51 protein-coding genes and 2 pseudogenes (1 of these 53 running past the window's edge) are annotated in these 55,081 nt (G+C 72.5%); 38 read left to right on the top strand and 15 right to left on the bottom strand.

What is annotated here, in order from left to right; translation table 11 throughout:
• Nucleotides 1-89: 89 nt before the first annotated feature.
• The 3 genes from ABZZ20_RS20940 (at nucleotide 90) to ABZZ20_RS20930 (ending at nucleotide 3,244) form a co-directional block, all read left to right on the top strand.
• Nucleotides 90-1,328 (top strand): AAA family ATPase, encoded by a 1,239-nt coding sequence (locus ABZZ20_RS20940; protein WP_356871588.1) that lies wholly within the window; start codon nucleotides 90-92, stop codon nucleotides 1,326-1,328.
• A 34-nt stretch (nucleotides 1,329-1,362) separates the two neighbouring features.
• Nucleotides 1,363-2,580 carry a VWA-like domain-containing protein gene (locus ABZZ20_RS20935; protein ID WP_356871586.1) on the top strand — a complete coding sequence of 406 codons (1,218 nt, stop codon included), beginning with the start codon at nucleotides 1,363-1,365 and terminating at the stop codon, nucleotides 2,578-2,580.
• A gap of 109 nt (nucleotides 2,581-2,689) precedes the next feature.
• A complete protein-coding gene (locus tag ABZZ20_RS20930) occupies nucleotides 2,690-3,244 on the top strand; it encodes a TerD family protein (RefSeq protein WP_356871584.1) in 555 nt (184 codons plus the stop codon).
• A 220-nt stretch (nucleotides 3,245-3,464) separates the two neighbouring features.
• On the opposite strand, the gene ABZZ20_RS20925 is transcribed toward ABZZ20_RS20930, so the two are convergent.
• Nucleotides 3,465-4,097 (bottom strand): TetR/AcrR family transcriptional regulator, encoded by a 633-nt coding sequence (locus ABZZ20_RS20925; RefSeq protein WP_356871582.1) that lies wholly within the window; start codon nucleotides 4,095-4,097, stop codon nucleotides 3,465-3,467.
• 226 nt (nucleotides 4,098-4,323) lie between these two features.
• Here ABZZ20_RS20925 and ABZZ20_RS20920 point away from each other — a divergent pair, with 226 nt between their 5' ends.
• From ABZZ20_RS20920 to ABZZ20_RS20865, 12 genes and pseudogenes are all read left to right on the top strand, one after another.
• Nucleotides 4,324-5,217 carry a phosphatase PAP2 family protein gene (locus ABZZ20_RS20920; protein ID WP_356871580.1) on the top strand — a complete coding sequence of 298 codons (894 nt, stop codon included), beginning with the start codon at nucleotides 4,324-4,326 and terminating at the stop codon, nucleotides 5,215-5,217.
• Nucleotides 5,214-6,101: a hypothetical protein gene (locus ABZZ20_RS20915; RefSeq protein ID WP_356871578.1), complete on the top strand. Its 888-nt coding sequence runs from the start codon at nucleotides 5,214-5,216 to the stop codon at nucleotides 6,099-6,101. Before ABZZ20_RS20920 ends, ABZZ20_RS20915 begins: the two co-directional genes overlap by 4 nt.
• Nucleotides 6,102-6,106: 5 nt before the next feature.
• Nucleotides 6,107-6,442, top strand: a complete 336-nt coding sequence (locus ABZZ20_RS20910) for a hypothetical protein (protein WP_356871576.1) — start codon at nucleotides 6,107-6,109, stop codon at nucleotides 6,440-6,442.
• A gap of 134 nt (nucleotides 6,443-6,576) precedes the next feature.
• Nucleotides 6,577-6,843, top strand: coding sequence for a GlsB/YeaQ/YmgE family stress response membrane protein (locus ABZZ20_RS20905; protein WP_356871574.1), 267 nt, complete (start codon nucleotides 6,577-6,579; stop codon nucleotides 6,841-6,843).
• A 71-nt stretch (nucleotides 6,844-6,914) separates the two neighbouring features.
• Entirely contained in the window at nucleotides 6,915-7,409 is a 495-nt protein-coding gene (gene rraA, locus ABZZ20_RS20900; RefSeq protein ID WP_356871572.1) for a ribonuclease E activity regulator RraA, read from the top strand.
• Nucleotides 7,410-7,813: 404 nt separating this feature from the next.
• A pseudogene (locus ABZZ20_RS20895) lies at nucleotides 7,814-9,337 on the top strand (peptide-N4-asparagine amidase); the annotation flags it as partial.
• A 27-nt stretch (nucleotides 9,338-9,364) separates the two neighbouring features.
• Nucleotides 9,365-11,044: a serine/threonine-protein kinase gene (locus ABZZ20_RS20890; RefSeq protein ID WP_356871570.1), complete on the top strand. Its 1,680-nt coding sequence runs from the start codon at nucleotides 9,365-9,367 to the stop codon at nucleotides 11,042-11,044.
• A gap of 65 nt (nucleotides 11,045-11,109) precedes the next feature.
• Nucleotides 11,110-12,027 (top strand): squalene/phytoene synthase family protein, encoded by a 918-nt coding sequence (locus ABZZ20_RS20885; RefSeq protein ID WP_356871568.1) that lies wholly within the window; start codon nucleotides 11,110-11,112, stop codon nucleotides 12,025-12,027.
• A gap of 281 nt (nucleotides 12,028-12,308) precedes the next feature.
• Complete coding sequence (locus ABZZ20_RS20880; RefSeq protein WP_356871614.1) at nucleotides 12,309-13,211, top strand: ABC transporter ATP-binding protein; 903 nt, start codon at nucleotides 12,309-12,311, stop codon at nucleotides 13,209-13,211.
• Nucleotides 13,211-13,927: an ABC transporter permease gene (locus tag ABZZ20_RS20875; RefSeq protein ID WP_356871612.1), complete on the top strand. Its 717-nt coding sequence runs from the start codon at nucleotides 13,211-13,213 to the stop codon at nucleotides 13,925-13,927. Before ABZZ20_RS20880 ends, ABZZ20_RS20875 begins: the two co-directional genes overlap by 1 nt.
• A gap of 153 nt (nucleotides 13,928-14,080) precedes the next feature.
• Nucleotides 14,081-15,181 (top strand): sensor histidine kinase, encoded by a 1,101-nt coding sequence (locus tag ABZZ20_RS20870; RefSeq protein ID WP_356871610.1) that lies wholly within the window; start codon nucleotides 14,081-14,083, stop codon nucleotides 15,179-15,181.
• On the top strand, nucleotides 15,178-15,783 hold the full coding sequence (locus tag ABZZ20_RS20865) for a response regulator transcription factor (RefSeq protein ID WP_356871566.1): 606 nt from the start codon (nucleotides 15,178-15,180) through the stop codon (nucleotides 15,781-15,783). Before ABZZ20_RS20870 ends, ABZZ20_RS20865 begins: the two co-directional genes overlap by 4 nt.
• 46 nt (nucleotides 15,784-15,829) lie before the next feature.
• On the opposite strand, the gene ABZZ20_RS20860 is transcribed toward ABZZ20_RS20865, so the two are convergent.
• On the bottom strand, nucleotides 15,830-16,573 hold the full coding sequence (locus ABZZ20_RS20860; protein WP_356871564.1) for a LysM peptidoglycan-binding domain-containing protein: 744 nt from the start codon (nucleotides 16,571-16,573) through the stop codon (nucleotides 15,830-15,832).
• Between the two features lie 457 nt (nucleotides 16,574-17,030).
• Nucleotides 17,031-17,924 carry a dihydrodipicolinate synthase family protein gene (locus ABZZ20_RS20855; protein WP_356871562.1) on the bottom strand — a complete coding sequence of 298 codons (894 nt, stop codon included), beginning with the start codon at nucleotides 17,922-17,924 and terminating at the stop codon, nucleotides 17,031-17,033.
• Nucleotides 17,925-17,995: 71 nt separating this feature from the next.
• On the opposite strand from ABZZ20_RS20855, the gene ABZZ20_RS20850 reads away from it, so the two are divergent.
• From ABZZ20_RS20850 to ABZZ20_RS20835, 4 genes are all read left to right on the top strand, one after another.
• Nucleotides 17,996-19,018 carry a LysR substrate-binding domain-containing protein gene (locus ABZZ20_RS20850; protein WP_356871560.1) on the top strand — a complete coding sequence of 341 codons (1,023 nt, stop codon included), beginning with the start codon at nucleotides 17,996-17,998 and terminating at the stop codon, nucleotides 19,016-19,018.
• Between the two features lie 73 nt (nucleotides 19,019-19,091).
• Nucleotides 19,092-20,177 (top strand): S-(hydroxymethyl)mycothiol dehydrogenase, encoded by a 1,086-nt coding sequence (locus ABZZ20_RS20845; protein ID WP_356871558.1) that lies wholly within the window; start codon nucleotides 19,092-19,094, stop codon nucleotides 20,175-20,177.
• 238 nt (nucleotides 20,178-20,415) lie between these two features.
• Entirely contained in the window at nucleotides 20,416-21,726 is a 1,311-nt protein-coding gene (locus ABZZ20_RS20840; protein ID WP_356871556.1) for an alpha/beta fold hydrolase, read from the top strand.
• 145 nt (nucleotides 21,727-21,871) lie between these two features.
• A complete protein-coding gene (locus ABZZ20_RS20835) occupies nucleotides 21,872-22,636 on the top strand; it encodes a PIG-L family deacetylase (protein ID WP_356871554.1) in 765 nt (254 codons plus the stop codon).
• 270 nt (nucleotides 22,637-22,906) lie between these two features.
• Here ABZZ20_RS20835 and ABZZ20_RS20830 read toward each other — a convergent pair whose 3' ends face one another.
• A complete protein-coding gene (locus tag ABZZ20_RS20830; RefSeq protein WP_356871552.1) occupies nucleotides 22,907-23,746 on the bottom strand; it encodes a hypothetical protein in 840 nt (279 codons plus the stop codon).
• Between the two features lie 50 nt (nucleotides 23,747-23,796).
• Here ABZZ20_RS20830 and ABZZ20_RS20825 point away from each other — a divergent pair, with 50 nt between their 5' ends.
• The 8 genes and pseudogenes from ABZZ20_RS20825 to ABZZ20_RS20790 all read left to right on the top strand — a co-directional run bounded on the left by ABZZ20_RS20825 (nucleotide 23,797) and on the right by ABZZ20_RS20790 (nucleotide 31,043).
• On the top strand, nucleotides 23,797-24,420 hold the full coding sequence (locus tag ABZZ20_RS20825; protein WP_356871550.1) for a TetR/AcrR family transcriptional regulator: 624 nt from the start codon (nucleotides 23,797-23,799) through the stop codon (nucleotides 24,418-24,420).
• Nucleotides 24,417-25,790: a carotenoid oxygenase family protein gene (locus ABZZ20_RS20820; protein ID WP_356871548.1), complete on the top strand. Its 1,374-nt coding sequence runs from the start codon at nucleotides 24,417-24,419 to the stop codon at nucleotides 25,788-25,790. Before ABZZ20_RS20825 ends, ABZZ20_RS20820 begins: the two co-directional genes overlap by 4 nt.
• Before the next feature lie 258 nt (nucleotides 25,791-26,048).
• Nucleotides 26,049-27,032: an NADPH:quinone oxidoreductase family protein gene (locus ABZZ20_RS20815; RefSeq protein WP_356871546.1), complete on the top strand. Its 984-nt coding sequence runs from the start codon at nucleotides 26,049-26,051 to the stop codon at nucleotides 27,030-27,032.
• Nucleotides 27,029-28,225, top strand: a complete 1,197-nt coding sequence (locus tag ABZZ20_RS20810; RefSeq protein WP_356871544.1) for an acyl-CoA dehydrogenase family protein — start codon at nucleotides 27,029-27,031, stop codon at nucleotides 28,223-28,225. The genes ABZZ20_RS20815 and ABZZ20_RS20810 overlap by 4 nt, the downstream gene beginning before the upstream one ends.
• Entirely contained in the window at nucleotides 28,222-29,328 is a 1,107-nt protein-coding gene (locus tag ABZZ20_RS20805) for an acyl-CoA dehydrogenase family protein (protein WP_356871542.1), read from the top strand. The genes ABZZ20_RS20810 and ABZZ20_RS20805 overlap by 4 nt, the downstream gene beginning before the upstream one ends.
• 70 nt (nucleotides 29,329-29,398) lie before the next feature.
• Nucleotides 29,399-29,720 (top strand): annotated as a pseudogene (locus tag ABZZ20_RS20800) (GNAT family N-acetyltransferase); the annotation flags it as partial.
• Between the two features lie 59 nt (nucleotides 29,721-29,779).
• Complete coding sequence (locus tag ABZZ20_RS20795) at nucleotides 29,780-30,145, top strand: tyrosinase family oxidase copper chaperone (RefSeq protein WP_356871540.1); 366 nt, start codon at nucleotides 29,780-29,782, stop codon at nucleotides 30,143-30,145.
• 34 nt (nucleotides 30,146-30,179) lie between these two features.
• Entirely contained in the window at nucleotides 30,180-31,043 is an 864-nt protein-coding gene (locus ABZZ20_RS20790; protein ID WP_356871538.1) for a tyrosinase family protein, read from the top strand.
• A gap of 131 nt (nucleotides 31,044-31,174) precedes the next feature.
• Here ABZZ20_RS20790 and ABZZ20_RS20785 read toward each other — a convergent pair whose 3' ends face one another.
• Complete coding sequence (locus tag ABZZ20_RS20785) at nucleotides 31,175-31,450, bottom strand: chaplin (protein ID WP_356871536.1); 276 nt, start codon at nucleotides 31,448-31,450, stop codon at nucleotides 31,175-31,177.
• An 81-nt stretch (nucleotides 31,451-31,531) separates the two neighbouring features.
• Nucleotides 31,532-31,882 (bottom strand): hypothetical protein, encoded by a 351-nt coding sequence (locus ABZZ20_RS20780; RefSeq protein WP_356871534.1) that lies wholly within the window; start codon nucleotides 31,880-31,882, stop codon nucleotides 31,532-31,534.
• Between the two features lie 141 nt (nucleotides 31,883-32,023).
• Between ABZZ20_RS20780 and ABZZ20_RS20775 the strand changes: the two genes are divergently transcribed.
• Nucleotides 32,024-33,481 (top strand): carboxylesterase family protein, encoded by a 1,458-nt coding sequence (locus tag ABZZ20_RS20775; protein ID WP_356871532.1) that lies wholly within the window; start codon nucleotides 32,024-32,026, stop codon nucleotides 33,479-33,481.
• On the opposite strand, the gene ABZZ20_RS20770 is transcribed toward ABZZ20_RS20775, so the two are convergent.
• Entirely contained in the window at nucleotides 33,459-34,697 is a 1,239-nt protein-coding gene (locus ABZZ20_RS20770) for an alpha/beta hydrolase-fold protein (protein ID WP_356871530.1), read from the bottom strand. The genes ABZZ20_RS20775 and ABZZ20_RS20770 overlap by 23 nt on opposite strands.
• Before the next feature lie 259 nt (nucleotides 34,698-34,956).
• Here ABZZ20_RS20770 and ABZZ20_RS20765 point away from each other — a divergent pair, with 259 nt between their 5' ends.
• Genes ABZZ20_RS20765 through ABZZ20_RS20755 form a run of 3 tightly spaced genes read left to right on the top strand, consistent with a single transcriptional unit; the run spans nucleotide 34,957 to nucleotide 38,235 of the window.
• A complete protein-coding gene (locus ABZZ20_RS20765; protein WP_356871528.1) occupies nucleotides 34,957-35,838 on the top strand; it encodes an alkaline phosphatase family protein in 882 nt (293 codons plus the stop codon).
• 2 nt (nucleotides 35,839-35,840) lie between these two features.
• Nucleotides 35,841-37,181: an MFS transporter gene (locus ABZZ20_RS20760; RefSeq protein WP_356871526.1), complete on the top strand. Its 1,341-nt coding sequence runs from the start codon at nucleotides 35,841-35,843 to the stop codon at nucleotides 37,179-37,181.
• Between the two features lie 28 nt (nucleotides 37,182-37,209).
• A complete protein-coding gene (locus ABZZ20_RS20755; protein ID WP_356871524.1) occupies nucleotides 37,210-38,235 on the top strand; it encodes a TolB-like translocation protein in 1,026 nt (341 codons plus the stop codon).
• A 60-nt stretch (nucleotides 38,236-38,295) separates the two neighbouring features.
• On the opposite strand, the gene ABZZ20_RS20750 is transcribed toward ABZZ20_RS20755, so the two are convergent.
• Nucleotides 38,296-38,982 carry a GNAT family protein gene (locus ABZZ20_RS20750; RefSeq protein WP_356871522.1) on the bottom strand — a complete coding sequence of 229 codons (687 nt, stop codon included), beginning with the start codon at nucleotides 38,980-38,982 and terminating at the stop codon, nucleotides 38,296-38,298.
• Between the two features lie 300 nt (nucleotides 38,983-39,282).
• On the opposite strand from ABZZ20_RS20750, the gene ABZZ20_RS20745 reads away from it, so the two are divergent.
• The 3 genes from ABZZ20_RS20745 to ABZZ20_RS20735 all read left to right on the top strand — a co-directional run bounded on the left by ABZZ20_RS20745 (nucleotide 39,283) and on the right by ABZZ20_RS20735 (nucleotide 41,617).
• On the top strand, nucleotides 39,283-39,585 hold the full coding sequence (locus ABZZ20_RS20745) for an alpha/beta fold hydrolase (RefSeq protein WP_356871608.1): 303 nt from the start codon (nucleotides 39,283-39,285) through the stop codon (nucleotides 39,583-39,585).
• Between the two features lie 31 nt (nucleotides 39,586-39,616).
• Nucleotides 39,617-40,852, top strand: coding sequence for an MFS transporter (locus tag ABZZ20_RS20740; RefSeq protein ID WP_356871520.1), 1,236 nt, complete (start codon nucleotides 39,617-39,619; stop codon nucleotides 40,850-40,852).
• A gap of 90 nt (nucleotides 40,853-40,942) precedes the next feature.
• The gene (locus ABZZ20_RS20735; protein WP_356871606.1) at nucleotides 40,943-41,617 is read left to right on the top strand and encodes a (2Fe-2S)-binding protein; all 675 of its coding nucleotides are present in this window, start codon (nucleotides 40,943-40,945) and stop codon (nucleotides 41,615-41,617) included.
• 148 nt (nucleotides 41,618-41,765) lie between these two features.
• Here the strand turns inward: ABZZ20_RS20735 and ABZZ20_RS20730 are convergent, their stop codons facing one another.
• Both ABZZ20_RS20730 and ABZZ20_RS20725 read right to left on the bottom strand, forming a co-directional pair.
• Nucleotides 41,766-43,526 carry a S8 family serine peptidase gene (locus ABZZ20_RS20730; protein WP_356871518.1) on the bottom strand — a complete coding sequence of 587 codons (1,761 nt, stop codon included), beginning with the start codon at nucleotides 43,524-43,526 and terminating at the stop codon, nucleotides 41,766-41,768.
• 356 nt (nucleotides 43,527-43,882) lie between these two features.
• Nucleotides 43,883-45,241: a cation:dicarboxylase symporter family transporter gene (locus ABZZ20_RS20725; RefSeq protein WP_356871516.1), complete on the bottom strand. Its 1,359-nt coding sequence runs from the start codon at nucleotides 45,239-45,241 to the stop codon at nucleotides 43,883-43,885.
• Nucleotides 45,242-45,346: 105 nt separating this feature from the next.
• Here ABZZ20_RS20725 and ABZZ20_RS20720 point away from each other — a divergent pair, with 105 nt between their 5' ends.
• Both ABZZ20_RS20720 and ABZZ20_RS20715 read left to right on the top strand, forming a co-directional pair.
• Nucleotides 45,347-46,951, top strand: coding sequence for a sensor histidine kinase (locus ABZZ20_RS20720; RefSeq protein ID WP_356871514.1), 1,605 nt, complete (start codon nucleotides 45,347-45,349; stop codon nucleotides 46,949-46,951).
• A complete protein-coding gene (locus tag ABZZ20_RS20715; RefSeq protein ID WP_356871512.1) occupies nucleotides 46,948-47,667 on the top strand; it encodes a response regulator in 720 nt (239 codons plus the stop codon). The genes ABZZ20_RS20720 and ABZZ20_RS20715 overlap by 4 nt, the downstream gene beginning before the upstream one ends.
• On the opposite strand, the gene ABZZ20_RS20710 is transcribed toward ABZZ20_RS20715, so the two are convergent.
• Complete coding sequence (locus ABZZ20_RS20710) at nucleotides 47,619-48,470, bottom strand: tyrosinase family protein (RefSeq protein ID WP_356871510.1); 852 nt, start codon at nucleotides 48,468-48,470, stop codon at nucleotides 47,619-47,621. The two genes, ABZZ20_RS20715 and ABZZ20_RS20710, sit on opposite strands and share 49 nt — an antisense overlap.
• On the bottom strand, nucleotides 48,467-48,856 hold the full coding sequence (locus ABZZ20_RS20705; protein WP_356871508.1) for a tyrosinase cofactor: 390 nt from the start codon (nucleotides 48,854-48,856) through the stop codon (nucleotides 48,467-48,469). The genes ABZZ20_RS20710 and ABZZ20_RS20705 overlap by 4 nt, the downstream gene beginning before the upstream one ends.
• 294 nt (nucleotides 48,857-49,150) lie before the next feature.
• Between ABZZ20_RS20705 and ABZZ20_RS20700 the strand changes: the two genes are divergently transcribed.
• Complete coding sequence (locus tag ABZZ20_RS20700) at nucleotides 49,151-50,542, top strand: glutamate decarboxylase (protein WP_356871506.1); 1,392 nt, start codon at nucleotides 49,151-49,153, stop codon at nucleotides 50,540-50,542.
• A gap of 245 nt (nucleotides 50,543-50,787) precedes the next feature.
• Here the strand turns inward: ABZZ20_RS20700 and ABZZ20_RS20695 are convergent, their stop codons facing one another.
• The 3 genes from ABZZ20_RS20695 to ABZZ20_RS20685 all read right to left on the bottom strand — a co-directional run bounded on the left by ABZZ20_RS20695 (nucleotide 50,788) and on the right by ABZZ20_RS20685 (nucleotide 54,487).
• A complete protein-coding gene (locus ABZZ20_RS20695; protein ID WP_356871504.1) occupies nucleotides 50,788-52,017 on the bottom strand; it encodes an MFS transporter in 1,230 nt (409 codons plus the stop codon).
• Between the two features lie 299 nt (nucleotides 52,018-52,316).
• Nucleotides 52,317-54,098, bottom strand: coding sequence for a sigma-70 family RNA polymerase sigma factor (locus ABZZ20_RS20690; protein WP_356871502.1), 1,782 nt, complete (start codon nucleotides 54,096-54,098; stop codon nucleotides 52,317-52,319).
• A 77-nt stretch (nucleotides 54,099-54,175) separates the two neighbouring features.
• Nucleotides 54,176-54,487, bottom strand: coding sequence for a hypothetical protein (locus ABZZ20_RS20685; protein WP_356871500.1), 312 nt, complete (start codon nucleotides 54,485-54,487; stop codon nucleotides 54,176-54,178).
• 364 nt (nucleotides 54,488-54,851) lie between these two features.
• Here ABZZ20_RS20685 and ABZZ20_RS20680 point away from each other — a divergent pair, with 364 nt between their 5' ends.
• On the top strand, nucleotides 54,852-55,081 hold the 5' portion of the coding sequence (locus ABZZ20_RS20680) for a MerR family transcriptional regulator (RefSeq protein WP_356871604.1). Its footprint extends 868 nt past the window's final position; only the first 230 of its 1,098 coding nucleotides appear in the window; its start codon is at nucleotides 54,852-54,854; its stop codon lies off the right edge, out of view.

Genomic DNA, 55,081 nt, shown 5'->3' with positions numbered 1-55,081 from the left:
TCGAACGGCTCGCACACATGGCCGTGCACCCACCAGGACCGAGAGGTCACAACCCTACCCGTGAGGGCTGCAGAAGGGATGGTCCTCTAATGAGCACGCAGCCGCAGCCGGGTCCGCAGCAGGTTCTCCAGCCGCAGCCGGGTTCACCGTCGCCGCGGGCCCTGGCAGCCGCCGACGCCCTGGGCGCACGACTGCGCGCCACCCGTACCGAACCCGCCACGAATCCCCAACTGGAGGCACTGGCCCTGGCCGTGACGGCCAACCAGCCGGTCCTACTCTGGGGTGAACCGGGCATCGGCAAATCTGCCGGCATGCAGCAGCTCGCCACCGCCCTCGGGGTCGAGCTGGAGACGGTCATCGCCAGCGTCCACGAGCCCTCCGACTTCGCCGGTCTCCCCATCGTCGGAGACGACCCCGCCACCACCGGCGTGCCCATGGCCCCGCCGGACTGGGCGGTACGCCTGGCCCGCACCGGCCACGGCCTGCTGTTCTTCGACGAGTTGTCCTCCGCCCCACCGGCCGTGCAGGCGGCGCTGCTGCGGGTGGTCCTGGAACGCCGGATCGGCAGTCTGGTGCTGCCGGAGTCGGTGCGGATCGTCGCCGCGGCCAACCCGCCGTCCAGCGCGGCGGACGGCTGGCACCTCAGCCCGCCGCTGGCCAACCGGTTCGTCCACCTCGACTGGACCCACAGTCCGCGCACCGTCGCCCGAGGCATGGCCGGCACCTGGCCTGAGGTGGCCCTCCCGGCCGTCGACCCCGCCAGGGTCCCCGGGGCCGTGGCCCGCGCCCGCGGCGTGATCTCCGGCTTCCTCACCGCCCGACCCGGCCTGGTGCACCACATGCCCAAGGAGGCCGAGGGCCGCGGCCGCGCCTGGCCCTCCCCGCGCACCTGGGAGATGGCACTGCGCCTGCTGGCGACCGGGTACGCGGCCGGCGCCGGCCGGGAGGCCCTGGCCGCCGCCCTCACCGGTGCGATCGGGGACGCGGCCGGCATCGAACTGCTCGCGTACGTGGAGCACCTCGACCTGCCCGACCCGGACCGGGTGCTCGCCGACCCGGACGCCTTCGCCCTGCCCGAACGCGGGGACCGGCAACTGGCCTTCCTCATCGCCGTGGTCGCGGCCGTCCAGGGCGAACTCACCCGCCCCCGTTGGGAGGCGGCCTGGGCGGTACTCGCCAAGGCCGTGGACGCCGGCGTACCGGACGTCGCCGCGCGGGCAGCCGCCGACCTGGCCGCGATGCGCGACCTGGACTGGCCAGTGCCCCCGGGGATCGATGCGTTCGTCGAACTGCTCCAGCTCTCCGGCGCCCTGCCCGGCAGCGGCTGACCGCGCGGTGACGGTGCCCATGGACGGTGTGCCCATGGACGGTGCGCCTGCCGACGGAGTGTTCGCGGCCGCCCGCCTGGACCGGGCGAAACTGCTGGCCGCCCGGTACAAGGCTGCCGAGGCCCGGCCGTACCTCGCGTCCGCCCTCTACGCCCTCACCGTGGTCCCCTCGGCGGGGGTCCGGACGATGGGCGTGGACCGTCACTGGCGCTGCTACGTCGCGCCGGCCTTCGTCGAGGCGACCCCGGTGGCGGAACTGGCCGGGGTCTGGATCCACGAGGTGGCCCACCTGTTGCGCGACCACCACGGACGGGCCGACCGGCTCTCGGCCGCAGACCAGCGCGACCCGGTGCGGATCAACATCGCCCAGGACTGCGAGATCAACGACGACCTCCTGGCCGACGGACTGGCGCTGCCCGAGGGGCGGATGGAGCCCCGGCTGTTCGGGCTGCCCACCGGTGGGATGTTCGAGACGTACCTGCCCGCGATCCCGGCCACCCCGCCGCACGCGCCGAACTGCGGCTCGGGCGCGCACGGCGCGCCGAGCCCGTGGGAGCTCGACGGGGGCGCGGGACCCACCCGGATCGGTCCGGTCGAGGCGGAGGCGCTGCGCCGGCAGACCGCCGAGGCCGTGCGCGCCCACCAGCGCGCCCGTGGCAAGGTCCCGGCCGGCTGGCAGCGCTGGGCGCAGGAGCTGCTGGAGCCCACCGTCGATTGGCGCCGCGCGCTGTCCGGGGCGGTGCGGGAGGCCGCGGCCTGGGCCGGCGGCGCGGTGGACTACACCTACCGCAGGCCCTCGCGCCGCACTCCGGCGCTCGGCGGCCGGGTGGTGCTGCCCAGTCTGCGCCGGCCGTTGCCGCGGGTCGCGATCGTCATCGACACCTCGGGGTCCATGGGCGAGGACGAGCTCGCCGCCGCGCTCGGCGAGGTCACGGGCGTCCTACGGGAGGTGGGGGTCCGGGGCAACCGGGTGGCCGTGCTGGCCTGCGACGCGGACGTGCACACCGTCGCCCGGGTGACCAGTACCGAGCAGGTGGCGTTGGCCGGGGGCGGCGGCACCGACATGCGCGTCGGCATCAACGCCGCGCTGGCGATGCCGGACCGGCCGAACATCGTCGTCGTCCTGACCGACGGATACACGCCGTGGCCGGACGAGACCCCGTCCTGCCGGCTGATCGCCGCCCTGATCGGGGCCGGTGCGCCGCAGCCGCCGGGCTGGGTGGAGACCGTACGCGTCGGGCCCGGAGGCTGAGACGCAGGGCCGCGGCCCAACTGGCCGGGAACATGCGCTTGTCCGGACCGGCAGGGTCGCTGCATGACAGCATGGCCGGGCAACACCCGGCAAGAGGAGGGGGACTTCGGTGAGCGCTTCGACGAGCGGAGTACGCAAGGGCCTGGCCAAGGTGGAGATCGCACTGCGGTGGGATCCGAGCCCCGCGGGCACGCCCGCGCACGACCTGGACATCATCGCCGCGGTCTACGGCGCCGCGGACCTCCACGGGGTGCCCGTCCACCTCGTGCACTTCGGCAGTCGTTCGCCCGACGGCACCATCACCTTGAACCGTGACAGCCACACCGGCCAGGGCTTCGGCTTCGACGAGGTGATGACCCTCGAACTGAATCGGATGGCGCCCGAGCTGGGGCGCGTGGTGGTGGGCGTGGTCATACAGGACACGGGGCCGCGCGACGGCCGTACGAAGACGTTCGCGGGGATAGGCGGTACCGGGCTGCGGATCCGGGAGGGCTACACCGAGCTCGCCGTGACCGATTTCGCGGGCATCCCGGCCGCCACCGCGGCCACGGTCGCGGAATTCACGCGCGACGCCTCGGGAGCCTGGTCGCTGGAGGCGGTCGTACGGGGCTTCGACGCCGATCCGGAGGAGTTCGTGCAGGTCATGGGAGTCCGAGAGCCCTGACCCGGGCTGCGGGCGCGGCCACGGCAGAGGGGTCCGGGAGGTGAGTGGACCCGGGGCGGCACGCGGGCTCGTGTCACGTGCCTGCGGCCGCACAGACCGGGCGGTGGTCACTCCCTTGAGTGAGTGACCACCGCCCCGTCCGGGTGGCGCGCTGCCGCCGTCCCCACGAGGCAGCGCGGGCGGGTCGCCGTCCGGTCATCGGTGACGGCGGCCCACCGGTTCAGGGGGCCGGGGCCCGGTCCGGGGCGTGGGAGGGCGCAGGGGCCAGGCCCAGTGCGGGCAGCAGGGCCGCGTCAACGAACCGGACCAGGTAGTCGGCGTCGGCGTACTTCCCCTCCAGTACCGGTCGGATCCGCAGTACGCCCATCAGCTGCGCCGGGAGGAACTCCACCGCCGGATGGTCCGCGGCGATCTCGCCCCGGGCCACGGCCCGCGCCACCATCGCGTCGAAAGCGGTCAACTCCGGCTCGACGAGCGCCTCGCGCAGTGCTGACTGGAGCTCCTCGTCGCTCAGTACGGCATGTCCGAGGGCCTGCGTGAGCCGCGTGTCCCGCCCCGAGGTGCCGGCCGCGATACGGGCCGCCTCGCGCAGGTCGCCGGCGAGCGTGCCGGTGTCCACGGCGACCAGCGTGCCCTGACGGTTCGCGCGCAGGGCCGCCGCGACCAGCTGCGGCTTGGTTTTCCACTGCCGGTAGAGGGTCGACTTCCCGCAGCAGGCCCGGGCGGCGACGCCCTCCATGGTCAGGGCCTCGTACCCGTGCTCGCGCAGCTGCTCCAGGACGGCGTCGTAGAACTCCTGCACCCGCTCCGGGGAGATCTTGGAGCGGCGCGCGGCGGGCGGCGTCAACGTCATGGTGGGCGGCTCTCCTCGGGGGCTCCGCGGGGTTGGTTCCGTCCGAAAAGTGTACGGGACGCAAGCGTATCGGTACTCCGGCGTATCGATACGCGAATGTATCGATACACTGGCGTGTCGATGTGTGCGCGGTCGGGACGAGCCGCCGCACACCGGCGCACCATCCGCGTGACCCTCCGCGTACGCGCACCCGGGGGGCGCGAGCACAGGAAGAGAGAGCGGGGGAATGAGCTCCCACACCACACCCGCCGGGCCTGCCGGAGGCCCGCGCCCCGGGCAGCGGCGCCTCGTGCGCGAGCTGCTGCTCGTCGCGGGCCTGTTCACCGTCTACAAGGGGGGCCGGATGCTCTCCACGGACCGCACCGACGAAGCCTTCCGCAACGCGACGCGGATCTGGCACCTGGAGCGCACTCTGCACCTGCCCGGCGAGGGCGCGGTCCAGCGGCTGCTCCTGCCCGGGGCCGGCAGCGGCAGCGGCGGTGCCGGTGCCGGGGACCTGCTCGTGCACACCGCGAACACGTACTACGCGGCCGTGCACTTCCCCGCGACCGTGCTGTTCCTGATCTGGCTGTACCTGCGCAGACCCGGCCACTACCTGTGGGCCCGGCGCGTACTGGCCGTCCTGACCGGTGCCGCCCTCGCGCTGCACCTCGCCTTCCCGCTCGCACCGCCCCGGATGCTCGACGCGGCACACCTGGTCGACACCGCGAAGGTCTACGGGCCCTCCGTCTACCGGGCCGCGCCCGCCGCCGACACCATGGCCAACCAGTTCGCCGCGATGCCCTCGCTGCACTTCGGATGGGCGCTGGTGCTGGCGCTCGGCGCGATCGCCGCCACGCGCTCCCGCTGGCGCGTGCTGTGGCTGCTGCACCCACTGCTGACGCTGCTCGTGGTCGTGGGCACCGCCAACCACTACTGGCTCGACGCCATCGTCGCCACCGTGCTGCTGGCCGGGGCCCTGCTGGTCGTCCCGGGCCCCCGGCTCCGTAGCGCCTCGCTGCCCGTCGTACGGCACCTGCCGCGCCCGCGGAACTCCGCCGGGGCGGCCGAGGTGACGGGGGCGGGGGCGGAACGCGGGGCCGTGGGGGCGGAACGCGGGGCCGCGGGGGTCGGCCGGTGAACGCCACCGCCCTCGCCGTCGCTCTCTGCCTCGCCTCCGCCGTGGCGTACGCGGCCGCCGCCGTGGCCCAGGAGCGGCTCGCCCGCGCCGCCGTCGCCCGCAGCGCCCGCGCCCTGCTCGGCAACGGCGCCTGGTGGTGGTCCGCCGGGCTCAACGCCGGCGCTGCACTCCTCCACGCAGCCGCCCTGCGGTACGGGCCGCTCACCCTGGTGCAGCCGCTCGGCGCCCTCACCCTCGTCGCGGCCGTTCCGCTGGGCGCGCGAAGGGCCGGCCGCCGGGTCGCGCCCACCGAATGGCGGGGCACCCTGGCCACCGTCGTCGGGCTGGGGCTCCTGCTGCTCCCGGCCTCCGGACCGGCCCCCGACGACACCCTGAGCCTGGCGGAGGCGCTCGCCGTGTCGGGGGCGACCGTCGCCGCGATCGTGCTGCTGACCGTACGCCGGGACGTGCGCTCGGGGCTGCGGCACGCCACGGCGTCCGGGCTGGCCTCCGCCGTGGCGTCCGCCCTGACCCAGACGGTGGCCGTGGCGGCCGGCCGCGGGGGAGCCCTGCTCAGCGTGCGGGTCATCGCCGTGGCCCTGCTCGTGGTGGTGTTCGCGGTCGGCGGGATGCTCCTGTCGCAGCGCGCCTACCGGGGCGGGCTCGGGGCGCCGCTCGCCGTGGTGAACCTGGCCAACCCGCTGGCCGCCGCCGCCATCGGGATGGTCCTGCTCGGCGAACGCCTCCAGGGCGGCGCCGGGGGAGTCCTGCTCGCCGGGGCCGGTGCGCTCGCGGCGGCGCGCGGGGTGCTGCTGCTGACGCGGACGACCCCGAGCACCGTGCCTGCACCGTCGCCCGGGCCCGAAGCGCCGTCCGCGGTGCCGATCACTCGTGTGGCAGCATGACGCGTATGGCTGACGGATCGTTTCTCTCGCTCTGGTCCAAGAACTCGGTGCTGTCGATCGGTTCGGTGGGCTCGGTGCTCTCCGTCGGGTCCGCCGGCAGCGTGCTGTCGGTCGGGTCGGTCGGCTCCGCGCTCTCCGTCGGCTCCGCGGGCTCTTGGCTGAGCACGGGCTCCCTGCTCTCCGCGCAGTCGCGCCGCTCCGTGCTCTCCTTCCGGTCGAACCGGTCCCTGCTGTCCTCGCAGTCCACGCACTCGGTGCTCGCGCGGCGCTCGCGAGGCCGCCTCATCACGGCCGCCGTGGTGGTCGCCGCGGTGGCGCTGATGGCGAACCGCCGCAGCTGAGAACCGTTTCGGCCGTGTTCGCGTCCTCCCCGGTGAGAAAGCGAACACGGCGACGTGAACGCACACGCACACGCATACGCACTTGCATACGCACACGCGTATGCACATGCACCGACGAAGCGGAGTGAACAGGCATGGGGATCGTCAGCTGGATCGTCCTGGGGCTGCTCGCCGGCGCCATAGCCAAGTTCCTGCTGCCCGGTCGCGACCCCGGCGGCCTGATCGGAACCACCCTCATCGGCATCGCCGGCGCGTTCATCGGCGGCTGGCTCTCCGCCAAGTTCCTGGACAAGCCGATCGGACACGAGTTCTACGACCCCGCCACCTGGGGCTCCGCGATCGCAGGTTCCCTGGTGCTGCTCATCGGATACCGGATCCTGTTCGGCAACTCCCGCAACTGAGCGGCGCTGCGACCACTGCCCGGGCCGCGGCCCGCGGCGCGACCCACGAAGTGCGAGGAGTCCCGAGCCACATGCGCGTCACCCCCGTTCCCACCAGCGACCTGTACGACGAGCACGGCGAGGGCCTGGCCATCTGCACCGTGCCGTTCCGCCAGTTCGGCGGGCGCCGGCTCTTCGCCGGCCCGGTGCGGACCGTCACCTGCCACGAGGACAACGCCCTGCTGCGCGAGTTGGTGCACGCACCGGGCGGCGGCGCGGTCCTCGTCGTGGACGGCGGTGGCGCGCTGCGCACCGCGCTCACCGGCGACCTCATCGCCGGAGCGGCGCAGGAGAACGGCTGGGCGGGGCTGATCATCAACGGCGCGGTCCGCGACAGCGTCGCCCTCGGCGGGCTCGACCTCGGGATCAAGGCGCTGGGTACGGTCCCCCGCAAGAGCGGGAAGACGGGCGCGGGCACGGTGGACGAGCCGGTCACGATCGGAGGGGTCACGTTCCGCCCCGGGGACACGGTCCACGCGGATGACGACGGCACCGTCGTCCTGCCGGCGGCCTCCCGCTCCGCCTGACGACCCTCGCGCGCGTCGCACCACGGACGGCCACCCACCCCACGGCTCACCACTCGCCGCTCACGGCCCACCGGCCCACCGGCCGTCCGGCTTCCGCGGGGGCGAGATTCGGCCAGGGTCGCACCGCGCGCCTGGTGCCGACCGGGCGCGCGGGGTTTCACTGCGGGGCCATGAGACGACACAGGATCACGGGCCTGCTCGGCGCGCTCGCGCTCGCCACGGGCACCCTGGCCGGCGCCGCGGGACCCGCGGGCGCGGCCCCCACGGTCGACGTCACGGGTGCGACCGTACGCGCGGGCGGCGTCCACCGTGCCGGCGCAGCCCTACCGGGCGGCCCGGCAAGCCCCGGGGCCCTCACCAGCGCCGGCAGTCCCGCCGCCCCGGCCGTGCCCCGGCCCGGCGGCGCGGGCGAGGTCCCCGCCGAGTTCGGGAGCGACTGGCACGACCCGCTCACCGCCGCGCCGCCCGTCGCGCGGCCCGCGACCCGTTCCTGCGAGGTCACCCTCGCCGAGGCACAGTTCCGCGACTACACCCCGTACGTCGGGAACTACACCCCGCCGACCGCGTGCGGCACGGGCCAGAACTGGGCCAAAGTGGTCCTGCGCCTCGACGGCAAGGTCAAGGGCCGCCAGTACGACCGGTTGGGCCACCTCTCCCTCGGCGGGGTGGAGATCCTCCGGACCTCCACCCCCGAGCCCTCGCCCGACGGCATCACCTGGTCGGTCGAGAAGGACGTCACCCGCTACCGCGACGTCCTCGGCCGCGCGCAGCCCGTCGAGATGCTGATCGGGAACGTCGTCGACGACACCTACACCGGAGTCATCGACGTCAAGGTCACCCTCACCTTCTACGCGGCCGACCGGCACGCCGCGGCCCCCGACACCCCCGACCGCGTCCTCCCGCTCACCACCCCGGACGTCACCACCCCGCGCAACACCGAGCGCCTCCTCGCCGAGGTGTACGCCACCGGCTCCGGCGGCGGTTGCGAGGAGTACTGGTACATGACCACCCCCGACGCGGCCCCGTACTCCTGCAAGGCCGCCGACGGCCCCCACCGCGAGGTCCGCATCTCGGTGGACGGGCAACTCGCCGGCATCGCGGCACCTTTCCCGACCGTGTGGACCGGCGGCTGGTCAAACCCCTTCCTCTGGTACGTCAACCCCGCGCCCCGCGCCTTCGACGTGCAGCCCGTCGTCTACGACCTCACCCCGTACGCCGCGCTCCTCAACGACGGGCGTCCGCACCGGATCGAGGTGTCCGTCGCGGGGGTCCCGGCCGGACAGAGCGGCTGGAGCACCCCCACGAACCTGCTGCTGTGGCAGGACGAACACCGCGAGGTCGTCACCGGCGCCCTCACCCGGCACGAGGAGAGCGAGCCGGTCAACTCCAGCCGCTGGACGCCCGGTACGCAGCACCGCCTCGACACCGAGGGGGGCCACCGGCTGACCGTCTCGGGCCGGCTGGACACCTCCCACGGACGGGTCACCACCACCGTCACCCGCGCCGTGCACCACACCTCCGTGCACCGGTGGACGGAGGGCGAGAACCAGGACGCCCTGACCGCCACCTGGACCGACGAGGAGAGCGTCACCCGCGGGCCCACGACGACACGCACGGTGCGCACGTACTCGATGGACGGCGAGACCACGCTCGGCGCCGGGGACCGGCTGCGCACCGTCATCGCCCTCGGCGACCGTGCGCAGACGACGACCCTGCGCGGCGGCCGGACCGTGGACCGGACCTGGCTGGACGACCGTTACACGGGAGACGCGAGCTACACGGCGAACGTCCCGCGCGAGCAGCGGCACGCGGTCGGCACCAGCTCCGAGCGCTACCAGCTGTACGGGTCGCAAGCGGTGGGCGGCTGCTACGACCGGACGGTGGCCACCGCCCAGGGCACGCTGACGGTGGACCGCCGACGCTGCTGACACCGGCGGCGCCTACGATGACCGGCCATGGACATGAGTGAGGCCGGTAGACAGCTGGTCGACGGCCGCTTCGAACTGATCGCCCCCCTGGGCGCCGGCGGTATGGGCACGGTGTGGCGCGCCCGCGACATCGCATTGCACCGTGATGTTGCGCTCAAGGAGGTGCGCCCGCCGGACCCCGCGACCGCCGCCGCCCAGCCCGGGCTCACCGTCCAGCTGCGCGAACGCGCCATCCGCGAGGCGCGGGCGCTCGCCCGGCTCGCACACCCGCACGTGGTGACCATCCACCACATCGTGGAGCCCGAGGACGGCACGGACGGGCATCCGTGGATCGTGATGGAACTGGTCAAGGGCGGCTCGCTGCACGACAAGCTGGAGTCGGGGCCGATGCCGGTCGCGGACGTGCTGCGGCTCGGCCTCGACGTGCTGTCCGCGCTGCGGGCCGCGCACGCCGAAGGAGTGCTCCACCGCGACGTGAAGCCGGCCAACGTACTGCTGCGGCCCGACGGCTCGGCCGTGCTGACGGACTTCGGCATCGCGGCCCTGCACGGATCGACCGCCCTGACCTCCACCGGCGTGCTGATCGGCTCGCCGGAGTACATCGCGCCGGAGCGCGTACGCGGGGAGGAGGGGTTGGCCGCCTCCGACCTGTGGTCGCTCGGCATGCTGCTGTACGTGGCCGCGGAAGGGGCCCATCCGCTGCGCCGGGCCACCAGCCTGGCCACCGTCGTCGCCGTCCTCGACGAGCCGATCCCGGCCCCGGTGCGCTCCGGCCCGTTGGGACCCGTACTGGAACGGCTCCTCGTACGGGATCTGGCCGTGCGACCCGACGCCGCGCAACTGGAACAGCTGCTCCGCGACGCGAGCACTGCGCTCGGCGGTGCCTCGCCGGCCACGCCCCCGCCGGCCCTCGGCCAGTACGGGCCACCGCTCCCGCAGCCCGGCGTCCAACAGCCGCAGCTGCCGCCGCAGCCCTACGCCCCGCCGCCGTTCACCCCCGGCGGCGGCTCCCCGTACGCGGTCACCGCGCCCGTCCCGCAGCGGGACACCCCGCGCCGCCGCCCGGCGCTGCTCGGCGGTCTGCTCGCGCTGGTCCTGACCGGCGGCGTCATAGGGATCGTCAACTGGCTGCCCGACGGCCACTCCGGCGACGGCGGCGACGAAGCCAAGGGCGGCGCCACCACCAACAGTGCGGCCCCCTCCACCACCCCCAGTCCCAGGGCGAGCGCTCCCAAGTCGAACGGAAGCCCGGTCGCCGCCCCCAAGGGCAGCCTGCTCACCCCCGCGAACGTGCGCACCGCGTTGGAAGCCCTCAAGCAGAAGTCCGGCACCACCGAGTTCGTGGAGATGACGGTCTACGAGGAGTACGTCCTCGCCTCCATCCCCACCGGCCCGGGAGCCAAGACCTACGACCGCTACCAGTACCGCGAGGGCGAGGCGAAGCGCACCGGCCCCGGCGGCACCGTCGAGCCGAACGAGCCGCTGATCGACATGGCGACCGTCAACTGGGACGCCCTGCCCGGTCTGCTCGACCAGGCCAAGCAGGATCTCGGCGTCGCCAACCCGACCTCCCGCTACGTCATCGTCGAGCCCTGGCTCTTCGACCAGACCCCGTCCATGCGGCCCTACCTCAGCGACGAGTACGGCCAGGGCGGCTACGTCCACGCCGACACCCAGGGCAAGGTGAAGAAGGTCTACCGCTCCTGACATCGTGTACCCGTACGCAGACCGCACCTGCGTACGGTCCTTCACGGTTCGAGGAGCACGCCCCCATGCCCACCTGGCGCACCACCCTCACGGCGGCCGGTATCTCAGGACCCGGGCTGCGGGCCGACTACACCAGCGTCGCCCGCCGGGTCCTGCGCCGCGAACCGGCCCCGTACGTGACGCTGCGCCTGCTCGCCGCGCCGGCGCTGGTGCCCTGGCTGACCGCAGGGGTGGCCTTCATGAACCTGGTCGACGACGTGGCCGAGACCGGTACCCCGCACGAGCGTTCCACCGGTCTCGCCACGCTGGCCGAACGTGCGCAGGCGGCGCTCAGGACGGGCGACAGCCCCGACCCGCTGCTGCGCGCGTACGCGCACGCCGTCGCCTCCCGCGGCCTGCCGGTGCACTGGGTCTCCCGCTTCCTGGACGGCGCGGCCAGCGCCGAAGCCCGCTTCGACGGCTTCGAGACCGAGGAGGACTTCCAGGCCTACCTCGACGCCTACGCCTGGCCGGGAGTGCTGGTCTTCGCCGGGCTCCAGTACCAGGGCGGGCCCGACGCGGAACAGGGCGCCGGCTGGCGGAGGTTCGTCGACGCCGCCCAGCGCGTCGACTTCCTCGCCGACCTCGCCGGCGACCTCGCACAGGGCCGGCTCTGCCTTCCGCGCGTCCGTCTCGCCGAGCACTCCGTGACCCGCGCCGACCTCGAACAGGCCCGCGACACCCCAGCCGTACGCGCCTTCCTCGCCGCCGAAACCCGGCGCGCCCGGACCGCTCTCGACGCCACCGACGGCATCCTCGCCCTGGTCGAGCCGGGCCTGCGCCCGGTGGTCGCGACCATGACGGAGCTCATGGGCCACCAACTGGCCGCGGTGGAGCGGGCGGGAGTTCGAGCCCTGCGCAAGGACGTCGGCTACGGCCTGGCGGCCCCGCTGCGCACCCTGGTCCGCGCCCGTGCGCGCAGGTCCCGTACGGCCGCCCGCTGAGAACTCCTCACGGCACGGGCCGCCCCTCCGATCCACGCGGTGGGCCACTGCCGCTGCTTGACGAGGTGGGGCGAGGGAGTCGGGCGGGCCGGGCCCGACGCTCGACCTTCCGTTGAAGATCATCCCGCTGGGACATTCGTACTGCCCGGGTCCGTACAAGCGGCTCTGCCGGGCGACCCGCCCCGATCCCTAGCGTGGTGGGCATGACGCAGACGACCACGACACCCCACCTCGCCCCGCAGGACACTGCGCCGGCCACCGCGCCGGACGGCGAGCCCGCGATCCGGTTCCGGCAGGCCGCCAAGTCCTACGGCCCCGTCCAAGCCGTCGCGGGCATCGACCTCGACGTCCGGCGCGGCGAGACGGTCGCCCTGCTCGGCCGCAACGGGGCCGGGAAGTCCACCACGATCAGCCTGTTGCTCGGACTGGAGGAGCCCGACGCGGGCAGCGTACGGCTCTTCGGACGGGAACCCGGGCAGGCGGTCCGGGCCGGCCGGGTGGGTGCGATGCTCCAGGAGGGGCGCGCCGTGCCGCGGATCACGGTGCGCGAGCTCGTCGCCTTCGTGGCCAGGACCTACCCGGCGCCGCTGCCCGTCGCCGAGGCGCTGGAGCTCGCCGGGCTCACCGCCCTCGCCGGCCGCCGCATCGACCGGCTCTCCGGGGGCCAGGCCCAGCGCGTGCGGTTCGCCGTCGCCCTTGCCGGCAACCCGGAGCTGATCGTGCTCGACGAGCCGACCGCCGCCCTCGACGTGGAGGCCCGCCGCGCCTTCTGGGAATCCGTGCGCGGCCACGCCGGGCGCGGCAACGCCGTCCTGTTCTCGACGCACTACCTGGAGGAGGCCGACGCGCACGCCGACCGGATCGTGGTCGTCGACCGCGGTCGGATCGTCGCCGACGGCACCGGGGAGCAGTTGCGTCGTGCCGCAGGCGGGTCGCTGGTCTCCATCGACCTGGCCGGACGTTCCACCGCGGGCCTCGGTGACCTGCCCGGCGTGGTCGCCGTGGAGGTACGGGGAGACCGAGCGCGACTGCGCACGCAGGACCCGGACGCGACCGTCGTCGCCCTCGCTCGCTGCGGCGCCGTCCGCGGCATCGAGGTCACCGCGCCCTCGCTCGACGAGGCCTTCCTCACCCTGACCCGCACCGACCCCGACACCGTCGCTTCCGTGGAGCGTGCCCGATGATCACCGCCTACGTCCGGTTGGAAGTCCGCCGCATCCTGCGCGACATGGCCTTCATCGTCTTCGGCATCGGAATGCCGGTGGTGATGTACCTCCTGTTCACCAACCTCGGTACCGACGCGGCCGAGTGGAAGACCGCCTCCATGGTGGCCATGGCCGCCTACGGGGCCCTGGGCGCCGCCCTGTCGACGGGGACCGGCGTCGCCGAGGACAAGGGCACCGGCTGGCTGCGGCAGCTGCGGGTCACCCCGATGACCCCGCGCCAGGTGGTGGCGGGCCGGGCGCTGACCGGCTCGGTGATCGTGCTGCCCGCCATCGCCGCGGTGCTCGCCGCGGGCGCGTTCGTCAACGGCGTCCGGCTCGACGCCTGGCAGTGGGCCGCCGTCGCCCTCGCCCTCTGGCTCGGCGCACTCCCCTTCACTCTCCTCGGGATGGGCAACGGCTACCGGCTCACCTCCCAGACCACCGGACTGGTCAACGTCGGGTGCAGCCTCGCGCTGTCGGTCGCCGGCGGCCTCTGGTTCCCGGTCGAGCTGTTCCCGGACTGGCTGCGCTCCCTCTCCGCTGTCGTCCCCACCCGCCGTTTCGCCGAGATCGGCCAGTCCATCGCCGCCGGTGCGGCCCCTGGCCTCGGCGCGGTGGCCGTACTCGCGGTATGGGCCCTGCTGTTCGGCTTGTACGCGGCGCACGCGTACCGTCGGTCCGCACGGACGGCCTGACGCATGGGGCGGGGAACAGGAGCGAAGATGCAGGGCAAACGGGGGATCGCGTGGGAGGGGAAGCCCGACTGGGCGGCCCGCAAGGCCGAATGGCGGGCACGGGAGAAGGAGCGCAAGGCGTGCGGCGCGGCCCACGACGACGGCCGCGGCCCGATGGGCCCTCCCAGCGCCTTCAGCCTGCTGCCCTGGCTGCTGTTGGGGATGGGCGCGATCTCCAACCTCGTCAAGGGGGAGACGCCCAACCCCTGGATCGGCGCCCTCGGCCTGCTGGTCTTCAACTCCCTCTACGTCACCATCGTGTTCCGCGCCTTCGACAAGCGGGCGCGGGAGGCGGCCGGCACCCGCTGGTGCCTGGCCGCGCTGGGCGCGGTCACCTGCGCCCTCGCCTTCGCCTACGGCGGCAATTGGCTGCTGTTTTTCCCGCTGTGGGGCCTCGCCACCGGCGCTGTGGTCCGGGGGCGCAAGCTCGGCCCGGTGATGTTCGGCGTGACCGCCCTGGCCGGGGCGATCGCAGGATTGGACGAGGGGTGGGACACCCTCGGCATCGTCTACGGGACATTGCTGTCGGGCATGGTGACCGCGGCCATCCTCGCGCTCTCCGAGACGGTGAAGGAACTGCGCGAGACACGACAGGAGCTGGCCCGGGCAGCCGTGGACCAGGAGCGGCTGCGCTTCTCCCGCGATCTGCACGACCTGCTCGGCCACACCCTGTCGGTGATCGTCGTGAAGTCGGAGGCGGCCCGCCGGATCGCCCCCCGCGACCTGGACGCGGCCCTCGTCCAGGTCGCCGACATCGAATCCGTCGGCCGTCAGGCGCTCGTCGAGATCAGGGAGGCCGTCACCGGCTACCGCGAGACCAGCCTCGCGACCGAACTCGACCGGGCCCGCAGCACGCTGATCACCGCCGGGATCGAGCCCGTCGTACGACAGTCCGGGCCCCCGCTGCCGCCGCAGGCGGCGGCCCTGCTGGGCTGGGTGGTCCGCGAGGCCGTCACCAACGCCATCCGGCACAGCGGCGCGGCCACCTGCGAGATCGAAGTGCGGAGCTCGGCGGAACGGGTACGCCTGGTGATCACCGACGACGGGAGCGGCGTAGGCTCGACCCCGCCGGGCAGCGGACTGACCGGCCTCACCGAACGCCTCGCCGCGGCGGGCGGCACCCTCGTCGGCGGCCCGGCCCCGGACCGCGGCTTCCGGGTCACCGCCGAGCTCCCGGCGGAGCCGGCCGCACCAGGGAACGGGGACAGTAGATGATCAAGGTCCTGCTCGCGGAGGACCAGGGCATGATGCGGGGCGCACTGGCCCTGCTGCTCGGGCTGGAGGAGGACATCGAGGTCGTCGCGCAGGTCGGCGCGGGGGACGAGATCGTGCCCGCCGCGCTCGACGCGCTTCCGGACGTGGCCCTGCTCGACATCGAACTCCCGGGCCGCAGCGGGCTCGACGCCGCCGCCGACCTGCGCACGCGCTGTCCCGACTGCCGGGTGCTGATCCTGACCACGTTCGGACGCCCCGGCTACCTGCGCCGGGCGATGGAGGCCGGGGCCGCCGGGTTCCTGGTCAAGGACGGTCCGGTGGAGGAACTGGCCGCGGCGATACGTCGGGTGCTGGCCGGGGAGACCGTGATCGACCCCTCACTCGCGGCCGCCGCGCTCAGCGCCGGCCCGAACCCGTTGACCGCGCGCGAGATGGACGTACTGAACGCCGCGGCCGACGGGGCGACCGTGGCCGACATCGCGGCGAGGGTGTACCTGTCCGAGTCGACGGTACGGAACTACCTGTCCTCGGCCATCGGCAAGACCGGAACCCGCAACCGCACGGAGGCCGTCCGCGCGGCCCGCCGGCAGGGCTGGCTCTGACGGCGGACACGGGCGGGCACGGGCGGACGCGGGGCGGGCCGCCCGGTCAGTACGGGCCGTTGACGTTGTCGATCGAGCCGTAGCGGGCCGCCGCGTAGTTGCAGGCGGCCGTGATGTTGGCGACCGGGTCGTACGAGTTCAGCGAGGTGCCGGGCACGTGGAAGGCCCGGAAGGTCGGGTCGATGACCTGGAGCAGGCCCTTGGAGGGGATGCCGGCCGCGGCGTTGGAGTCCCAGTTGTTGATGGCGAACGGGTTGCCGGACGACTCGCGCATCACGTTGCGGTGAATTCCGTTGTAGCTGCCGGGGATTCCGTGCTTGGCCATGATGTCCAGCGACTCCCGGATCCATCCGTCGAGATTGTTCCCGTACGCGGGGGCGGGTTTGGCGACGGCGGTGGCCTTCGCCGGGGCCGCCTTTGCCACGGTGCCGAGGCTCAGCTTGAGCCCGGGGCGAATGACCGACGGGTTGCTGCCGACGACGCTCCGGTTGGCCTCGTACAGCGCCTGCCAACCACCGCTCACGGAATGCTCAGCTGCGATCTTCGAAAGGCTGTCCCCGACGTTCACGGAATACGTCAGGGGTGCGGCTGCCTTTTCCGCCGCCACCTTGACGGCGGGCAGTGCGACGGTGCTCACCGCAGGCGCCGAGGCCGGCTGCGCGACGGTCGCTCCGGCCGTGGTCGCGCTGATCAGCGGCAGGGCGAGGGCGGCGCCGCCGGTACCGGCAAACGCCAGCATGCGGGCGATCGGGTGCTGCTTCGACCGGCGGTGCTTACCGAGTCCGGGCATGGCGGAATTCCTCACGTGCGGGTGCGGGAGAGCCCTGGCGGCGGCCGGATTCGGCAGCTGCCCGCCGGGAACGACGTGACCGTAAGCGAGCCCGCCGGGCCGGAACAAGGCTTGAATTCCACCTGGTGATCGACTTGCTGGTATCGGCACGGAAAATGACCTTGAGGATGCCTGCCGGGAATGGTGAAATTCCTTTCCGGGAAAAGGAAATCGCCACGTCTGGGGAAATGATGTTGCGCCTCTTTAAGTGACTCACATCACGGACTTCCGACACCCTTCGATGAAACGGACAAGCCGCACGTCTGTGGGGCTTATTCGGGCATCTCACCCGTTGTTTGCGAAACGCCCACGGTGGATGTTTTCCGGCGCTTCCGCCGCGGCCGGCCCCGGGTCGGCAGGAGTCCCGGAGGCCCGCCCGGCCCCCGGGAGGTCCGCCCGGCCCCCGGGGGTAATGCAGCTAGAGCTCCGCCAGCCGCTCCAGTGCGACCGTCACCGCCGGCTCGCTCGCCGGCAGCAGCGGGAGCCGTACGTCCGGCGTCGGAATCCGGCCCTGGGCATGGAGCACGCCCTTGACGACCGCCGGATTCGGCTCGGCGAACGCCGCCGCCGACAGCCGGGCCAGCGCGTGGCCCAGGGCCCGCGCCCGCGGCAGGTCGCCCGTCCGCCAGGCCGCGACGAGCTCGACGTACCGCGCGGTCGCCAGGTGGGCCGAGGCCAAGATCCCGCCCGTCGCGCCCAGGGCCAGCAGCGGCGACAGGTACGCGTCGTCGCCCGCCAGGACCGCGAACCCCTCCGGCAGTGCGCCGAGCAGTGCCACCGTGTCCTGGTCGATGCCGCCGTTCGCGTACTTCACCCCGATGACTCCGGGCAGCTCCCCGAGCGCCCGCAGCCCGCCCGCGTCCAAGGGCTGTCCGGTCCGGTACGGAACGTGGTAAATGATCAGCGGTACGGGGCTCGCCGCAGCCAGTCGTGTGAAATGCGCCCGCACTCCCGCCGCCGCCGGCCGTACGAACGACGGTACGGTCACCAGCGCCGCCCGCATCCCGGGCCACCTCGCCAGCCCGCCGAGCGCCGCCTCCGCCGCCCGGGTGCCGCTCGCCCCGACGCCCACCGTCAGTGCCGCGCCCCGCTCCCGACACACCCGGGCGCAGACGTCGGTGACGAGGTCGCGTTCTGCCTCGTCGAGCGTGGTCGCTTCGCCGGTGGTGCCGAGGGCGACGATCCCGGTGGCGCCCCCGTCGAGCACCTGGTGCGCGAGCGACTCCAGCGCTTCGGACGCGACGTCTCCGGCGCGCGTGAAGGGGGTGACGAGCGGTACGTGAATCCCGTGGAGGGAGAGGTCCTGTGCCATGCCCACGAGCCTCATCTGCCCGGAGCGTCAAATCCAGTTCGCGTTTCTTATGCGAACCGTAAGCTGGTCCGATGCTCGACGTACGGCGCCTACGACTGCTGCGCGAACTCTCCCGCCGCGGAACCATCGCCGCCGTGGCCGAAGCCCTCTCCTTCAGTCCTTCGGCGGTATCCCAGCAACTGGGCGTCCTGGAACGCGAGGCGGGCCTGCCGCTGCTTGAACGCACCGGTCGCCGGGTCCGTCTGACCCCGGCCGGGCAGAACCTGGTCCGGCACGCCGAGGCCGTTCTGGAGCGGCTGGAGTTGGCCGACGCCGACCTTGCCCGGGCGCGCAGCGGCTTGGTCGGCGCCCTGCGCATCGGCGCGTTCCCCACCGCCGGCCGGGCCATCGTCCCGGCCGCCCTGGTCACGCTGGCCGGGCGCCACCCGGGGCTGGAGCCGATGGTGTCGCAGACCGACCCGGCGGAGGTCGCGCACGCGCTGCGTGCCGGGGACCTGGACGTGGCCCTGATCCACGAGTACGACTTCGTCCCCGTGTCGCGGGAGCCCGGGATCGCCACTGAACCGCTCTACCGGGAGGCGATGTACCTGGCCGAGCCCGCGGGCATCCGTGCGGGCATCCCCGCGAGTGGGTCCGGAGGCGGGTCCGGGTCCGGGTCCGGGAACATCTGCGCGGGTGTCGCCGCGTACACCCCCGGGGGTGCCCCGGTGGACGCCGTCGCCGACCAGGGCGCCGCCCTGCGGGCCCACGCCGACGCACCCTGGATCACCGCCACCGCAGGCACCCTCTGCCGTGCCATGGCCGAACGGGCCTGCCGGGCCGCCGGTTTCACCCCCGCGATCCGCCACCAGGTCGACGAGTTCCCCACCGTGCTCGCGCTGGTCGCGGCCGGCCAGGGCGTGGCCGTCGTCCCGCAGCTCGGGGTCGTGGGCCCCGCGGACCCGGCCGTCCGTCTCACCCGTCTCCCCATGGAGCGGCGCACTCAGGTCGCCTTCCGCAGCGGAGCCGCCGCCCACCCCGCCGTGGTCGCCTTCGGGGCTGCGCTCCGCGCCGCCGTACCACCGGAACTCGCCACTCCGAGATCCGTGGAGTGACACAACTCCCCTCCGCCGCGGAGCCCGTGTACGTTCGTTGATCCAGACAGATCCGACCAGAGCGGGGTACGACGTGACGCATCGCGTACGAGGGGTCATCGCGCGGAGCAAGGGCGCACCGGTGGAGACGACGACGATCCTCGTGCCCGACCCGGGGCCCGGCGAAGCGCTGGTCCGGGTCCAGGCCTGCGGGGTCTGCCACACCGACCTGCACTACCGCGAGGGTGGCATCAACGACGAGTTCCCCTTCCTGCTCGGCCATGAGGCCGCCGGGATCGTCGAATCCGTGGGCCCGGACGTCACCTCGGTGACGCCCGGCGACTTCGTGATCCTCAACTGGCGGGCGGTGTGCGGCACCTGTCGGGCGTGCAAGCGTGGGCGCCCCTGGTACTGCTTCAACACGCACAACGCGACGCAGTCCATGACCTTGGAGGACGGCACTCCGCTCTCCCCGGCGCTCGGCATCGGCGCGTTCGCCGAGAAGACCCTGGTCGCGGCCGGCCAGTGCACCAAGGTCGACCCGGCCGCCGCACCGGCCGCCGCCGGGCTCCTCGGCTGCGGGGTGATGGCGGGCCTCGGCGCCGCACTGAACACCGGCAACGTCGGGCGCGGCGACTCCGTCGCCGTCATCGGCTGCGGGGGAGTGGGCAACGCGGCCGTCGCCGGCGCCCGCCTCGCCGGCGCCTCGAAGATCATCGCTGTTGACCTCGACGACCGGAAGCTGGAGTGGGCGCGGAGCCTGGGGGCCACCCACACCGTCAACGGCCGCACGGAGGACGTGGTCAAAGCCGTCCAGGGCCTCACCGGAGGAAACGGGGCGGACGTGGTCATCGACGCCGTGGGCCGCCCGGAGACCTACCAGCAGGCCTTCTACGCGCGTGACCTGGCGGGCACGGTGGTCCTGGTCGGCGTGCCCACACCCGAGATGAAGCTCGAACTCCCGCTCCTCGACGTCTTCGGCCGCGGCGGCGCCCTCAAGTCCTCCTGGTACGGGGACTGCCTGCCCGAGCGGGACTTCCCCCTCCTCATCGACCTCTACCTCCAGGGCCGCCTCGACCTCGACGCCTTCGTGTCCGAGACCATCGCGCTCGACGGGGTCGAAGCCGCCTTCGCCCGGATGGAGCGGGGCGAGGTGCTCCGCTCGGTCGTCGCGTTCTGACGGCGCCTCCACGACGCCCGCGGCGGCCGGTCCAGGCCGTTGCGGGTACCTCGGGTGCCTCAGGTGCCTCGGGTGCCTGGGTGCCACGGCCGCCCTGTGGAGCACGGGCATCCGCAAGGCCGGCCCGGCAGCGGACCCGCTTAGACTCGGCCGTGCCGTACCCCCCACCCCGTACGCCGGCCGCGACCCGGCCGGTACGGGGTCGTCCGTACCCCACCTCGTACCCCAAGGGCCGTTCGTGACCTTCGACCGCAGCTACCGCCAGCCCGGTGTCGTCCTCACCGACCACCACTTCACCGTGCCGCTCGACCACACGCGCCCGGACGGGGAGCACATCGAGCTGTACGCCCGGGAGGCCGTGGCCACCGGCAAGGACCCCGACACCCTGCCCTGGCTGCTCTACCTGGAGGGCGGCCCCGGCTTCGGCGCCCGCCGGTTCGTCGGCCGACAGGCCTGGCTGGAGAGGGCCCTCACCGAGTACCGCGTGCTCCTGCTCGACCAGCGCGGCACCGGCCGCTCCACCCCGGCGAACCGGCAGACCCTGCCGCTGCGCGGAACCCCGGAGCGGCAGGCGGAGTACCTCGCCCACTTCCGCGCCGACTCCATCGTGCGCGATGCCGAGGCCATCCGCCCCGGTCTGACGGGCGGGGCGCCCTGGACCGTGCTCGGCCAGAGCTTCGGCGGCTTCTGCACCACCCACTACCTCTCGACCGCCCCCGAGGGCCTGACTGCCGCCCTGATCACCGGCGGGCTGCCGTCCCTCGACGCCACCGCAGACGAGGTGTACGAGGCCGCCTACCCCCGCATCGAGCGGAAGAACCGGGCCCACTACGCCCGCTACCCGATGGACGTCGAGCGTGCCCGCCGCATCGCCGCCCACCTCGCCGAACGCCCGGTCGCACTTCCCGGCGGATACCGCCTCACCACGGAGGCCTTCCAGTCCCTCGGCATCCTCCTCGGCGTCGGCGACGGCAGCCACCAGCTCCACCACCTGCTGGAGGACGCCTTCGTCCCGACCCCGTCAGGCCCCGCCCTCTCCGACGCCTTCTTGGAGAACGTCCACGCACTGCTGTCCTTCGCCGGGCACCCCCTCTACGCGGTGCTCCACGAGTCGATCTACGCACAGGACCCGGCCGTGCCGACCGGCTGGGCGGCCGAGCGCGTCCGCACCGGCCTGCCCGGCTTCGACGCCGAGAAGACCCTCGCGGGCGACGAACCCCTGCTGTTCACCGGCGAGACCATCCACCCGTGGCACTTCGCCACCGACCCCGCACTGGCTCCGCTGCGCGAGACCGCCGACCTGCTGGCCGCCCGTACCGGCTGGAGCCCCCTGTACGACCCGGCCCGACTCGCGGCCAACGAGGTGCCGGTGGCCGCTGCGATCTACCACGACGACATGTACGTGGACACCGCGCACTCCCTGCACACCGCCCGGGCCGTCCGCGGCCTGCGGACCTGGGTCACCGACGAGTTCGAGCACGACGGCGTCCGCGCGGGAGGCCCGCGCATCCTGGACCGGCTCCTGGCCCTGGTGCGCGACGAGGCGTAGCAGGAGGGTGCTTTCGCCGTCGCCCCGGGCGACCGCCGGGCCGTGCGAGGGCCGCGGGCGGTCGCTGCGGCCGGAGGCACACCCCGGTGGCGTTCCGTGGCGCAACCACCCCTCCCTGTCGGTCCCTTCACCTAGGGTGCGGTGTATGACCGAACAACTGGATCAGCCCGCGCCCCTGGAGCCCATGCCCACCGACTGGCAGCGTGCCCTCGCGGTGGTCGCCCACCCCGACGATCTGGAATACGGCGGGGCGGCGGCGATCGCCGACTGGACGGACGGCGGACGCGAGGTCTTCTACCTGCTGGCCACACGCGGCGAGGCCGGCATCGACACGATTCCGCCCGAGGAGTGCGCCCCGCTGCGCGAGGCCGAGCAGCGCGCGAGCGCGGCCGTCGTCGGGGTCTCCACGGTGGAGTTCCTCGACTACCGCGACGGGGTCGTCGAGTACGGACTGGACCTGCGCCGGGACATCGCCGCGGCCATCCGCCGGCACCGCCCCGAACTCCTCATCACCCTCAACCACCGCGACACGTGGGGCGGGCAGGGCGGCGGAGGCTTCTGGAACACCCCCGACCACAAGGCCGTCGGCCGGGCCACCCTGGACGCAGCCGCCGACGCCGGCAACCGGTGGATCTTCCCCGAGCTCCTCTCCGAGCAGGGCCTGGAACCGTGGAACGGCGTGCGCTGGGTCGCGGTGGCGGGGTCCTCGACGCCGACGCACGCGGCGGACGCCGGTCCCGGCCTGGAGCGTTCGATCGCTTCGCTGATGGAGCACAAGGCGTACATCGAGGTGCTCACCGACCAGGACCCGGAGGAGTACTGCCGCACCTTCCTCACCGGCTTCGCCGAACGGGCGGCGCTGCGCTTCGGCGGACGCCCCGCGGTGACGTTCGAACTCTTCTCGCGCTGAGTCCCCGACCCGCAGGCTGACGGTAGATCAGCTTGCCCACGGGGCTCGACTCGGTGATCGACACCATCGGCACGGACGTCTCGGAGGGTGAGGAGCGCATCCGTCTGCAGAGCGCGGACGGGATCGCGGCCCTCACCCTCCGCCGCCCCGACACGCTCCACGGCTGGAGCTGGGAGTCCACCCGCCGGCTCGGCCTGCTCGCGGACCGCATCCGCTTCGATCCCGCGGTGCGCGTGGTGCGGACGCTCAGATCGCCATGCCGCAGACGGGTCAACTCTGCGGCGCGTACGCCTGCTTGCTCGCGCATGTCCAGATCACGGCGCTGCTCGCCCGGATTTCCCGGTCCACGAGCGCGCCGCCGACCCGGTCGTCGTCCGTGGCGGCGAAGGCGCGGCTGAGCTGCTCGCCCGCCGTGCCCGCCGGGAAGGGGAGCGCCAGCGGAGCCCCCTTGCCGGACCAGTAGACGGCCCGGAAGGAGCTGGGCCAGCTCTCCTCGAAGCTGGTGGCGGTGCCGACGGCCACGTTCGTGGTCGGGCTGCTGCCCGAGAACTCCAGGTGGCCGTAGCCGCGCAGCCGGCCCGGGTCGGTGGGCAGCGCGTCGTACGGCTTCTTCCAGACGGCCGGGGTCAGCCGCGGGTCGTTGCGGTAGTAGTAGTCCTCCAGGCCGACCACCCGGCCGCGGTCGTCGATGTCCCTGTCGATCGTGGAGAACGACCGGTGGTAGCCGTTCCACACCTGGAGGCTGTACGGCGGGTAACCGCCCCCGGCGGGCCAGACCACCGGGAAGGTCTTGGTGACCTCGATGTCGTTCTCGGCGTCGAAGTAGGAGCCGGGTCCTGTCGCCGCGGACGCGGCGTCGGATGGTGCTGCCGGGCCGTACCAGTGTTGTAGCGCCTGGTGGAGCCCGTCGGCGTGGCCGTGACCGGCGGTGCGCAGCCAGGCAGTGTGCCGGTCCGGCCGCAGAAGGATGGCATGGAGTTCGGGATGGTCGGGACATGCCGCGGTGACGAGGTCTACTGGGTCTGCCCATCCGGCGGCCGACTCGCGGATGGCGCTTCCTTCGGTCAGGTCGAGCAGCAGGCCGCGTCCCGAGGTGAGCAGCTCGGCCAAGGGCGCCGGCGAGGCTGGTAACGACGTTACCCGTCAGATACGGTGTTGCCGTGAACACGCCTTACCAGGAAGCCCAGTACGTCGGCCAAGCCGCCGTGCGCACCACGATCCTCGACCACGCCATAGACCTCCTGGCCACGGAGGGACTGGCCGCCCTGACGATGCGTCGGATCGCCGCCGAGATCGGCGCCTCGACCAAGGTCCTGTACACCATGCTCGGCGGCAAGGAGGGTCTGGCCGACGCCCTCTACCGGGAGGGGTTCGCCCGGCTGCGACGCGCGCAACAGCAAGTCGCCGGTTCTGAGGACCCGCTGGCCCACCTCAACGATCTCGGAGCCGCCTACCGCGCGCACGCCCTGGCCGAACCGGCCTACTACCGAGTGATGTTCGAGCAGGCCATACCCGGCTACCGGCCGGGCATCGAAGCCCTGAAGGCGGCCGAGACCGCATTCGACGCCTCCGTGGCCGCCGTTCAGGCGTGCATCGACTCCAGGGTGTTCCGGCCCGGAGACGCACACGAGATCTCCAAGCTGTTCTGGGCGGCTGCACACGGGGCGGTGAGCCTGGAGCTCGCCGGCCATTTCCCGCCGGAGTCCGCGGCACGCCGCTTCGACACATTGATGACGGCGGTGGGACAGGCGTTCCTCGTCGAGCAAGGACAAGGATTGACATGACGATCAACCGCTACCTGTCGGGGAGCTTCGCACCGGTCACCGAGGAGGCCACCGTGTTCGACCTGCCCTTCACCGGCCGGATCCCGACTCACCTCAACGGCCGCTACTTACGCATCGGCCCCAACCCACTCGGCATCGAGGACCCCGCCGCCCACATCTGGACGCTCGGCGCCGGCATGGTGCACGGGGTCCGTATCCGCGACGGCCGTGCCGAGTGGTACCGCAATCGCTGGGTGCGTTCCGGCCCGGTCGCCGACAGGCTTGGGGAACCACGACGCGGGACCCCCTTCGACGAGCGCTTGGACATGGCGCCGAACGTCCAGGTTGCCGGGCTCGCGGGCCGCACCTTCGCCCTGATAGAAGGCGGGATACGCCCCTATGAGCTCACCTACGACCTCGACACGGTTGGCCCCTGCGACCTCGGAGTGACTCCCGAGGGCTACAGCGCCAACGCCCACTCCACCTTCGACCCGCACACCCGCGAACTGCACTCGCTCGCCTTCCTCTACGGCTCGGAGCAGGTCCAGCACATCGTGATGGACGAGACCGGCACGGTAGTGCGGACCACGCTGATCCACGCGCCCGGCAACCCCTACATGCACGACTTCGCGCTGACCGAGCACCATGTGATCCTCTTCGACACCCCTGTGGTGTTCAGTGCCGCACATCTGCCGACCGGAGTCCCCTTCGTTTGGGACGACTCACACCAGGCGCGCGTGGGTGTCATGCCCCGCACGGGTGGCGAGGTGCGTTGGTTCGAGGTTGCGCCAAGCCTGGTGGGCCACACCCTGAACGCCTACGAGGACGGCACGGACGTCGTCGTCGACATCGTCCGGCACTCCGAGGGCTTCAACATCAGGGACTTCGGCAGCAGCCGCCCCACCCTGGACCGCTGGCGGGTTGACCTTGCCGCCGGAAAAGTGCGGGAGGACCGGCTCGACGACCGCATCCAGGAATTCCCCCGGGTCCACCCCCACTGCGTCGCACGCCCTCACCGCTACGGGTACTCGGCCGCCGTCGAGCTCTACGCACAGCCCGCCGCCCCCGCGGATCCGCGGCCGGGCACCGGCTTCAGCAGCGCGCTGCTCAAGCACGACTTGGTGCGCGGCACGACCGAGGCGCACGAGTTCGGCCGGTTCGGAGCCGTCGGAGAGGGCGTCTTCGTCCCCGCAGAGTCACCCGTCGCCGAAGACGACGGATACGTGATGGCGTACGTGCACAACCCCGAGCGCGGCGCGGCGGACCTGGTGATCCTGTCTGCCCAGGACTTCGCGGGCGAGCCGGTCGCCCGTATCCATCTGCCCGTTCGGGTGCCACTCGGGCTGCACGGCAACTGGGTCCCCGGTGACCCGTGGGCTCTGCGTCCCTAGTGAATGCCTCCTGGCCGGGGTCGACAGCCGCCGAACTCCTTGGAGAACCCGCGACCGTTGAATACACGAGCTCACCAGTCCCGAGAGCCGTCATAGGGACGGACCCTCGTGCGGACCGTCGGGAGCGGGCGCCGGGACCCGCGGTGCCCCCACGGGCCGTCCCGCTCCTCCAGGTGCCCCGATGGGTTCCCAGAAGGACAAGCGACCGCTTAGTATGCCCGCGGAGCGTGGTTCCTCGACGGCGGCTGGAGGCCCCGGATGCAGGCATGGCGAGTACATACCCCCGGCGAACCCCGTGAGGCCATGCGCCTCGAGGAGGTTCCCGAACCGGTCCCCGGCGAGGGCGAGGTGAGGCTCCGGGTGCTCGCGGCGAACGTCAACTTCCCCGACGCGCTGCTGGTGCGCGGCCAGTACCAGGTCCGCCCACCGCTGCCCTTCACCCCCGGTGTCGAGATCTGCGGCGAAACCGAGGACGGCCGCCGCGTCATCGCCACCCCGAGCCTGCCGCACGGCGGCTTCGCCGAGTACGTCACCGCACCCGCCCGCGCACTGCTGCCGGCCCCCGAGACCCTCGACGACGCAGAGGCCGCCGCCCTGCACGTCGGCTACCAGACCGGCTGGTTCGGTCTGCACCGCCGGGCCCGCCTCCAAGCCGGCGAAACCCTGCTCGTGCACGCCGCCGCCGGCGGGGTCGGCAGCGCCGCCGTCCAGCTCGGCAAGGCCGCCGGAGCCACCGTCATCGGGGTCGTCGGGGGCAAGGCCAAGGCGCGCACCGCCGAGGAACTCGGCTGCGACCTGGTGATCGACCGTACGGCCGAGGACCTGGTCACCCGGGTCAAGGAGTTCACCGGCGGGCGCGGGGCCGACGTGGTCTACGACCCGGTGGGCGGTGACGCGTACACCGCCTCCGCCAAGTGCGTGGCCTTCGAGGGCCGGATCGTCGTCGTCGGCTTCGCCAGCGGCACCATCCCGACCCCCGCCCTCAACCACGCCCTGGTGAAGAACTACTCCGTCCTCGGCCTGCACTGGGGCCTGTACGCCGTCAAGGATCCCGCCGCCGTCGCCGCGTGCCACACCGAGCTGACCCGCCTCGCCGCCGACGGCGTCGTGAAACCGTTGATCAGCGAACGCATCCCGCTCGCCGGAGCCGCCGACGCCGTGCAGCGGCTCGCCGACGGCACCACCACCGGGCGGCTGGTCGTCGTACCGGGCCCGTCCCCGGACGGAGGTTCCTCCCGGTGACATCGGAGACCACCGCCGACGCGCTCCTGGCCCGCGTACGGGACCTGCTCGCCGCACACCCGCCCGCCACCACCGACCGGACCGCCTTCCTGCGCGCCCGCTTCGACGCCGGCCTCGCCTGGGTCCACTACCCCGAGGGCCTCGGCGGGCTCGGCGCGCCGCGCTCGCTCCAGGCCGTCGTCGACGCCGAACTGGAGGCCGCCGGAGCCCCCGACAACGACCCGCGGCGGATCGGCATCGGCCTCGGCATGGCCGCGCCCACGATCCTCGCGTACGGCACCGAGGAGCAGAAGCGGCGCTTCCTGCGCCCCCTGTGGATCGGCGAAGAGGTCTGGTGCCAGCTCTTCAGCGAGCCCGGCGCGGGCTCCGACCTGGCCGCGCTCGGTACCCGCGCGGTACGAGAGGAGGACTCCGGTGACTGGGTCGTGGATGGCCAGAAGGTGTGGACCTCCAGTGCCCACACCGCCCGCTGGGCCATCCTGATCGCCCGCACCGATCCGGCCCTGCCCAAGCACCGGGGCATCACCTACTTCCTGTGCGATATGCACGCTCCCGGCGTCGAGGTCCGGCCGCTGCGCCAGATCACCGGTGAGGCCGAGTTCAACGAGGTCTTCCTGACGGGCGTGCGCATCCCCGACAGCCACCGGCTCGGCGCGGTCGGCCAGGGCTGGGAGGTCGCCCGCACCACCCTGATGAACGAGCGCGTCTCCATCGGCGGCATGCGCATCCCGCGCGAGGGCGGCATGATCGCGCCGGTGGTCGCAGCCTGGCGGGAACGCCCCGAACTGCGCACCCACGCCCTGCACCAGCGGCTGCTGGAGCTGTGGGTCGAGGCGGAGGTGGCCCGGCTCACGGGCGAGCGACTGCGCCAGCAGCTGGCCGCGGGCCAGCCCGGTCCCGAGGGCAGCGGGATGAAACTCACCTTCGCCCGCCTCAACCAGGAGATCAGCGGGCTGGAGGTGGAACTCCTCGGCGAGGAGGGCCTGCTGTACGAGGACTGGACGATGCGCCGGCCCGAGCACGTCGACTTCACCGGTCGTGACGCCGGCTACCGCTACCTGCGCGCCAAGGGCAACAGCATCGAGGGCGGCACCAGCGAAATCCTCCTCAACATCGTCGCCGAACGCGTCCTCGGCCTGCCCGCCGAGCCGCGCGACGACAAGGACCTCGCCTGGAAGGACCTGGCCCGATGAGCTCCTCCTTCGACCTGCTGTACACCGATACGGAGGAAGAACTCCGCTCCGCCGTACGGGCGCTGCTCACCGACCGGTGCGATGCCGCTCGGGTCCTCGCCCGGGCCGAGACGGGACGCCCGCACGATCCGGAGCTGTGGCACACGCTCGCGGTGGACATCGGCACCGCCGGGCTGCTCGTACCGGAGAAGCTCGGCGGCCTGGGTGCGGGCCACCGGGAGGCGGCCGTGGTGCTGGAGGAGCTGGGCCGGGCCGTGGCACCGGTCCCGTACCTGACGAGCGCGGTGCTCGCGACGGAGATCCTGCTGGGCTGTGACGCCCGGGAAGCCACCGAACTGCTCGGGGAGTTGGCGGCAGGCCGACAGGTGTGCGCACCGGCGGTCCCGCTGACGCTGGCCCCGGGCGCGCCGCTCCCGCCTGCCGTACGGGACACCGGTGGCGGGGTCCTGACGGGCGCCGTCTCCACGGTGGCGGACGCGGTGGCCGCCGACGTGCTGCTGGTCCTCGCGGACACGGGGCTGTACGCGGTGCCGGCGGCGGAGGTCTCGCTGACCGCGCTGGTCCCGCTGGACCTCACCCGCCCGCTGGCCACGGTGACGCTGGAGGACGCTGCCGGAACCCGGCTCGCCGACTCGGCGACGGCCCGCGCAGCGGTGGCCGGAGCACTGCTCTCGGGAGCCGGACTCCTGGCTTCCGAGCAGCTCGGGCTCGCGCAGTGGTGCCTGACGGAGACGGTGCGCCACGTGCGCGACCGCCACCAGTTCAACCGGCCGGTCGGCTCCTTCCAGGCGCTGAAGCACCGCCTGGCGCAGTTGTGGCTGGACGTGGCCTCGGCGCGGGCCGCTGCCCGCGCCGCTGCGGACGCCCTGACGACCGGAGCCCCCGACGCCCCCTTGACGGTGGCCGTCGCCCAGGCCTACTGCTCAGGGGTCGCGGTCCGCGCGGCGGAGGAGTGCGTGCAGTTGCACGGCGGCATCGGCATGACGTGGGAGCACCCGGCGCACCTGTACTTGAAGCGGGCCAAGGCCGATGCGTTGGCCCTGGGCACCACGGGTCACCACCGCGGCCTGGTCGCGGACTTCGCGGAACTCCCTTCCCCGTAGGCGCAGGGCGTAGGGCGGGGGCGGCCGTGCTCGGGGTCCGCCCCCGCCGGGCACGGCCGGCGACGACGGCCGGATCGACGGCACGGTCAGCTGGTACCGGGAACCCAAGCCCAACGGCCGCCACCGTGCCGAGCTGCGCAAGCTGATGGTCCACCCCGGGGCCCGCGGTCGCGGGACCCGCCCGTGCACTGCTCGCCGAGGCCGAAGGGGCCGCGGCCCGGGCCGGGGTGGTGCTGCTGTTCCTCGACACCGAGACGGGCAGCGGTGTCGAGCGCGTCTACCGGTCCGCCGGTTGGACCGAGGCCGGCACCATCCCCGACTACGCCAGCGACCCGGCCGGACGCCTGCACCCCACCACACTCTTCTCCAAGCACCCCCAGCCGCCGAGGTGACCTCGCCCGCCGCGCCGCGTTAGACCCCGTAGCGCGGACCACCGAGCGAGGGAGACCGTATGTACAGCACACCCGCCTCCGCAGCACTCACCCGCCGCACGGTCCTTCGTACGGCCTTCGCCGCGGCGGTGCTCGCAGGCACCGCCGCGGCACTGGCGCCCGTACTGCGTGCCCGGGGGCCCCGGCAGACCCTCACCCCGGCCCCGCTCGCCGAGGAGACGTACCGCGGCCGGCACATCGCCGTCGACCTGGCCGGGGTCCGCATCGACGGCCGCCCCCTGCACGTCATGCGCCGCGCGGACGGCAGTTACCTGAGCGGGATCAACCACTTCCAGTCCTTCGAGACCCCGTTGGAACTTGCCCGCGCCGCCGTCGACGAACTGGGCACGAACCAGCTGGCGCTCGCGGCACCGCACCACGGCTGACGGACCGACCAGGACGGAACGGGAGCAACCCCGCATGTACACCCGGCAGAACCAGAAGAACCTGACCAGCGCCCAGAAGCGGCGGTTCACGGCGGCCGTACTGGAGCTCAAGCGCCACGGCGCGTACGACGAACTGGTACGCACCCACGACAAGTACTTCGTGCCCGACCGGGACAGCAAGCTGCGCGTGGGGCACATGTCCCCGTCGTTCTTCCCCTGGCACCGGCGCTACCTGCTCCAGTTCGAGCGGTTGCTGCAGGACGTCGCCCCGGGCGTCTCGGTCCCGTACTGGGACTGGACCGCGGACAGGAGCCCGGTCTCCTCCCTCTGGGCCGAGGACTTCCTCGGCGGTACGGGCCGCGCGAGCGACCGCCGGGTGATGACCGGCCCCTTCGCCTACGAGAAGGGCAACTGGGAGGTCACGGTGGGCATCACGGAGGCCCGTTTCCTCACCCGTAACCTCGGCCGGCCGCAGAACCCGATCGCCCTGCCCACCGCTGCCGAGCTCCAGTGGGCGCTGGACGATCCCACGTACGACACCTCGCCCTGGGACTCCACGGCACGCGAGGGCGGCTTCCGCAACAAGCTCGAAGGCTGGGCCGCTCCGAAGAGCGAGCGGTGGCGCAACCACAACAAGGTCCACCAGTGGATCGGCGGCCACATGACGGGTGGTACGGCACCCAACGACCCCGCGTTCTGGCTGCACCACGCCTTCGTGGACCTGCTCTGGGACCGCTGGCAGCAGAAGCACCCCGGCTCGGGCTACCTGCCCGCCGCTCCGCTGCGACTGGGCGACCTCCAGCGCGGTCGCGTGATCGCGCTCGACGAGCCGATGCCCCCGTGGGGAGTCACTCCGCGCGACATGCTCAGCCACCGGGGCGTATACCGGTACGAATGACCCGCACCCACGCGCGGTCCACACCGCCCGTGACCCCACCGCTGGGGACGCACGGAGAAGGGCCCCCGCCCGGTGGCGGGGGCCCTCAGGGCCTCTCAGGTCCGGCCGGTCAGGCCGACGGGCGCAGGAGATCAGCCGCCGTAGCCATCGGTGTGGTGCTCGCCGCCCGACTGGTTGATGCAGGTGTTGCCGAACGCCGGGTTCAGCAGACCGGCCGCGTTCACGGAGTTGCCGCAGACGTTGACCGGGACGTGCACCGGGACCTGCAGGAGGTTGCCCGAGAGGACACCGGGGGAGCCGACCGCCGCACCCTGCGCTCCGGCATCGGCGACGGCCAGCCCGGCACCGGCGGCCAGGGCGCTACCGGCAACAGCGGTGACGGCGACTGCCTTCGCGATTCGCGACATCAAGATCTCCTCGTGAGAATGGGGGCGCCGCAGGGAGCTGCGGCATTTGACATGTCGTACAACGCAGGGGGAGCTCAGGGGTCACGGCCGCTGGGCCGTCGTGGTGACGGGAAACCGCACGGAGGCGAAGTACGGCTTGATCTGGCCCACGGCACCCGGCTGGAGCACCGCCACCGGATGTCCCGCGCAGCCCGGCTCCCGGTAGAAGGTCGCCGTCCCCCGGGTCGAGTTGGTGACCGCCCGGGAACCGCCGCCGCTCGCCTCCACACAGCCCTGTGGGGCGCTCAGCCCGTGGACCCGGTCGTCCCGGCCCACGTACTGGAGGTCGGGCCCGGCCGCCTGCGCCGCGCCCGCGGCCACGAGCAGGAGCAGCGGGACCGAGCCGGCCCGGACGAGGCCGCGGACGCCGGAGTGGATACGCATGGTTCGCATGCCCGGTCCAACCCGGCCCGCCCCGGGGCGGGTCACGCCTTGTCACCCTTCGCAGGCGTGTGCGACCGTGCCCGGGATGCGGAACACTGGATTCACCGGCTTCACCGGACGCGGTTCTACGAGACGGTCCACGGAGGAACGATGGGCACGACGGGCGGCAGCGGCCGACCCCGGGTCAGGACCGGATACGGCATGGTCGAAGGCCGGACCGGGCCGGACGGGACCGCCGTCTTCCGGGGCGTCCCGTACGCCGCCCCGCCCGTGGGTGCCCTCCGGTTCGCTGCGCCCGCGCCCCCGGCTCCCTGGGACGGCGTGCGCGACGCCGGTGCCTTCGGCCCCACCGCGCCCAAGGTGCCCTACCCGCAGAAGTTCGCCGCCCTGCTGCCCGATCCCGAGGTCCCCGGGGACGACTGCCTGAACCTCAACGTCTGGACCCCCGCACCGGCCCCCGGGGCGCGGCTGCCCGTCATGGTGTGGTTCCACGGCGGGGCGCTCACCCGCGGCTCCTCGGCCGTTCCCGTCTACGACGGCTCCGCCTTCGCCCGCGACGGGGTGGTGCTCGTCTCGGTCAACTACCGCCTCGGCGTCCTCGGCTACGGGCTCTTCCCCGACGCGCCGGCCAACCGCGGCCTGCTCGACCAGATCAGCGCCCTGACCTGGGTCCGGGAGAACATCGAGGCCTTCGGCGGAGACCCCGACCGCGTGACCGTCTTCGGGGAGTCCGCCGGAGCCATCAGCGTCGGCGCCCTGCTGGGCGCCCCGCGCACCGCCGGGCTCTTCGCGCAGGCGGTCCTGCAGAGCGGCGCCCCCGAGGTGCTGCCCCGTGACCGGGTGCGCACCATGGTCCGGCGGATGGCCTCCCTGCTGAAGGTCCCCGCGACGGCGCAGGCCTTCGCCGCCACCGCCCTGCCCGACCTGCTCGCGGCGCAGGGCGCCGTCCTCCGACGCTCCTCTCCGCTCGTCGGCGGCCCCGCCTTCGGCCTGGTCGTCGACCCGGACACGCTCCCCGGCGACCCGCTGGAGGCGGCTGCCGCCCGCCACGGGGTCCCGCTGCTGCTGGGCTGGACCACCGAGGAGTACCGGCTCTGGCTCGCGCCGACCGGCGGGATGAAGCTGCTGGACCGGCTCGGGCCGCTCGCCGTGGCGCTGGCCCGTGCCCGCACCGGCAAGGACCGGGCCGCCGTAAGGGAACTACGTGCCGCACGGCCCGGAGCGAGCCCCGCCGAGCTTGTGGGGCACCTGCTCACCGACCGGATGCTGCGCGACCCGCTGCGCCGGCTCGCGGGCTCGCGGCGGACGGCCTCCAGCTTCCTGTACGAGTTCGGCTGGCCCTCCGGACTTCCGGGCCTGGGCTCCTGCCACGCCCTGGAGCTGGGCTTCGTGTTCGACACGCTGGACGTGCCGGAGTCCTCCTGGTTGGCCGGGCCGGACGCCCCGCAGGAGCTGGCCGACCGGATGCACGCGGCGTGGGTGCGCTTTGCCGTGACCGGGAACCCGGGTTGGGCGGCCTGGGACGGCAACGGCCCGCCGATGGTGTTCGGCGGGCCGCAGCCGGAGGAGGCGTTCGAGCCGGCGGTTACTCCACCGGTCCTTCCATGACCTTGCTGATGAACTGGATGGGTCCCTCGGCCATGTTCGGCACGTAGGTCTTGGCGTTGTGCTGGCCGCCGGGAATGACCCTCAGGCTGGTGTGGATCGGCCCCTTGCCGTAGGTCGCGACGAACTTCTGCACGTCGGGCAGCGTCTTCTTGTTGTTCTCGTTGTCGCCGACCTGGAAGGCGAGGTAGACGTCCGGGCTGCCCTTCTTGTCGATCAGGGCCTTCGCCAGCAGCTCCGGATTGTTCTCGGCCTTCTCCTTGTCGTGGCCCTTCCAGAGGGAGGAGTCGGGCACGATGTCCGGGCCGGAGCAGATCGCGGCCTTGAACTTGTCCGGGTGCTGCAGCACTGCCTTCAGGCTCGCGAAGCCGCCGGTGGAGGAGCCCATGTACGCCCAGCCGTCACGGGACTTGATGGTGCGGAAGTTCGCCTTCATCAGGTCCGGCACGTCCTCGGTGAGCCAGGTGCCCATCTTGGGCTGGCCGGGGATGTCGGAGCCGTCCCAGTAGATGCCCTTCTCGTCACCGGCCGGGTTCAGCACGGGCATCGCCAGGATGAAGGGCTTGCTCTTGCCCTCGGCGTACCACTTGCTGATGCTGGTCTGGAGGCCCAGGTCGGTGCCCATCCAGTAGTTGGTCGGGTAGCCGGCACCACCGGGTAGGGCGATCATGACCGGGAAGCCGCTCTTGGCGAACTTGGGGTCGTTGTACTCCTTGGGCGCCCACACCCACACCTTGCCCTTGAAGCCGGACTTCTTGCCGTCCAGCGTGGTGACGGCCACGTGGGTGCCGTCGGCGAGGGTCATCGAGTTCTTGAACTCGGACGCCGGTCCCGTGGGCATCAGGGCCTTGGAGTTGGCGGCCGGCTTGGTGGCCCCGCCGGTGCCGCCCGCCTTGCCCGCGGCGGGTTGCCCGAAGGAGACGTCCTTGCCCTTGTCGGTGAAGGGGGGTATCTCGAAGTGGTACATCACTCCGGCGGCTATACCGGCGAGCGCGAGGACGGAAACGCCCGCGATCAGCCAGCGCCGCCCCCGGCGCGGCCGTCGCTGGTCGTACTCGGGCTCCTCCGGGTCCTGGTACGGCGGGCGTGGCGGACCGTACGGGGGCTCGTGATGCTGTTGCGGTTCGTACGGCTGCGCGTACGAAGTGCCGTAGGGCTGCTGCTGGTACTGCCCTTCCGACCGGTACGGCTGGTGCTGTCCGTCGGGTGAGTACGACATGTGCGGTTGCTCTCCGGCTGGTGCTGCCCCGTCGGGGGGTGGTCTCGTCTGATCGAAAGATGAGCCTACGTGGTCCTGGGTTCCGATTTTTTCCATCTCTTGGCCTTCACTAAGGCAGGCCATTGCCGAACACCCAGAGGGCCACCGGAGTTCCCCGTCCGTTGGCCGACCGTCCCTGGCCCATGCACACGCCTCTGGGTATGGTGCGTCCGCGCCGCCCCCAGACCCCCCATGCCCGGAGGTACTTTCCGTGTTTGGCATGACCACTTCACGTTCCGCCCGCAAGGCCGCCCTCGCCACCGCCTTCGGCCTCACGGCCGCCGGCGCGGCCCTGTGGGCCGGCACCGTTGCCGCCCAACCCGCGCACGCGGCCGGGCTCCCGGCCCCCGACCACGTCGTCGTCGTGGTCTTCGAGAACCACGCCTACAGCCAGGTCATCGGCAGCTCCAGCGCCCCGTACATCAACTCCCTCAAGAGCGGGGGTGCCAACCTCACGCGGTCGTACGGCATCACCCACCCCAGCCAGCCCAACTACCTCCAGCTCTTCTCGGGTTCCCACCAGGGCGTCACCAGCGACAGCTGCTACACGCCCGGCTTCAGCTCCGCGCCCAACCTGGCCTCCGAGTTGCTCGCCGCGGGCAAGACCTGGGCCAGCTACAACGAGACGCTCCCCAGCCAGGGCTCCACCACGTGCAGCAGCGGCACGTACGCACGCAAGCACAACCCGTGGTTCGCCTTCTCCAACGTCCCCACCAGCACGGCCAAGACCATGACCCAGTTCCCGACGGACTACACCACCCTGCCCAAGGTGTCCTTCGTCATCCCGAACCTGTGCAACGACATGCACGACTGCTCCGTCGGCACCGGCGACACCTGGCTCAAGAACAACCTCAAGGCCTACGCGGACTGGGCCAAGACCCACAACAGCCTCCTCGTCGTCACCTTCGACGAGGACAACCGGCTCGCCGGCAACAAGATCCCGACCGTGCTCTACGGCCAGCCCGTCACCCCCGGCAGCACGACGAGCACCACCTACAACCACTACGACATGCTGCGCACCCTGGAGGGCCTCGCCGGCCTGACCACCCACGCGGGGAACGCGGCCACCGCCAAGGACATCACCGGGATCTGGACTTCCTGACCATGTACGTTGCGGACAGTCGCGGCACGCCCGCGCCCGCCGTGACCCCCGAGCCGCGGACCGTCGCCCCGGGCGCGCCCCCAGCCAACGCTGGGGGCGCCTCCCACCCGGGGCGGCGCGCCGCCCTCGCCCCCACGGTGCTCGCCCTCGGCACGGTCAGCCTGATCACCGACGTCTCCTCCGAGATGGTCACCGCCGTGCTCCCGCTCTACCTCGTCGTCGGCCTCGGCCTCACCCCGCTCGGCTTCGGGCTGCTCGACGGGCTCTACAACGGCATCAGCGCCCTGGTCCGCCTCACCGGAGGTCACCTCGGCGACCGCTTCGGCCGCCACAAGGCCCTCGCCGGCCTCGGCTACGGCCTCTCGGCCCTGTGCAAGCCGCTGCTGCTGCTCGCGCACACCCTCCCCGCCATCGGCGCGGTCCTCGCTCTCGACCGCACCGGCAAGGGCCTGCGCACCGCCCCGCGCGATGCGCTGATCTCCCTGGCCGCCGCCCCCGAGGACCGCGGCCGGGCCTTCGGGGTGCACCGGGCCATGGACACCGCGGGCGCCCTGATCGGCCCGATCCTCGCCTTCCTGGTCCTGCGCGGCGCCGCCGACGGTTACGACGCCGTCTTCACGGTCAGCGCCTGCATCGCCGCCCTCGGCGTGCTCGTGCTGGTCCTCTTCGTGCCCGGCCGCCATACCGAGTCCGCCGCCCGGGCCGAGCCCGTGTCCCTGAGGGCTTCCCTCGGCCTCCTGGGCCGGCGGGACCTGCGCCGGATCAGCCTGTGGGCGCTCGTGCTCGGACTGTGCACCGTCAGCGACGCCTTCGTCTTCCTCCTGCTCCAGCGCGCCACCGGGATCGCGGACCGCTGGTTCGCACTGCTGCCGCTGGGCACCGCCGGCGCGTTCTTCCTGCTCGCGCTGCCGCTCGGGCGGCTCGCCGACCGGATCGGCCGTTGGCGCGTCTTCCTCGGCGGCCACCTCGCGCTGCTCCTCGCGTACGGGCTCCTCCTCGCGGGCGGGCCGCCCGGGCAACACCCCCTCCTGCCGTACGCCGTGCTCCTGCTCCACGGCGGTTTCTACGCCGCCACGGACGGCGTCCTGATGGCCGCGGCGGCCGGAGCCGTGCCCGAGGAGCACCGCGGCGGCGGCCTCGCCCTCGTCCAGACCGGCCAGGCCCTCGCCCGCTTCGCCGCCTCACTCGGCTTCGGCGCCGCCTGGACCGTCTGGGGCGCCCGCCCGGCGCTCGCGGTCGCGGCGGCCCTGCTCGCGGCAGCGGTCGCCGGCTGTGCCCGGCTGCGCCCCGCGGACGGGGCGCCCGCCGGGGCACGCGGCGTCTCGACGGCAGCGGACGCCTGAGCGCCCCCCACCTCCCCGAAAGGCCCCCATGACCTTCCAACGCCGGATCATGATCCTCCTCTGCGTTGCCGTGCTGCTCGCCGCGGTGGGGGTGCTCGCCGTCGTACGGGCCGCCTCGCGGGCCGAGGAGAAGAACCAGACCCGGGCCGGCGGGCCACAGGTCAGCCGGGGCGAGGTGTCCCTGTCCCCGGGCGGCGGGCAGCGGATCGTCTTCCGGAACATGGCGTGGGGGCCGCACCGCGACGAACTCGCCACCGTCCCGGCCGACGCGCCCGAGGGCCCGCGTACCGCCTCCGGCGTCAGCTGCCTGCGCTTCCACTCGGCGGCCGGCACCGGGATCTGCCTCCAGGCCGACCAGGGCGGGGTGCAGGAGAGCTACCGCGCCGTCGTCCTCGACGCCCGTCTCAAGGAGGTTTCCGCGCGCCCGCTGGCCGGCATCCCCACCCGGGCCCGGGTATCTCCCGGCGGACACCTCGTCGCCTGGACGGTCTTCGTCGGCGGGGACTCGTACGCAGGGACGAACTTCTCCACCCGGACCTCGCTGCTCGACCTGCGGACCGGAGCGTTCCAGCCCTCGCTGGAGGACTTCACGATCCGCAAGGACGGCACGACGTACCGCAACGCCGACGTGAACTTCTGGGGCGTGACCTTCGCCACCGACGAACGGACCTTCTACGCGACGCTCGCCACCGGCGGCCAGACCTACCTCGTCCGCGGCGACCTCGCCGAGCGCACCGTGACCACGCTCCGCGAGAACCTGGAATGCCCCTCGCTCTCACCCGACGGGACCCGTCTGGTCTTCAAGAAGCGGGTGCCCGGCCTGTCGCCCGACGCCCCGTGGCGGCTGTACGCCCTGGACCTGGCCTCGATGCGGGAGACCCCGCTCGCCGAAGGGCGCAGCGTGGACGACCAGGTGGTGTGGACGGACGAGAAGACCGTCGTCTACTCCCTTCCCGGCGACTTCGGCGCCGACCTGTACGCCGTACCGGCCGACGGCAGCGGGACTCCCGCCCGGCTGGTGACGTCGGCCCTCGCCCCGGCCTTCCTCGGCTGACACCACGAGGAAGGCGGGACGAGGGCCGACGGAAGGACCGCTACGCCGAACGCAGGAGCGTCACGCAGGGATCAGCGTCTTGCGGCGGCGCTTGCGCTGCGCTCCCGCGGACAGCCTCAGCTCGATGATCGACCGTACGGCCGGCCACTCCTCGTCGAGGATCGAGTAGAAGGCGGTACTGCGCACGGCGCCGTCGAGCCCCCGCGAATGGGCCCGGCGGACCCCCTCGCTGGTGAACCCGAGCCGCTCCATCGCCGCGCGCGAGCGTCCGTTACGGGCGTCGGCGCGCAGCGAGATGCGGCGGACGCCCCAGGTCTCGAAGGCATGGCGGAGCATGAGCAGCTTCGCCTCGGTGTTGATGCCCGTCCCCTGGGCGCCCGGGGACAGCCAGGTATTGCCGATTTCGGCGGCATCGGGGATCGCCGTTGCCGGATCCCCGAACGGGACGCCCGGCACGGCGGGCCACACCAGGGGTCCCTGCCAGTAATCGAGTTCCAGGAACCGGGTCGAACCGACGACCCGGCCGTCGGTGGCTCTGACCACCGCGAAGGGGAGTGATCGACCCGCCGCCTGATCTGCGAGGGCGCGGTCGATGTACTCGTGGGACGCCTGCACCCCATGGGGTACGGGGGTGAAGGCGTAAGTCGTACGATCCTCGGCCCCGGCCACGGCCAAGGCCTCGGTGTGGTGGGGGGCGAGGGGCTCGAGCCGCACGGTGCGGCCGGCGAGGAGTACGGGTACGGGCACGGAGCCTTCGGTCCTTCTGGGCGGTGGGGTGGTTGCACAGTCTGCGCTCCTGACGTCGCCCCCCGTGCAAAACACGAGTGAAAGGCAACGGGCTGTCAGGTGAACGCGAGTGGCTCAATGTAGCTCGTTAACGTCCTCTCATGAACCCCCAAATTGGCAACGCCGCGGCCATGTTTTTCGATGACTTTGGTCCCCGGGCCGCGGAGCGCGTAATCCTGATCCACGGACATCCGTTCAACCGCACGCGGTGAGCCCCCCGGACGGCGGCCCTGACGGCCGCCGGCCACCGGGTCATCGCCCCTGACCTGCGGTGATACGGGGAAAGCCCGGCGTGGCACGGGAAAGTCCTGCTCGCTTGACTTCGCGGATGATCTCGCGGCTCTCCTCGACGCCCTGGACATCGAACAAGCGGTCGTCGGCGGTGTGTCCATGGGTGGGCGGATCGCGATGGCCCCGTACGTCTACACCCCGGTCGCCGAGGCGCACGCCCTACACGCGCTGGTCCCGCACTCGGTACTCACGGTCGTCGAAGGGGCCGGGCACCTGCCGGGACTGGAGGACGGCAGAAGTGGCCCCATGGATGGAGCTTCCATTGGCCCATGATGGCGGGCCACTCCACTGGTCCACTGGACCGGTGACGATACGGATCCTGCCCCCGCCCGGAGCCCCGCGCCGGCTGGCCGCCGCCCAGCTGGGCAATTCTGTCGGAGACGGCGCCTACTACGTGTGTTCGGCCCTCTACTTCACCCAGGTGGTCGGCCTCTCGCCCGCCCGGATCGGCCTCGGGCTGACGCTCGCGTGGGCGATCGGCTCGGTCGCGAGCGTTCCGCTAGGGGCGCTCGCCGACCGGCGCGGCCCGCGCGGCACCTCCGTGCTGCTGGCGCTGGCCACCGCCGCATCGGTCTCCTCGTTCCTGTTCATCCGCTCCTTCTGGGCCTTCCTGTTCGCCGCCGTCGGCTACGCCACCGCCCAGTGCGGGCTTGCGGCCGCCCGGCAGGCGCTGCTCGCGGGGCTCGTGACCCCCCAGGAGCGGACGGGCGTCCTGGCGCACCTCCAGTCCGTGCTGAACGCCGGCCTGGCGCTGGGTGCGGCGCTCGGCGGACTCGCCCTGAGCGTCGGCACGGAGCAGTCCTACCTCGCGGTGTTCGTGCTGGACGCGGCGGGCTTCCTGCTCTGTGCCGCCGTACTGCTGCGGCTGCCCGCAGTGGCCCCCGTCCCGGAGCGCGCGGCCGGGGAACCGCGGCTGGCGGTGCTCCGCGACCGGCCGTACGCGCTGGTCACGCTGCTGAACGCGGTCCTGTTGCTGCGGATGCCGCTGCTGAGCCTGGCGATCCCGCTGTGGATCGTGCAGCGGACGAGTGCCCCCGGCTGGCTGGTGTCGGCTCTGTTCGTGCTCAACACCGTGGCCGTGATGCTGTTCCAGGTGCGGGCGGCCCGGCCGGTGATCGACCTCGACGGCGCCCGACGGGCGGTCCGCCGGTCCGGTCTGCTCATGGCGGCCTCGTGCGTGGTGTTCGCCCTCTCCGCGCTGCCCGCGGCCCGATGGGCGGCCGCGGCGCTACTCGTCGCGGGCGCGGCGCTCCAGGCGGACGCGGAGATGCGGCAATCCGCCGGCTCCTGGCAGATCGGCTTCTCGTTGGCGCCGGCCGATCGCATCGGCCAGTACCAGGGCTTCTTCGGGACCGGGGTGCCGATCGCCCGGACCCTGGGGCCGGTGCTGTTGACCTCGCTGCTCCTGCTGTGGGGGATCCCGGGCTGGCTGCTGCTCGGCGCGGTCCTGCTGGCGGCCTCGTACGGGATGGGCCCGGCGGTCCGCCGGGCCGGGGCGGTCCACCGGGGAACCGGGCCCGCGGCGGCCGTCGCCGCCTGAGATCATCCGCGCATGGACTTCGTGACGCAACCGGCCCGCCTCGTGGCCACGGGGACCCCGCCCTGCCCGACGACGGGTACGGGGTGTGAGATGGACGACGTACTGCGCCGGCTCGCGGCCGTCGGGCCGTTCTTCACCGTGCCGTACGGGAAGGAGCCGCCCGGGGACGGGTTCCGGCCGCTGGGCGAGCTGTACGGGGAACGGCTCCAGCAGTACGTGGCCGAGGTGGGACGGCGGATCGGCAGCGGGGCCGGGCGCGTGGCGGCATCGACCGCACAGTTCGGGATCGCCTCGCGGCTGTGGTCGCTCGGGCTGGGCTGCGCCGCGCTCGGCGGGCGGGTGCCGGACCTGGGGGTCGACCGGGTGTGGTGGAGGTTGCCCGCGGCGGGGTCGCTGGAGCTGTGGCTGCCCGATCCCGGTCGGGGGGCCCTGCCGGTCGAGGAACTCGGGGAGAACGTGCTGGGGAACCTCGCGGTCTTGGGCGCGGACCTGCGGGCCCGGTACGCGGTGTCGCCGAAGGTGCTGCGCGGGAACGCCGCGTCGGGCCTGGTCGGGGCGGTGCGGGTGCTGATCGACCGGGTCCCGGGCGGCCCGGCGGTGTCCGTGGCCGCGCAACTGCTGGCCGAGGGCGGCCCGCTCGGCGGGACCGGCACCTTCCTCCACGAAGAGGGCCTCGGGGTGGCCTTCGTGCGGCGCAGCTGCTGCCTCTACTACCAGGTGCCCGGCGGCGGCCTCTGCGGGGACTGCGTGCTGCGGACCAGGTAGTCGGGCCGGCAGGGCGGGGCCATCGGGGAGCAGTGCACTGCTCCCCGATGGCCCCGCGAACAGCACGGCGACGTCGTCTCCGACCGGCTCGCCGGTGTACTGCGGCGTCAGCGCTTCAGCGCGCGTGGTGCTCGCGCGTGCGGACGCCTCAGAAGGTGAGGTTCCAGGCGTCGATCTTGCCGGTGTCCGCGTTGGCGTTGTCGTTCACGCGGAGCTTCCAGACACCGCCCGCGACCTCCGAGGAGGCGTTGACGGTGAAGGTCTGGATGATGTTGTCGGTGCTGCCGCCGGACCGGTTGCTCAGCGTGTAGACGGAGCCGTCCGGGGCCACGAGGTCGACCTTCAGGTCACCGATGTAGGTGTGCTTGATGTCCACGCCCACCTTGAGGGTGGCCGGCGCGTTGCCGGTCACCCCGCTGACGGTGATGGGGCTCTCCACGGTGGCGTTGTCGTTGATCGCGAAGTCGCCGATGTTCTCGAAGTACTTCCCGGGCGGCGGGGTGGCCCCGACCGCCTTCAGCGCGTCGACCTGGCCCTCGCCGAAGAAGGAGTTGTTGGCCGTCGTCCCGGTGCAGCGGGTGTCCGAGGGGCAGGCGATGTCGTTGGCCTGGGCGGCCAGCTTCTCGCGGATCTGCGCCGGGGTGATGCCGGGGTTGGTGCTGGCGAGCAGGGCCGCGACGCCCACCACGTGCGGGGTGGCCATCGAGGTGCCGCTCTTGCTGCCGTACGTGCCGCCCGGCAGCGTGGAGTACACGTTGCTGCCCGGCGCCGCCACGTCGATGACGCCCTGGCCGTAGTTGGAGAACGAGGCCTTGGTGACGCCGGTGCCGTTCGCCGCGACCGTGACCACGCCCGGCAGTTCGGTCGGGATGTCCAGGCAGGCGTTGGTGATGGTGCGGGTGACCGGCGTCGAGTCGTTCGGGCTCGCGGAGTCGGTCGTCTTGTGGGCGAGGTCGTAGTCCTCGTTGCCCGCGGCGGCGATCTGGAGCGAGCCCTTGCCCTCGGCGTACTCCTGGGCGCGCTTGACGCCCTCGATGATGGCGGCCTGGTCGATGTTGTCGGGGCAGTTGAACTGCCACGGGTCCGTGTAGTAGCTGTTGTTGGTGACCTTGAAGCCGTGGTCACCGGCCCACACGAAGCCGCAGATGGTGTTCTCCGCGAAGAAGAACGAGTTGCCCGGCTCGGCGACGCGGACGGCGGAGATCTTCACGCCCGGGGCCACGCCGATGACGCCCTTGCCGTTCTTGGCCGCCGCGATGGTGCCCGCCACGTGGGTGCCGTGGGTGTCCACGTCCCGCCAGGCGCCGGTACGGGTGTCGGGCTTGCCGTAGGCGCAGGAGACGGAGTCGGCCGCGTTGAAGTTCGGTGCCAGGTCCTGGTGCTGGTCGTCCACACCGGTGTCCAGGATGCCGACCTTGACCGAGGCGGAACCGGTGGTGACGGCCCAGGCCTGGTCCGCCTTGATCTGGCTCATGTCGGCGCGGACGGGCTCGCCGGTCGGGGTCGTCGCCTGCGCCGGGTTGGCGGGCAGCGCCGGGTTGTAGGCATCGGCCGGGACGTCCGAGGTGCGGGTGGCGCCGACCTGCTGGACCCCGCTGACGCCGCGCATCGTCGCGGCGAAGTTGGCGGAGGCCGAGTGGGCGACGATCACGCCGATGGCGTCGAAGTTGGAGAAGACGGTGCCGCCGTTGGCGGCAACGGCCGAGCGCACCGCGGTGCTGTCACCAGGGGTGGTGATCACCAGGTAGGCGCGGGTGCCGGCAACCCAGGTCGCACTCTGGGAAGTCGGCGCCGCGGGGGCGGCCTTGGCCGCGCTCTTGGCGGGAGCGGAAGGGGAGACGGGGGCGGTGCCGGCGAGCGCGGCGGGGGCCCCGAAGGCGAGTGCGGCGCCGAGGGTGGCGGCCAGCACGAGACTACGTCGAGGTCGGCTGGATATGTGGGGTATCAATGCGTCCTCCGAAGACGGCCCGGTGGTGCTGATAGCACCTACCGGGCCGTACGAAACGAGTGGTGGACGCAAGATGTCAGACGCGTGCCCCGGTATGGAAGTACCTTTTACCGCAGGACACTTCGCAGGCCGGTGGCCGAAAAGCGATGTTGTGGTGGCGGCCTGGTCCGCGGGTCGCGTCCTCGTCGCAGGAGCGGTTGCTTCCGGATGCGGGAGCAGACGCGGGCGGGGGATGTGGGAGGGGGCGGGAGTGGGGCCGACCGGGCTGGGCACCGTGGGGGCGAGCCCTGCCCGGTCGGCCCGCGACGGGCGCCCGGCTACACCGGTACGCCGTCCCTGGCGGCGGCCGGCGACTGTTCGGGTACGGCGAGGGTTTCCGTACCGTGGTCGTCGTCGACCAGCGTGGTCTCGTCGAACACAAGCCGTCCCGCGAGGACGTCGGCTGCCCGCGCGCGGTCGAACTCCTTGGTCCAGGTGCCGATGAGTACCGTCGCCACCGCGTTGCCCGCGAAGTTCGTCAGGGCCCGGGCCTCGCTCATGAAGCGGTCGATGCCCACGATCAGCCCGACGCCGTCGACCAGCTCCGGCCGGTGCGTCTGGAGTCCGCCCGCCAGCGTCGCAAGGCCCGCGCCCGTCACGCCGGCCGCACCCTTCGAGGCCACGATCATGAACAGCAGCAGCGAGATCTGCTCGCCCAGGGCGAGCGGCTTGCCCATGGCCTCGGCCACGAACAGCGAGGACATCGTCAGGTAGATCGCCGTCCCGTCCAGGTTGAACGAGTAGCCCGTCGGCACCGTGATGCCGACGACCGGCTTGGACACGCCCAGGTGCTCCATCTTCGCGATGAGCCGCGGCAGCGCCGACTCGGACGAGGAGGTGGAGAGGATCAGCAGGAACTCGCGACCCAGGTAGCGCAGCAGGGCGAACACGCTCACCCCGGTGCACACCCGCAGCAGGGTGCCCAGGACGACGAACACGAACAGCAGGCAGGTCGTGTAGAAGCCGATCATGATGACGGCCAGGGATTTCAGTGCGTCGATCCCGGTCGCGCCGACCACCGCGGCGATCGCACCGAACGCGCCCACCGGCGCTGCCCACATGATCATCGCCAGTACCCGGAACACCAGCTTCTGCACGTGCCCGATCCCGCGCAGCAGCGGCTCGCCCGCGCTGCCCATGGCCTGGAGTGCGAAGCCGCACAGCAGTGCGACGAGCAGGGTCTGCAGCACCTGGCCCCCGGTGAAGGCAGAGACCAGGGTGGTCGGGATGATCCCCAGCAGGAACTCGGGCGTGCTCTGCGCCCCGCCCGCCTTCGCCTGGGCCTCTCCCGCGTGCTTGGCGGCTTCGGTCAGGTGCAGCCCGCTGCCCGGCTCCAGCAGGTTCCCGACGACGAGCCCGATGGCCAGCGCCACCGTGGACATGATCATGAAGTAGCCGAGGGCGAGGCCGCCCACGGCGCCCACCTTCGTGGCCTTGCGGACCGACCCGATGCCCAGCACGATCGTGCAGAAGATCACGGGCGAGATCATCATCTTGATGAGGTTCACGAAGCCGGTGCCCAGCGGCTTGAGCTCCACGGCCACGCCGGGTGCGGCGAAGCCGACGGCGATGCCGAGGAGCACCGCGGCGATCACCGCGATGTACAGATAGTGCGTCTTGTCGCGTCTGGCGGCCACGTCGCCTCCTGGTGGTGAATGCGTTCCGGGAGACCATCGCCCGGCGCTGTGACCCCGGTCACCCTTGCGTTCATTGAGTTCACGACCGGGTGCAGACTGAACGCCATGTTCCGGTTCCCTCGACCGCCGCGCAGCCTCGCCGGCCAGCTCTTCGCCATGCAGGTGTTGCTGGTCACCGCGGTCGTCGCCGGCTGCGCGGTCTTCGCGTACGCCACCGCCCGCGGGCAGGCCGAGGAGGCCGCCCGACGCCAGGCCGGATCCGTGGCCCGCGCGGTCGCCGACTCCCCGTCGGTCCACCAGGCCGTCCGGGGGGCGGGGGACGGCAGCGACCCCTCGGTCACGCTCCAGCCCTACGCCGAGCGGGTCCGCGTCGACTCGGGCGTGGACTTCGTGACGATCATGGCCCCGGACGGGCGGCGCTGGACCCATCCCGACCCGCGGCGGATCGGCGAACCGTTCATGGGCAACACCGCCCCCGCCCTGCGCGGCCGGACCTTCAGCGAGACCTACACCGGCACCCTGGGGCCCTCCATCCGCGTGGTCACCCCGCTCGTGGACGACGGCCGGGTCATCGGCATGGTCAGCGCCGGCATCACCGTCCGTGCGGTGAGCGCCCGGCTCGCCGAGCAGCTCGCCGTCCTCGCATGGGTCGCGGTCGGCGCGCTCGCCCTCGGCGGGGTGGGCACGTACGTCGTCAACGCCCGGCTGCGCCGGCACACCCACGGGATGAACGCGTCCGAGCTCAGTCGGATGTACGACTACCACCAGGCGGCCCTGCACGGAGTGCGCGAAGGGCTGCTGATGCTCGACGGCCAGCGCCGGATCACGCTGATCAACGACGCCGGGCGGGAACTGCTCGGTCTGCGCGGCGACGTCCGGGGCACCGGCGTCGCCGACCTGGGGCTGCCCGCACCGCTCACCGGCGCCCTGCTCGCCGACCGCCCGAGGGTGGACGAGGTGCACTTGACCGTGAACCGGGTGCTGGTCCTCAACAGCTCTCCGGTCGCGGGCGGAGGGCGGCGCGGCACCGTGGTCACCCTGCGCGACCACACCGAACTTCAGTCGCTCACCGGAGAGTTGGATCAGGAGCGCGCATTCACCCAGGCGCTCCGCTCCCAGGCCCACGAGGCGGCCAACCGACTGCACACGGTGGTCTCCCTCATCGAACTCGACCGTGCGGACGAGGCGGTGGAGTTCGCCACCGCCGAACTGGAGCTGGCCCAGGCCCTCACCGACGAGGTGGTCACCGGCGTCGGCGAGCCCGTCCTGGTGGCCCTGCTGCTGGGCAAGGCGGCCCAGGCGCACGAGCGGGGCGTCGAGCTCGTCGTCACCCCCGACAGCCGTGCCGTCGACGGCAGCACCGGAACCGTCCCGGCCCGGGACCTGGTCACGGTCCTCGGCAACCTCCTCGACAACGCCGTCGACGCCCTCACCGGCGTCCCCGGCGCCCGGATCGCGGTCACCGTCCGCCCGGAGGAGGACGGACTGCTCCTGCGCGTCACCGACAATGGCCCAGGGCTGCCCCCGGGGGCCGCGGGCGACGTTTTCCTGCGCGGCTGGTCGGGGAAGGGGGAGGGGCGCGGCCTCGGCCTCGCGCTCGTCCGACAGGTGGCCCACCGGCACGGTGGCAGCGCGGAAGCCGCCGAAGTTCCGGGCGGGGGAGCCGAGTTCACCGTACGACTGCCGATGAGAAGGGGGCCGAGGCCATGAGCGGAGCACGCGGGTCGGCCGACGTGCGGGTGTTGGTGGTCGAGGACGACCCCGTCGCCGCCGATGCGCACGCACTGTACGTCGGCCGGGTGCCCGGCTTCACCGCGGTCGGCGCCGTCCACTCGCTCGCCGAGGCCACCCGGGTCCTGGAACGGACCCGCGTCGATCTGCTGCTGCTCGACCTCACCCTGCCCGACGGCCACGGGCTGCGCTTCGCCCGCCGGCTGCGGGCTGCCGGGCATCCGGTCGACGTGATCGTGGTGACCTCGGCGCGGGACCTGGCCGTGGTCCGCGAGAGCGTCTCGCTCGGTGTGGTCCAGTACGTACTGAAGCCCTTCGCCTTCCCCACGCTGCGCGAGCGGCTGCTGCGCTACGCCGAGTTCCGGGCGACCGCGGGGGAGGCCGCCGGGCAGGACGACGTGGACCGGGCGCTCGCCGCCCTGCGCGCCCCGAGCCCCGCGGAGCTCCCCAAGGGGCTCAGCGCGCCGACCCTGGACCGGGTCGCCGCGCTGCTGCGGGCGGCGCCCGAGGGGCTGACCGCCGCCGGGACGGCCGAGGCGGCCGGGATCTCGCGGATCACCGCCCGCCGATACCTGGAGCACCTGGTGGACACCGGGCGGGCGGACCGCACCCCGCGGTACGGCCAGGTCGGCCGCCCAGAACTGCACTACCGCTGGCTGGCGGCGGCCGGGACCGGTTCGGTGTCGAAGGTGTAGAACTTCCGGTGGTCGAGCATGTCGGCCGGGGTCACGTCGTTCCACGGCCGCATCGTGTCGTGCAGGTCCACCACGTTGGCGGTGCCGGCGGCCGGCAGGTAGGTGGATTGCGGGTGGCGGGCCTGCCACTCGGCCCACAGCTTGTCCACGAAGGCGTGGTGCATCCAGAACACCGGGTCGTTGGGGGAGACTCCGGTGGCCATCTGGCCGCCGACCCACACGTGCACCCGGTTGTGGAGGTTGGCGCCGCGCCAGCCCTCCAGGTTGTTGCGGAAGCCGTTCGAGGAACTGTTCCAGGGGGCCGTGTCGTACACCGGCATGGCGAGCACGGCGTCCACCTCGGCCTTGGTCGGCAGCTCGGCCACCCCCGTGCCGAGTGCCCGCCGCAGGTAGGCGCGCCCGTCCACCCGTACGTTCACGTTCCACTTGCCTGCCGCGTAGGCGAACGGGCCGTCGAGGACCTGCCCGTCGCGGGCCCGGCCGGTGCCGCCGAGGAAGTCGGCGGCCCAGAGGGAGGAGCGGGAGGTGCGGTCCGTCGTCCAGTCCCAGTACGGGAGCGCGACCTCCGGATCCACTTTCTGCAGCGCGGCTTCGAACTCGATCAGGAAGCGGCGGTGCCAGGGCAGGAAGGACGGGGAGCGGTGGCCGACCCGGTCGCCGGAGTCGGTGTCGCTCATGATGAACCCGTTGTGGGTGGTGACGAAGCGGTCGTAGGCGCCGGTGCGCTTGAGCTCGATCAGGGCATTGGTGAAGGCCCGCTTCTCCTCGGGCGTCAGCGTGGCCTGGTTCTTGCGGACGGTCATGCCGTGCCCCCCATGGGCGCGAACGGAGCGAGGACGGAGCCCTGCAGCTCGCGTACGGCGGCGCGGGCGAGCGAGGTGGGATCGGCGAAGGTCTCGTAGTGGTTGACCACGCTGATCCACGTGCCGTCGGCGTTGCGCATGACGTGCAGCTCGCGGCCGTCTATCCGGACCGTGGGCAGGCCGGGGGAGTGGTGGCCGCCGTGGTGGCCCCCTCCGCCCGGGGTGATCTGGATGCGGCGGCCCTGGTACACCTCGTCGACCGTGCCGGTGGGTATGGAGGCGCGGGAGTCGGTGGCGGCTGCGTGCGCGGTGGCGCCGGTGAGGCCGAGGGCGGTGAGTGCGCCGGCGGTGGTGCCCATGGCCTGCCGGCGGGTGATCTTCTTCATGGTGCGAAGAAGTATCAGGCGGGCAGGGGGCGTTGACCGATATCTGGACATCAGCGGATAAGTTGCTTGTAGAACTAATTGGTTGATCTTCCCGTCCGAACGGGCTTCGGCGGTCCGGACGGGAAGATCTTCGAGCAGTGGCCTACTTGGCGGTAATTTATTCGGTGCGCATGCGGTTGTTATGGAGGGGATCACACCGCCGAGTCGGCCGGAAGATTTCCGACGCCATGCCCGATTTCTTCATCAAGGTGAGGGAAAGGGCGTTTGTGATGACCAGTAATCTATAGTCCGGATATGGCTCTTCATGAGACGAAAGACGTACGCGCCGGTGACGCCGATACGGACGTGTTCGCGTCCGCGCTGAGCGGCCAGATCCTCCCCAAGTACCGCATGCCCGACGACCACTCACCCACCGAGGTGGTCTACGAGCTGCTGCGCAACGAGCTCCTCCTCGACGGCAACGCGTCCCAGAACCTGGCCACCTTCTGCACCACCTGGTCGGACGACGGCGTACACAGCCTGATGAACCTGTGCCTCGACAAGAACATGATCGACAAGGACGAGTACCCGCAGACGGCCGAGATCGAGGCCCGCTGCGTGAACATCCTGGCCGACCTGTGGCACGCACCGGCCGGCGGCGCGGCCACCGGCTGCTCCACCACCGGCTCCAGCGAGGCGGCCATGCTCGGCGGACTCGCCCTCAAGTGGCGCTGGCGCAAACGCCGACAGGCCCAGGGCCTCCCCACCGACCGTCCCAACCTGGTGTGCGGGCCCGTCCAGATCTGCTGGGAGAAGTTCGCCCGCTACTTCGACGTCGAACTGCGCCAGGTGCCGCTCGAAGCCGACGCCACCGGCCTGCGCCCCCATCAGCTCGCCGCGTACGTCGACGAGAACACCATCGGCGTCGTCGCCATCCTCGGCGTCACCTACACCTGCGACTACGAGCCCGTCGCCGAACTCGCCGCCGAGCTCGACCGGATCCAGGCCGAGCACGGCTGGGACGTGCCGCTCCACGTGGACGCGGCAAGCGGCGGCTTCGTCGCCCCCTTCCTCCACCCCGACGTGGTGTGGGACTTCCGGCTGCCGCGCGTCGCCTCCGTCAACACCTCCGGGCACAAGTACGGGCTCGCACCCCTCGGCGTCGGCTGGATCGTGTGGCGCACCGCCGACCTGCTGCCCCCGGAACTCGTCTTCGACGTGGACTACCTGGGCGGTGACATGCCGACCTTCGCCCTCAACTTCTCCCGCCCCGGCGGCGAGGTCATCGCCCAGTACTACCTGTTCCTGCGGCTCGGCCACGGCGGCTACCGACGCGTCCAGCAGGCCTGCGCCGACACCGCCCAGTACCTGGCCGGGCAGATCGCCGACATGGGCCCCTTCACCCTGCTCTACGACGGCCGCGGAGCCCTGCCCGCCGTCTCCTACCGGCTCACCGATCCGGCCGGATCCCCCTTCAGCCTCTACGACCTCTCCGACCGGCTGCGGATGCGCGGCTGGCAGGTGCCCTCGTACCCGCTGCCGGCCGACCGGGACGACACCGTCATCCAGCGCGTGCTGATCCGGCACGGCGTGACCCGCGACCAGATCGCCCTGCTCCTCACCGACCTGCGCCACGCGGTGGAACACCTGACCGCCTCACCCCCGCCGGCGCCGCCGGCCCCGCCCCGCTCGGGCTTCCACCACTAAGCGGGCTCGGGGAAGTGAGGCACGCCCCCACGCCGCCCGGCACGCAGTCTCGCCGCACCGGCCGAAGACCCAAGTACGTCCAGTACAAGGGCCTGCCCCGTCCACACCGGGGTCGTCCGCGCCCACGACGTCATCCGCGTGCTGTCGACGAACAGCAGGGCCCGGCGGGCGCGTCCGGGCCGTGCGCGCCGCTCGTGTGGTCGTCGGGGCGGAGCCGGTTTGACCGGCCATCGACCTCCTGCGGTTCATGCACCGACCCTCTCGTCCCGGACCGTGCGGGCGCGGGCGCGGGCGACGAAGGGTTGCGAGAAGACCGTGATGGCGATGGAGACAGCAGCCACGGCAGTGATCGTGGTGCCGGGGGTGAGGTGCTGGGCGACGCCGCCGGCGATCGCGGCTCCGATGCCCTGCCACGTCATCCGGCCGGCGGACTCGACGCCCTGCACCTGCCCGCGGACCGGGTCAGGGGTCAGCGCGAGGAGCTGTTCTTGGAGTGGCAGGGTGGCGGCGAACCCGGCACTGGCCACGAACACCGCGGCCGTGACGACCAGCGTCGGCGGGTTGGCGGCGAACAGCACGTACGGCACGGCGAGCAGCAGTCGCAATGCGAACGCGCAGCGGCGTCGCTGGTCGGCGGTGAGCAGGCGCCCGACCGCCAGGTCTCCGAGGAGCATGCCAGCCGATCCGGCGGCCAGCAGGGCTCCGGCGTGATCTGGGGCGTAGGAAATGAACAGAGCCTCACAGCCGACGATCAGGCCGTTGGGGACCCATAGATTGAGCAGCAGCGCCCGCTGGCCGGAGTGGGAGAAGAGCGCGGTGTTGGTCGTCCAGGTCTGGCGCAGTCCGGGGCGACGGGTCAGCCGGATCGAACGTTCCCGGACGGTCGCCGCCACGACGCCCAACCCGAGTCCGGTCAGGCCAGCGGCGATGACGAAGACTTCCCGCGGGTCCAGGTGCCGCAGTAGTAGGGCGCCGGTGGCGTAGCCGAGGATTGCCGTGCCGCCCGACGTGATGTTCATCAGCGACCGCGCAAGCGCATACGTGGAGGTCGGCACGACTTCGGCGAGCAGCCCCATCCGCGTTCCGGTGCCGAGCGACTGGAAGAACCCCAGCACCAGGAGGAGACCGAACCGGGCGGCCAGCGGTAGCCCCGGAACAGCCTGCGCGGCAACACCCACCAGCGAGACGCACTGGAGCGTGACGAGGGTCCGGCGCGGACGGCTCCCGTCCGCGACCGACATCAGGGTCAGTGCGCCGAGCACCGTTGCGAACGTGGCACCGTACATGCTCACGGCCGTCAGGAACGGGGATCGGGTCTGCTGGTCGACCAGCGTGCCGAGCGCGAAGCCCGACAAGGTGCTCGCGGCGACCGTCAGTGTGAAGCTGGCGTACAAACCGGCGAACTCACGGTTGCGGAGCAGAGCGCGGTAGCTGGTGGTGGGAAGTGTCGTGGGCGCGGAATTGTCAGAAGGCATGAAAAAGCCTCCGGACGCACCCGTTGGGGCGTCGAAGGCGAACTCGCGCATTCTAGCACGTGGTTCGCCCCGTCCCGCGGCAGCCGCCGCGCGGACGGGGCGAACGCCCGCGCCGGGCCGCTGCCGGGAACCGTTCCGTCAGCTGCCGGGGCAGCGCCGGATCCCTGTCGTGGCGGGTGCGCCCTGGCGCCGACTGCGACCGGGTCCGGCGGGCGGCGTCCCGCACCGCCGCCTCGTCGCCACCGAAGGCGCCGCCGGTCTCCGGGTACGCGTACGACCGTCGTGCGTCCCGCGCCCGCTCACATCCGGGCGCCGAAGTTCTGCGTCCACCACGGGCCGCCCGAGCCCTGGTGGATTCCCACGCCGATGTCCTTGAAGGAGCAGTTGAGGATGTTGGCGCGATGGCCCGGGCTCTTCATCCACGAGTCCATCACCGAGGCCGCGGTCTGCTGGCCCCGCGCGATGTTCTCCCCGTACGTCGACCAGCGGTACCCGGCGGCCGTCGTCCGCTGCCCCGGGTCGGCTCCGTCGGGATTGGTGTGCGAGAAGAAGTTCCGGTTCGCCATGTCGTCGGAATGCCCCTGGGCAGCCGCCCGCAGCTGCGAGTCCTCCTTGAGGGCTCCGCAGCCCGCCTCCGCGCGCTCCTTGTTGACCAGGGCGATGACCTGGCCGGCGATTCCCGGCGGGGCGGGCGCGGGAGCGGGTGCCGAAGTGCGCGGCGGCGTGGACTTGGTCGGCGTCGGGCTGGGGCTCGGGCTCTGCACGGTCGGGCTCGGCGAGGCGGAGGCCGACGGGGAGGGGGACGCGGAGGGCGAGGCCGAGGGCGACGGGGAGGCGGAGTCGGGCGCCGACAGCGCGGCCAGCGGCGTGGCGGGCGCGCCGTCGGCCTCTTGGTCGCCCGAGCCGGGGAGTCCGCCGAGGTAGGCCAGTCCGCCGCCCGCGACGCACGCGGCGAGCACCGCACCGCCGATCACCCGGCGGCGGCTCTGCTTGCGCTTGCGCACTGCGCTGCGGCCCCGGCCGGGCGTGGCGTCCGGGATGCCGCCCTCGCTGGAGACCGTGGGGGTGAGCTGCGTCGCGGCGTCGGAGAAGTCCGTAACGCCGAAGTCCGTGCCGCCGAAGTCCGTGTCACCGGGGCCGGGGCCGGGGCCGGGGCCGGGGCCGGGGGTGCCGAGCCCCGGTTCGGCGAAGCCCGGGTCGGCATACCCCGCGGGGGCGCCCGCGCCGCCCTCGGTCGCGTACGCCGCGTTCGCTGGGGCGAAGTGTGCACCCGCCGGTACGAAACCGCCCGCCGCGGCCGACCGTATGCCGGCCAGCAGGGCCACCGAGACCGGGACCAGGGCCAGGCCCGCGAGCAGCCCTTCCGCCGGGAGCAGTCCGCTCCACAGTCCTGCGCACCGTATGCACTCCCGCGCGTGCCGGGCTATTCGCTTGCGCCACAGCGTCGACGGCAGGCCGTCCCAGCTGGCCGTCACCGTCCGCAGCCCCTCGCAGGGCGGCTGCGCGTCCAGGGCCCGTTCCACCACCCGGGCGGACTCCAGCTGGGCCTTCATCCGCTGCACGCGCACCGCGGTGTGCTGCGGGGACAGTTCCAGGGCCGCGGCCACCTCGGAGCGGCTCAGCTCACCAGCGCATTCCAGCCACCACAGCGACAGCAGCGCCCGGTCGTCGGTCTCCAGCCAGCGGGTGGCCCGGGCCGTTTCCCGCCGCTGCCCCTCCAACTGGAGCCGTACGACCGTCAGGTCCACGAAGTCGGCACCCGGGTCCGCCAGCTCCCAGGCGGCTTCCAGGCCGCTTTCACCGGGGGCGCTGTGTCGGGCCTGCCAGTGCGCCCGTACCCGGTTCATCGCGATCGCCACCAGCCAGGAACGGAAGCTCTCGTCCACGCGCAGGCCGCTGAGGCCGTCGAGCGCCCGGAGCATCGTGTCCTGCACCACGTCGTCCACGTCGCAGGACCCGTTCAGGGCGCGTCCGACGATGTTGTAGACGAGCGGCAGGTACGTGCCGACGAGCTCGTCCTGCGCGCGGGGATCGCCCGCCCGGGCCGCTGCCACCAGCGCTGCCGTGTGCTGTGTAGTCATGTGCTGTTTCCCTGTCCGTACCGGCGGTCGATGATGCCCACTACCTGGGAGACCGTCGAGCGGGGTCCGGATAACAGTTATCCGGAAGAAGAATCCGCGGCTTCCTGGGAGTAGCGCCGTGCGGACGCGTCCACCTGGGCGAGCCGCCTCAGGGCCGCAAGCATCGCATCCCCCAGTACGGTGCCCACCACCACCCGCTCCACCAGCTCCTCCGGGCGCTGTCGACGGGTCACGAAGTCGAGGTCGGCGGCGGCGATCCGCTCTCCGGCGGCGGCGAACTCGTCCAGAGTCGACCGGGTCGGGGAAGGCGACGTCGACGGTCCGCGCGGCAGCGCCGAGGAGCAGGTGCACGGGGCGGTCGCGGTCCTCCACCGCTTCGACCAGGACACCAACGTCAGCCTCGGCTACAAGGCGGTCTATCCCGACGAGGCTGTCCAAGCCCATCTGGCCTTCCTGGCCCGTCGACGAGCTATGCGGCCAACCGATGAATACCGTGTCCCGACCGACGAGGAGTGGAGCGAATTCCTGGGCCACTTCGAGCGGCGCAAGGTCTCCATCGGCACCTGCGACCGCTCGTTCAGTACCCCCTGCATCCACGAGCACGCCTGCTTCTGTGAACCAGACCATCGCTCTGGCTTGCAGGAGTCGCCTCGGACCGCTGCTTCGCGTTCGGCTCTTGCTGCCGTGAGTGAGGCTCTTGACCCTCACGTGGCGTCAGGCTGCATAGTCGGTGCCGTGGATGATCACTGGACCGTGGGACGCGTGGCCGAGCTCGCCGACGTGAGCGTCCGCACGCTGCATCACTACGACGAGATCGGGCTCGTCCGGCCGTCGGCGCGGACCGTGGCCGGGTACCGGGCCTACTCGGCGGGCGACGTGGAGCGGCTGCGGGAGGTGCTGGCCTATCGGCGGTTGGGTTTCGGGCTGCAGGAGGTCGCGGAACTGGTCGCAGACCCGTCCACCGACACGGCCGCGCACCTGCG

The organism is Streptomyces sp. NPDC006430, assembly GCF_040612395.1.
In the GTDB taxonomy this organism is placed as follows: domain Bacteria; phylum Actinomycetota; class Actinomycetes; order Streptomycetales; family Streptomycetaceae; genus Streptomyces.
The sequence above is the reverse complement of the archived record's forward strand: the minus strand, read 5'-3'. Positions and strand labels throughout refer to the sequence as shown.

Excerpts from the sequence above, each read along its gene's own strand:
- ABZZ20_RS20940 (WP_356871588.1), top strand. The coding sequence starts at position 90 with ATGAGCACGCAGCCGCAGCCGGGTCCGCAGCAGGTTCTCCAGCCGCAG.
- ABZZ20_RS20935 (WP_356871586.1), top strand. The coding sequence starts at position 1,363 with ATGGACGGTGCGCCTGCCGACGGAGTGTTCGCGGCCGCCCGCCTGGAC.
- ABZZ20_RS20925 (WP_356871582.1), bottom strand. The coding sequence starts at position 4,097 with ATGACGTTGACGCCGCCCGCCGCGCGCCGCTCCAAGATCTCCCCGGAG.
- ABZZ20_RS20920 (WP_356871580.1), top strand. The coding sequence starts at position 4,324 with ATGAGCTCCCACACCACACCCGCCGGGCCTGCCGGAGGCCCGCGCCCC.
- ABZZ20_RS20910 (WP_356871576.1), top strand. The coding sequence starts at position 6,107 with ATGGCTGACGGATCGTTTCTCTCGCTCTGGTCCAAGAACTCGGTGCTG.
- ABZZ20_RS20905 (WP_356871574.1), top strand. The coding sequence starts at position 6,577 with ATGGGGATCGTCAGCTGGATCGTCCTGGGGCTGCTCGCCGGCGCCATA.
- rraA (WP_356871572.1), top strand. The coding sequence starts at position 6,915 with ATGCGCGTCACCCCCGTTCCCACCAGCGACCTGTACGACGAGCACGGC.
- ABZZ20_RS20890 (WP_356871570.1), top strand. The coding sequence starts at position 9,365 with ATGGACATGAGTGAGGCCGGTAGACAGCTGGTCGACGGCCGCTTCGAA.
- ABZZ20_RS20885 (WP_356871568.1), top strand. The coding sequence starts at position 11,110 with ATGCCCACCTGGCGCACCACCCTCACGGCGGCCGGTATCTCAGGACCC.
- ABZZ20_RS20870 (WP_356871610.1), top strand. The coding sequence starts at position 14,081 with ATGGGCCCTCCCAGCGCCTTCAGCCTGCTGCCCTGGCTGCTGTTGGGG.
- ABZZ20_RS20865 (WP_356871566.1), top strand. The coding sequence starts at position 15,178 with ATGATCAAGGTCCTGCTCGCGGAGGACCAGGGCATGATGCGGGGCGCA.
- ABZZ20_RS20860 (WP_356871564.1), bottom strand. The coding sequence starts at position 16,573 with ATGCCCGGACTCGGTAAGCACCGCCGGTCGAAGCAGCACCCGATCGCC.
- ABZZ20_RS20855 (WP_356871562.1), bottom strand. The coding sequence starts at position 17,924 with ATGGCACAGGACCTCTCCCTCCACGGGATTCACGTACCGCTCGTCACC.
- ABZZ20_RS20850 (WP_356871560.1), top strand. The coding sequence starts at position 17,996 with ATGCTCGACGTACGGCGCCTACGACTGCTGCGCGAACTCTCCCGCCGC.
- ABZZ20_RS20835 (WP_356871554.1), top strand. The coding sequence starts at position 21,872 with ATGACCGAACAACTGGATCAGCCCGCGCCCCTGGAGCCCATGCCCACC.
- ABZZ20_RS20820 (WP_356871548.1), top strand. The coding sequence starts at position 24,417 with ATGACGATCAACCGCTACCTGTCGGGGAGCTTCGCACCGGTCACCGAG.
- ABZZ20_RS20815 (WP_356871546.1), top strand. The coding sequence starts at position 26,049 with ATGCAGGCATGGCGAGTACATACCCCCGGCGAACCCCGTGAGGCCATG.
- ABZZ20_RS20805 (WP_356871542.1), top strand. The coding sequence starts at position 28,222 with ATGAGCTCCTCCTTCGACCTGCTGTACACCGATACGGAGGAAGAACTC.
- ABZZ20_RS20795 (WP_356871540.1), top strand. The coding sequence starts at position 29,780 with ATGTACAGCACACCCGCCTCCGCAGCACTCACCCGCCGCACGGTCCTT.
- ABZZ20_RS20790 (WP_356871538.1), top strand. The coding sequence starts at position 30,180 with ATGTACACCCGGCAGAACCAGAAGAACCTGACCAGCGCCCAGAAGCGG.
- ABZZ20_RS20785 (WP_356871536.1), bottom strand. The coding sequence starts at position 31,450 with ATGTCGCGAATCGCGAAGGCAGTCGCCGTCACCGCTGTTGCCGGTAGC.
- ABZZ20_RS20780 (WP_356871534.1), bottom strand. The coding sequence starts at position 31,882 with ATGCGAACCATGCGTATCCACTCCGGCGTCCGCGGCCTCGTCCGGGCC.
- ABZZ20_RS20775 (WP_356871532.1), top strand. The coding sequence starts at position 32,024 with ATGGGCACGACGGGCGGCAGCGGCCGACCCCGGGTCAGGACCGGATAC.
- ABZZ20_RS20770 (WP_356871530.1), bottom strand. The coding sequence starts at position 34,697 with ATGTCGTACTCACCCGACGGACAGCACCAGCCGTACCGGTCGGAAGGG.
- ABZZ20_RS20765 (WP_356871528.1), top strand. The coding sequence starts at position 34,957 with ATGACCACTTCACGTTCCGCCCGCAAGGCCGCCCTCGCCACCGCCTTC.
- ABZZ20_RS20760 (WP_356871526.1), top strand. The coding sequence starts at position 35,841 with ATGTACGTTGCGGACAGTCGCGGCACGCCCGCGCCCGCCGTGACCCCC.
- ABZZ20_RS20755 (WP_356871524.1), top strand. The coding sequence starts at position 37,210 with ATGACCTTCCAACGCCGGATCATGATCCTCCTCTGCGTTGCCGTGCTG.
- ABZZ20_RS20735 (WP_356871606.1), top strand. The coding sequence starts at position 40,943 with ATGGACGACGTACTGCGCCGGCTCGCGGCCGTCGGGCCGTTCTTCACC.
- ABZZ20_RS20720 (WP_356871514.1), top strand. The coding sequence starts at position 45,347 with ATGTTCCGGTTCCCTCGACCGCCGCGCAGCCTCGCCGGCCAGCTCTTC.
- ABZZ20_RS20715 (WP_356871512.1), top strand. The coding sequence starts at position 46,948 with ATGAGCGGAGCACGCGGGTCGGCCGACGTGCGGGTGTTGGTGGTCGAG.
- ABZZ20_RS20710 (WP_356871510.1), bottom strand. The coding sequence starts at position 48,470 with ATGACCGTCCGCAAGAACCAGGCCACGCTGACGCCCGAGGAGAAGCGG.
- ABZZ20_RS20705 (WP_356871508.1), bottom strand. The coding sequence starts at position 48,856 with ATGAAGAAGATCACCCGCCGGCAGGCCATGGGCACCACCGCCGGCGCA.
- ABZZ20_RS20700 (WP_356871506.1), top strand. The coding sequence starts at position 49,151 with ATGGCTCTTCATGAGACGAAAGACGTACGCGCCGGTGACGCCGATACG.
- ABZZ20_RS20695 (WP_356871504.1), bottom strand. The coding sequence starts at position 52,017 with ATGCCTTCTGACAATTCCGCGCCCACGACACTTCCCACCACCAGCTAC.
- ABZZ20_RS20690 (WP_356871502.1), bottom strand. The coding sequence starts at position 54,098 with ATGACTACACAGCACACGGCAGCGCTGGTGGCAGCGGCCCGGGCGGGC.